The sequence below is a fragment of the Shewanella colwelliana genome (genome assembly GCF_001735525.1).
Lineage (GTDB): Bacteria > Pseudomonadota > Gammaproteobacteria > Enterobacterales > Shewanellaceae > Shewanella > Shewanella colwelliana.
In genome coordinates this window covers 57672-115342 of sequence record NZ_MCBT01000024.1, presented here as the reverse complement: position 1 = coordinate 115342, position 57671 = coordinate 57672, and the positions used below count along the sequence as shown (strand labels likewise).

Sequence of the window (57671 nt, the reverse complement as noted above, 5' to 3'; positions counted from 1 at the left end):
TTATGGTCATATCGGTACTCAGCTAGGTATTTTGGCTGAAACCTTAGGGATGCGCGTCATATTTTTTGATATTGAAGATAAGCTACCCCTAGGTAACGCACAGCAGATCCACTCGCTTGAGCAACTACTGTCTCTCGCCGATGTCGTGAGCTTGCATGTACCAGAAACACCGCAAACCAAAGATATGATCGCTGAAGCGGAGCTAGCCAGTATGCGTGAAGGTAGCGTACTGATTAATGCATCCCGTGGCACTGTCGTCGACATTGACGCCTTAGCACAGGCAATTCGTAGTGGCCGCATTGTAGGCGCCGCTATCGATGTTTTCCCTGTTGAACCTAAATCGAATGATGACGAATTTGTCACGCCACTGCGTGGTTTAGACAATGTGATCTTAACGCCTCATGTGGGTGGCAGCACCCAAGAAGCCCAAGAGAACATCGGCATTGAAGTCGCTGGAAAACTAGCTAAGTACTCGGATAATGGCTCAACCATGACTGCGGTTAACTTCCCTGAAGTTTCACTGGCACAACATAAAGATGCGTCACGCTTACTGCATATCCACCACAACCGCCCAGGTATCTTAATTAAGATTAACCAAGCGTTTGCAGAAAAAGGGATCAACATTGCAGCTCAGTATCTACAAACCACAGCAGAGATTGGTTACGTTGTAATGGAAGTCGATTCAGACAAAGCCGATGAAGCGCTCGAAGAGATGAAAGCCATCGAAGGTACAATTAGAGCGCGTCTGCTGCACTAAACCGCCGCTGACCGCTAACAAAAAACGCATCATTATGATGCGTTTTTTATGTATACCTTATTTTGGCTGCCTCACCATAGTTAACGAGTTTGACCCTAGTTCAACTATGCTCTTCACTCGTTGCTATCAACAAGGATGTTGTGAATGCCCTTGAAGCAGGAGCAATTAAGGGTCTTGCCTCATAAGCGCTAAATTAGCGCTGAGCGATCACATCTTTATACTGATTGGTATTACCGAGCGGGCACACTGTGGACCATTAACTTATAACAAAAAAGCTTACAAGGGTAACTCTTCAACTTTAAAGTGATTGACTGGCTCTGATGACAAAAGTGAAGCACCTAAATAGCGTTCAAAAATCTGCTTATACTGCTCACTTTCCATAAAGCGGGGTAATTCACGATTAAATTGATTCCTCAACTCGACATCATGAAACGCTGCGCTGGCAGGAACCGAATTGATTAACCGATGCTCAGTAAAAAGAGAGACGTCTCTTGTTTTGTCATTCAAACGATAAAAATAATAAAAGATATATTTATCCAGCACGGCATAATCATACCGCCCCTTAACTAACAGCTCTGGTATCGTCGCCATATCGGTAAGCTCCATATAGCGGCTCTCCTTAGAAAGCTTGACAAAATCTGCACCAAAATATCCTGGCGCGCCTTGAAAAGTTACCACGCTATGCCCTTGCATATCCAAAATCGTCTTAGGCATAACATTTGAGCTCTTAAGCGAAAATACCATGGGCTGATATTGAACAATGGGCAGTGAGATGTAACTACCAGGCATATCCGATTTCATAAAAATGGGCGCCATGACATCCACTCGTCCAGTGACGACTTCACGCTCCGCTCTCTTTAACCCCATAAATTGATACTCCACCTCATAACCAAGGCGGTTCAGTACAGCCTCAACAATATCGAGATCAATACCATGATGAATATCGTTAATGGTATGCGGTGGGCCTTCGCTGGAGGCGATAACCAGTGGTGCAGAATGGAGCGATACTGGAATCAACCACAATAGAGGCAATAAAAATTTCAATAGCGGCACTTGCTTCAAGACCATCGCAGGGGAGCCCAAACTTTAATGATTAATAAATAGTATAGGCGCTCAATGTATCTCAACAACCGCTAATGTTCACCATCATAATTTTCACCACATAGCCTTGCCATCGACATCTTTGTCACCCCCATATTCAGCCCTGCAGTTCAAACTGATTATTATCAAATGACAGGCATACCAATCAGTATCAAAAAATGTTCGATTTAACGTCTCTTTTTGGCAACTCATTTAAGGCGAATGTATTGGGTAACGCTTGTTTTATAGAAGGGGTATTCAGGGCATAAGTAGGCGGCCAACAATACGCCGGCAAAGCAAGTTTTAGCACACCTTATCCAGTATTAACGTGCATAACCCTAGAATAACTATGGGGATTGAGGCGCTAGGACGAAGCACGACTAAAGGGATTTAGGAGATAGGGCAACGCATGGAGCAGTTACCGAGTATGCGAGTGCCCAGAGCCTTACTTCAGAAGCGTTAAATACTTACTTAGCACTCACATATTTATACTAATTGGTATGCGCCCCCTTTAATTTCAGCATATCGCCCATATATTTATGCGTAATAAGGTAATAGCGTTACAATTGCCTCAATCGATTAGCCAATGCCTAGGAACAAGATATGACACTTACCGTTTCTCAACCTCAGTGGAGTGTTACTGAGGAGATGCCCGCACTCGTTTTCAGCCATCTATCCCACTTAGGCCTGCTAAGTGTCACCGGCGAACAGGGGCGTAGCTTTATCCACGGCCAAGTGACCACAGATATCACTTCACTTAGCGCTGAGCAATGGATGTGGGGCGCTCACTGCGATCCTAAAGGGAAAATGCTGGCCAGTTTTAGAGCCTTTAGCATGGGCGATGCCTTAATGCTGATGCAACCTAAAGATACCTTGGCCGTCGATCTGCCACAGTTAGCCAAATATGCCGTATTTAGCAAAGCAGATCTAACTGATGCGAGCGATGAGTGGACCATGCTAGGCGTAGCCGGAGCAGAAGCAAAAACTTGGGTTGAAACCCAGTTTGGCGAGATCTCAGCTCAATTGACCGAGATCCCTAATGGCGTCGTACTTAAAGATGGTGAACGCTACATTATCATCGTGGCTACACAAGCCAGTGAAATCTTGCTGAGCGAGATAACCCAACCTATCTACAGCCACACTTTATGGCAGATTCTAGAGATTAAAGCTGGCTATCCAAATATCGCCGCGAGTCATCAAGGTCAATTTGTACCGCAAATGTGTAACCTGCAAGCCGTGAATGGTATTAGTTTTAACAAGGGTTGTTACATGGGCCAGGAAACGGTCGCCAGAATGAAGTATCGCGGCGGCAACAAACGCGCGCTATATATCTTAACAGGCACCGCGAGTGACCCTATCACCCTTGAGACTAAGTTAGAACTCGCCCTTGAAGATGGCTACAAGAAAACTGGTACCATTATCGAAGTAGCTCAGACTGGTGAGCATGTGGTGTTAACCGCAGTACTGCCTAATGATACCCAAAATGATGCAGCGCTGCGCGTTGAAGGCGACGAGGCATCGAGCTTAACCATTCGGCCGCTGCCCTATTCATTAGATGAAGTGGAATAACACGACACAACAATATCTTAAAGGCGCTTCTAGCGCCTTTTTTATTGCGCCATTTTAAAGAGATACTACACTCAGTCTGGATAAAAAATCTGATCGTTTTATCCTCAAAATACGTATCACGTTACCCCGCTTATGGGTTAAGGTATAAGCTATAACGCATGGAAACGGTATGGCATTCATTCAGATACAATGCCGATGGAGTCACGATGACCAAGCTGATTGTTGAGCTCAATAGCATCAATAAAACGTTTATCGATGGTGAACAACACCATTGTGTTCTTAACGATGTCGCACTTAGCCTGCATCAAGGTGAATCCGTCGCCCTCACCGGTGCCAGCGGCAGTGGTAAAAGTACCCTACTCAACATTATCGCGGGTTTTGAACTGCCCACTTCAGGCACACTTTCATTGCTCGGCGAACCCACCTCCCATTGGGACGACAAACGCTGGAGTCAATTTCGCCACCAGCAATTGGGCGTGGTGTTTCAGCAGTTCAACTTACTCACCCCCCTTAGCGTTGAAGACAATATCGCTTTCCCGCTGCACCTAAATGGCAAACGCTGGAATAGCTGGTGCGATCATCTCGTTGAGACCTTAGGCTTGCTTTCACTGCGTAAGCGGCACGTAGAAACCCTGTCAGGGGGTCAACAACAACGGGTCGCTATTGCCAGAGCCTTGGCCCATCAACCATCACTATTATTAGCCGATGAACCGACAGGAAATTTAGATCAATCGGCCACCTTAGAAGTGATGGCCTTATTGTGTCAGCTCGCCGCAGAGCATCAAACCAGCATACTCATGGTGACCCACAGTTTAGAGTGCGCCGACTTTATGCAGCGTCGATGGCATTTAGACTTAGGCACTGTACATGAGTAATCCACTCTTTAGAGGAAGCAACATCTGCCTGCAGGTGTTTTTGGCCCATTATCGCCAATCGCCGCTGCAAGCTGGCGCCATCATTGTCGGCATCATTTTAGCCGTTACGCTGCTCACAGGTGTGCGAGCCACCAATGAAAATGCCATCAATAGTTACAGCAGTGCCACCGAACTCCTCAGTCAGCAAGCCAAGTGGTTAATCACGCCAGCGGCGCAGCAAAAGAGTCTCGATGAGCAGCGCTATATTGAGTTAAGAGGGCTGGGGATTAATCAGAGCCTTGCAGTCGTGCAAGGCTGGGTAACCGATGACAACCAACAACGCTGGCAATTGCAAGGTAGCGATATCATCGCTGCCATTAGCGCACTGCGCACCGCAGACGATGCCGCCTCCCAAGGCTCCCCTTTTGCAGCATTTTCACTCCCCCTGGCGCGCATCATAGCGGGCGATCCATTGGTATTAATGAGCCAAAGCGCCGCGCAAAGCCTAGCGAAAAAACACTTAGTATTGAGCGGCTCAACACTTGAGGTTGTGCCCGTTGACGATAGTTTTAATCTTGGGAACCGGCTATTGGTCGATATCTCACTGGCGCAGCAGTTACTAGATAAGCCTGGCCAGTTGAGCTACATCGCCATCTTCAGCGATATTAGCCACCAACAATCAGCTATAGAGCAATGGTTAACCACCGAGGGAAATCTCAGTGAAAGCGATAATGGGGACAGCATGAAAGCCCTGACCAACAGCTTTCACCTCAACCTCACCGCCATGAGCTTGTTGGCATTTATTGTCGGTCTTTTTATTGCTTACAACGGTGTGCGTTATAGCCTGCTCAAACGTAAACGCCTCATTATTCAATTGCAGCAGCAAGGCATTATGAAGCTGGCGATTATGACGGCCTTGGGCAGTGAGCTATTGTTGCTCGTGCTTGTAGGCTCACTGGTGGGATTTGTTTTAGGCTTACAGCTCAGCTACTGGTTGCAGCCTATGGTTTCAGTCACCTTAGAGCAGCTGTATGGCGCCAACATTTTACCCGGTATCTGGCGCTGGCAATGGCTAGCTCAAGCAACACTATTGACCTTAGCCGCCGCATTATTGGCGTGCAGTTCATTATTTGTAGAGTTATTACGCCAACCTTTAGCCCAGAGTTCGGGGCAATTTAGTCAACAGAAAAATGCCCACCGCGCGCAAAAATGGCAAATGATATCGGCACTGACATTAGCCCTGATAGCATTAATTTTTATGCCAATTAGCCAAGACTACCGCATTACCATGGGACTGCTCGGCTTGGTGGTGTTAGCCATTCCACTGTCGCTACCTTGGCTGCTGGTACGGCTGATCAATGCCATCGCCGCCATCAGCCCCAAAGGGCTGATGGGTTACCAAATTGCCGAAACCAAAGAGCTTATACCACCGCTCTCATTGGCCATGATGGCGATGCTGCTGGCGCTAACGGCCAATATCTCCATGAATAGCCTAGTCGGCAGCTTCGAAGTCACCTTAAAGCAGTGGCTTAATGCACGCCTACATGCGGACCTTTACCTTCGGCCACCCAAAAATCAGATGGCAGAACTTCAGCACCTATTAAGCCAAGACAAGCAGGTCACCGGCATCTACAGGCAATGGCTGACCAAAACAACCTCCCAGCACTCGCCGATATTTTTACTGACTCGCGACCGCTACTCTATTGAAAACACCACAGTGATAAAAGCTGCAAATGGAGCATCTAACGACCAGCTATGGCAACGCTATTTTGATGCGGCAAACACCTCAACCCCACAAGTGATAGTGAGTGAGCCCTTCGCCATAAAACAAAAGCTCAACGTAGGAGATAGCATTACGGTCGACGCATTAGGCAATATCCAGCTCATCATTGCGGCCATCTATTATGATTATGGTAACCCTTATGGTGAGGTGATCATTCCACCCGCCTTATGGCACCAGGCTAAACTCAATACAGAGCCCTTAAGTATCGCTATTACTTATAGTGGCGATTTCGATGCCTATGGCTTGGTTCTGCAACAAAGGTTCGCCCTGCCTGAATCGCTCATCTATAGTCAGGCGCGGATAAAAGCCCAAGCGATAGAGATGTTTAAGCGTACCTTTTCGATTACGCAGGTACTTAACACCTTAACCCTCTTGGTAGCCGCTATCGGCTTATTCAGTGCTTGCTATATGCTGACCCAAGCACGTATGGCTCCCATTGCGCGTTTATACACTTTAGGCGTTAATCGGCAGCAGTTAACAGTCATGGTAACGACGCAAATGCTACTCATGGTTTTACTCACCTGCCTAGTTGCCCTGCCAACGGGGGCAATTTTGGGTTATTTACTGATCCATAAAGTAACCTTACAAGCCTTTGGGTGGAGTATCGCCATGGTCTGGGATTGGCAAGCCTATTTTGATGTTGTGGTATTGGCACTTGTCGCCAGCGCATTGGCCGTAGCACTGCCTTTGTACCGACAAACCCGTCGTCCACTAATAAGTAGTCTCCAGAGTGATGTGTTATGAACAGATTAAGACGATGGACAATCAAGCACTGCGCCATGGCAAGGACACTGGCGTGCTCAGTATTAACCGCGACGAGTCTCACCGGCCTCACCTCAGTCTTACTTCTGGGCTGCAGCGAACCACAACACAGTACATCGAGTGGTATGGGTGGCTTAATGGGAGAAACTCAAACGGGCTTTACCGAGGTGGTACCTAAGCGCGTATTTCGCTTTCCAAACGATCATTTAGCCCACAATGATTATCGTCAAGAGTGGTGGTACTTAACGGCAAACCTCACCACTGAAACCGGTATAGAGGTTGGACTGCAATGGACCCAGTTTAGAGTGGCATTATCTGCACAACCCCCAAGCTCAACGTCAAACTGGGCGAGTAACCAGCTCTATATGGCTCATAGCGCCATCACAACCCAAACGCAGCATTTCGCCGAAGAACGCTGGTCTCGTGGCCATACACAACTTGCAGCCGTCACCCCCAGCCCATTGAAAATTCAGCTAGACAATTGGCAATGGCTGAGCCAAGGCGAAGATCTGTTTCCCGCCTCCTTGAATATTGCTAGCGACAAGGTTAATTACAGACTGCAGCTGTCAACACAAGCGCCTTATCAGTTGCAAGGCGATGGCGGCTACAGTGTGAAAAGTGCCAATGCAGAGGTTGCTTCGTACTACTACAGCCAACCCTTTATCGATGTCACAGGCCAAGTGATGCTGGACGGCGAGTTGGTTAATGTCGCAGGTCAGGCTTGGCTCGACAGAGAGTGGAGTTCACAGTTTCTGACTAAGCAACAACAGGGCTGGGACTGGTTTGCCCTGCGCCTCGATGACAGCTCAACCTTAATGCTGTTTCAGCTCAGGGGGGATGATAAAGAGGTATCCAGTAACCACTTCTACAGCGGCAGGCGCATGTATGCCGACGGCAGCGGTGAGACCATTACCTCCGATGAAATACAGATGTCGCCAACCACTTGGCACGATATAGATGGTAAGCCACACCCGGTTGAGTGGCAGGTTCGTATCGACAATCAGGCCATCGACTTGCATATTTCACCACTCAACCCCAATGCTAAAATGCCGCTTTCTATCACTTATTGGGAGGGTCCTATTTCGATAACGGGCAGCCACACTGGCGCTGGTTATATGGAGCTCACCGGATATTAACCACCAAAATGGTAATAGTTCTTATTTTCATAACAGGTGTTGCTATTCAAATACTTAGCAAACTACCCGCCTTGTTAATTGCATACTAATTAAGCAACATATTGTTAAAAACTGTTTAACAACAAAGTGTGAACAGTATCACGCCAAAAAGTTTGATCTGGATCGACAAACGCTTCAGTTACCTCTCAAGAGGTATACCCCTATTAATCGCAAGGTTTAGACTGAATTTTATCCTATAGCGAAATAGCACCACTAATCATCGCCATATTTTTAGCCGCTACTTTGCAGTAAAAAGGTAAACCCCAATGAGTCAGGAATATCACGTCACAAGTTTAGTCGTGCACGCCGCGCCTACCGCTGTGACACAAGTACAAAAAGATATCGAGGCCCTCGCCGGCACCGATATTCATGCTGTCACCGACGAAGGTAAATTTGTGGTCACCCTAGAAGGTGAAACTCAAGCATCTATACTCAATAACGTCGAAGCCATCAACGCCCTTAACGGGGTGTTATCAAGCAGTCTTGTCTATCACCAAGTTGAACCAATAGAAGAAAAGAGTGAGGAAACACCATGAGCATAAGCCGCCGCGAGTTTCTAAAAGCCAACGCCGCAGTTGCCGCTGCGACCGCTGTTGGAGTCACTCTGCCAGTGAAGATCGTTGAAGCCGCTGAGCAGAAAGACAACATCAAGTGGGACAAAGCCCCCTGCCGTTTTTGTGGCGTGGGCTGTAGCGTCTTAGTAGGCACAGATAAGGGTAAAGTCGTTGCTACTAAGGGCGATCCAGAAAGCCCAGTGAACAAAGGCCTTAACTGTATTAAGGGCTATTTCTTATCAAAAATCATGTACGGTAAAGACAGGCTAACCACGCCGCTGCTGCGCATGAAAGATGGCCAATATGATAAAGAGGGTGAATTTACCCCAGTGAGCTGGGATGTCGCCCTCGACACCATGGCTGACAAATGGAAAAACACCCTCAAGACCAAAGGACCGACTGCCGTCGGGATGTTTGGGTCTGGTCAATGGACCGTATGGGAAGGCTATGCCGCCTCAAAACTGCATAAAGCGGGTTTCCTCACCAATAACATAGATCCTAATGCCCGTCACTGTATGGCCTCTGCCGTCGGTGGCTTTATGCGTACCTTTGGTATTGATGAGCCAATGGGTTGTTATGATGACTTAGAAGCCGCCGATCACTTTGTGCTTTGGGGCGCAAACATGGCCGAAATGCACCCCATTCTATGGGCGCGCTTATCGGACCGTCGCCTAAGTAGCCCTGATAGTCGCGTGCACGTATTATCGACCTTTGAGAACCGCAGCTTCGACTTAGCGGATAACCCTATGGTGTTCCGTCCGCAATCAGACTTGGTGATCCTGAACTATATCGCCAACTACATCATCCAAAACGATGCGGTAAACAAAGACTTTGTCACTAAGCATACTAAGTTTGTGCTCGGGACAACTGACATTGGTTACGGACTGCGCCCCGATCACCCGCTAGAGCAAAAAGCTAAGAACCCAGGTAACGGTAAATCGACGCCAATCAGCTTCGATGAATACGCCAAGTTTGTCAGCACCTATACCTTAGAATACGCCGCTAAGATGAGTGGTGTAGAGCCAGAAAAGCTCGAAATTATGGCCAAAGCTTATGCCGACCCCAAAGTGAAGGTAATGAGCCTATGGACTATGGGGATCAACCAGCACGTCCGGGGTGTATGGGCCAATAACATGCTCTACAACATCCACTTACTTACAGGTAAAATTGCCACACCGGGCAACAGTCCGTTCTCGCTAACGGGTCAACCATCAGCCTGTGGTACCGCTCGTGAAGTGGGAACCTTTGCTCACCGTCTACCTGCCGACATGGTGGTGAAAAATCCTAAGCATCGCGCCGCCACAGAAAAACTATGGCAACTGCCTGAAGGCACTATCCCGCCAAAACCGGGTTACCATGCCGTATTGCAAAGCCGTATGCTCAAAGATGGCAAGCTCAACTGTTACTGGACCATGTGTACCAATAACATGCAGGCAGGCCCCAATATTAACGATGAAATTTACCCAGGTTTCCGTAACCCAGAAAACTTCATCGTGGTATCTGACCCTTACCCAACCGTCACAGCCATGGCAGCAGATTTGATTCTGCCAACCGCTATGTGGGTTGAGAAAGAGGGCGCCTATGGTAACGCTGAGCGCCGCACCCATATGTGGCATCAACAGGTTAAGCCGCCAGAAGGGGCAAAATCTGACTTGTGGCAATTAGTTGAGTTCTCTAAACGTTTCAAAGTTGCTGAAGTTTGGCCAGCCGAGCTAGTCGCGAAGAAACCTGAGTACGCCGATAAGACACTTTACGACGTGTTGTTTGCTAACGGTGTGGTGAACAAGTTCCCAACATCAGATTGCAAAGCCGACCTAAACGATGAGTCAGAGGCCTTTGGTTACTACCTGCAAAAAGGCTTATTCGAAGAGTATGCCCAGTTTGGTCGCGGTCATGCCCATGACTTAGCCGACTTTGACACTTACCACGAGACTCGTGGTCTACGTTGGCCTGTAATTGAAGGTAAAGAGACATTGCGCCGCTTTGTAGAGGGCAGCGATCCTTATGTGAAGGCGGGTGAAGGCTTTAATTTCTATGGCAAGCCAGATGGTAAAGCGGTGATTTTCGCCCTACCTTATGAGCCCGCCGCTGAAGAACCTGATGCCGAATACGATCTGTGGATGTCAACGGGCCGCGTGCTTGAGCATTGGCACACAGGTTCTATGACAGCCCGCGTTCCTGAGCTTTATCGCGCCTATCCCGATGCACAGATCTTTATGCACCCAGAAGACGCCAAAGCCCGTGGACTGCAGCGTGGCGACGAAGTGGTTGTGGCCTCACCCCGTGGTGAAGTTAAAACCCGTGTCGAAACTAAAGGCCGGAACAAACCGCCTAGAGGTGTGGTATTTATGCCATTCTTCGATGCGCGCCAACTGGTCAACAAGTTGTTACTCGATGCGACCGATCCACTCTCTAAAGAGACGGATTTTAAAAAGTGTCCAGTAAAAGTGATGAAAGCCTAAGGCGATTCATTCAACCCAAACAACTTTAAACGCTTGAACTAAAACAGAGAGTTAACGAGCACAATATGAACCAGGTCAATCGCAACACCAAAGCCAAAGGCGTCAATCGCCGCCAGTTCTTAGCCGCATCGGCTAAGGCGGGTTGTGCGATGGGGTTATTGGGATTGGGTGTGACGGGGGTTGCTAAACAATCGTCTCACCTTGACCCATTGGCGATTAGACCACCCGGTGCATTAACGGAAGATGACTTCTTATCTGCATGTGTTCGCTGCGGCTTGTGTGTCGAGGCTTGCCCCTACGATACGCTAAAACTGGCACGCTGGTTTGAGGGAGCCCCAACGGGAACGCCCTACTTTACCGCGCGCACAGTACCGTGCGAAATGTGTGACGACATTCCCTGTGTTAAAGCCTGCCCATCGGGCTCGCTGGACCACAGTTTGACCGAGATAGATGAGTCAAAGATGGGAATTGCCGTATTAATTGATGAGAAGAATTGCCTCAATTTTAAAGGGCTACGCTGTGATGTCTGTTACCGCGTCTGCCCGTTAATTGATGAGGCCATCACCTTAGAGCGGCAGCACAATCAACGCAGCGACCACCATGCTATGTTCCTCCCCACCGTCAACAGCGACAGCTGTACCGGATGCGGAAAGTGCGAACATGTTTGCGTGTTGGAAGAGTCAGCGATCCGCGTGCTGCCTGCACACATTGCATTGGGTAAAACAGCTTCACACGATACTTACATCAACACTGAAGAGACCACACTTGAGATGTTAAACAAGGGGCTCACATTATGAACAGCAACATGAGTAATACGACCACACCTCGTTTCGCTCAGGCTGCGATAGATGAACTAGGCTGGTGGCGCGCCCACAAGTTTCTGTTTTTACGTCGCACTTGCCAGCTGTGTGTGCTACTTGCCTTCGCTATTGGCCCGTGGTTTGGCTTGTGGCTACTTAAAGGCAACCTCTCAAGTAGTGAGTTACTGGCGACCATACCACTGTCTGATCCACTGGCGACCTTGCAAGTGTTGATGACAGGGCATTGGCCAGAACTCAGCCTGCTGCTCGGCGCCGCCATCATCGCCCTATTTTACCTAGTGGCTGGTGGACGGGTGTTTTGCAGCTGGGTCTGCCCTGTTAACTTAGTGACTGATGCCGCAAGCTGGCTTAGACGTAAGTTTCATTTGCCTCGCACCAGCGAGATGCCAAAGAACTTACGCTACTACCTGCTGGCAGTGGTGCTGCTTATACCACTGTTTTCTGGTATCGCCGCCTGGGAGTGGGTGAACCCTGTCCCTGTCATCTACCGCGCCATATTGTTTGGTGCAGGCAGCGGTTTGTGGATCTTAGCGGCGATCTTCTTGCTCGACCTGTTTATCAGCGAGCGAGCATGGTGTGGCCACCTTTGCCCAACCGGTGCGATGTTTGCGCTACTCGGTAAAGCTAGCCCAGTAAAAGTATCGGCTGTGAATGCCAAAGATTGCGATAACTGTATGGATTGTTTTGAGGTATGCCCCGAAAGGCAGGTGTTAAAGCCCGCCCTGAAAGGCACAAGCCCCATGATAACTGACAGTGATTGCACTCAATGTGGTCGTTGTATCGATGTCTGTGCTCAACGCGTTTTCCAGTATCAAAATCGAATTGCCCTAAAGGCGGAGAACAACCAATGAAAAAAGTACTCACTTTAGTCGCGCTCATGGCGCTAGGTGCCTGCTCTGGTCAGCAAGCCAACAACACAGCAGAGCCTGTGAATGTCAGCTCACTCGGGAAATCTGAGATCACCGACGTCCGTGCGGCCGACGCGATGCCCACTTATCCAAAGCGAGGCGCGTCTATCGAGCGTGGCTTTGTCCACCAGCCACCACTAATCCCGCATAAAGCCGACTACAGCATCACCATTAAGAAAAACGGCTGCATGACGTGTCACAGCCCAGCAAAAGCCAAGCGTATGAAGGCAACGATGATCCACTCATCGCACATTCTTGCCGACAACAAGCTTAACAACGAATACTTCAACTGTACTCAGTGTCACGTACCACAAGCTGAGAACAAACAGAAGTTAGTCGAGAATAACTTTTCGAACCAATAAGATTCGAGATTCGAGATTCGAGATTCGAGATTCGAGATTCGAGATTCGAGATTCGAGATTCGAGCAGGCTTGAAAACTAGCCTATTGTTACATGCAAAGACCACCTAGCAATAGGTGGTTTTTTTTATTGCGTTTGCAATAATGGCAAAGTGTTTGACGATTTCACCTTCATGGTGAGCAGTCACCTACGGTGAGGGTGTCTCTAGCGTTAACTCTCGCCGTAATCAATAGGCTGCGGCACGCTGATGTGCAGATACTTCTGCTCCACGGAGAGCTTGGCAACAGCCATATGCTTGCGAACAAGAGACAGGGATTGTCGAACTGGCTTTTAGATAGGGATATCGTTGTGAGCCATCTGACCAACATGGAAGTAGGGAATGCCGAAAAATGTCGGGAACATTTTTTGGCTTAGTAGCGTTTGGCTGTATTTTCATTTACTGAGAATGTTTGAAGGTCGAACCTTCACTGTTATTAATCGCCTGTCCGGCGAGGAATGTGCAAGCACTCTTTTGGCTCGCTGTGAATATATCCCTATACGCTCCGCGGTGGCATCCCTGCCACCAAGGGCCAAAACCGCGCTTACACTAGGTGATTTTATCTCTTCGATTTGACCGTGTTTGGTGTGACTTGAGAATTAAAAGCTAAGAAGGTTTTTCCCCAAAGTGAGTTGGCCTTGGAATGAAGGGATGGCATTTTTGGGATTAGCTTATGTAGCGTTTGGCTGGGTGGGAATGGGCTAAGTGAGCTTGAAGGTCGTACCTTCATAGTAATCAATCACCTGCGGTGAGCTTGTGTGCAAGCACTCTTTTGGCACGCTGTGAATATGTCCCTATACGCTCCACGGTGGCATCCCTGCCACCAAGGGCCAAAACCGTGCTTACACTGGGTTATTTTCTCTCTTCGATTTAACTTCATTTGGGACTAATAATGCATTAAAAGCTAACTTATTTTTGCCCCATTTCTACTTAGAGTGGTTACTCATAACCATGTTTAACATTCATAGTTTGCCATAAATTTCCTAATATGATTACTATGATCATTAAGTATCTACACAAACCGGTGGCCAGCCATGTTTCGCAAACTTACAGAACTAAACCAAGAGCAGTCTTTAGAGTTTATCGAATACTTCAATGCAGCCCTGAGGCGAGGTTCTGAAAGCGGCTTTGGGAGCGATGCTTCGACGAAATTCACAGTCGATGGCTACGAAGTATTACGCCGAAGTATTCTTACAAGTAATGAAGGGGAGAAAGGCTTAATCACATGGAGGCTTTTAATAGACTCCGATAATAAAGTCATCTCTGTGGATACAATAGATAATATTCAAAAATTGGAGAGCTACGCGGAGCAGTTTATGGGTGATATTCTTTTTAGTGTATTGTCTGGTAAGAAAGAATTATTTTTTCGAAGAAACCATTATGCAGTAATACATGGTTCCAACTTAATGGGTGAGAATTGGCTACCTCACTTTCGATTTGCTCCTCAATTCCCTGATGATGATTCAAAAATAGTTAACGCTGAGCGGCGGAAATATATAGACAGCCATAGTTAATGGCATCACTCGCGACCTCCAACTATGCTTTGAAAGAGCATTTAACAAGGAGGTTGTATGCCGAGACCAAGACGAACCCTAATCAGTATTGAAGACACGCCTTATTATCACTGTTGTAGCAGAGTGGTTCGGCGCGCCTTTTTGTGTGGTGATGATAAGTACACAGGTAAAAACTATGACCATCGCCGTGGTTGGGTTGAGAAGCAAATACTCAAGTTAACAGAGGTGTTTGCTATCGATGTTGCAGCATACGCGGTGATGAGTAACCATTTGCATGTCGTGCTTTATATTGACTTAGAAACGGTTAATCACTGGTCGGATAGAGAAGTGGTTGAGCAGTGGCATAAGTTATTTAACGGTACGGCGCTGACGCAAAAGTTTACCAAAGGTGAAGTCATTGAAGAGTGCATGGTTGCACAACTTAAACACCTGATTGCTATCTACCGTTCTCGCCTTAGCGACATCAGCTGGTTTATGAGATGCTTGAACGAACCTATCGCGAGACAAGCCAATCTTGAAGACAACTGTACTGGGCATTTCTGGGAAGGGCGTTTCAAGTCTCAGGCACTGCTGGATGAAGCCGCTGTAATTGCTTGTATGACTTATGTCGAGCTCAACCCAATTCGAGCCAAGATGGTTACCACACCTGAGCAGTCAGACTTTACGAGCATTAAGCTAAGAGTCAAGGCTGCGCTAAAAGGGGAGCAACCCAAGTCGCTCTTGCCCTTTATTGGTAACGAGCGTGCACACCAACCTAAAGGCATTGCCTTCTCGCTAAAAGATTATCTGCAATTGGTTGATGAGACGGGTAGAGTTATCCGAGATGATAAACGTGGGGCGATTTCTTCGAACGCAGAACAAGTTCTGAGTCGACTAAATATTTCGGCAGCAAATTGGATAAAAATCGTCACGGAATTTGGCCAACTATTTCATGGCCCAGTTGGTACGCTACAAGAGCTAACCGACTACTGCGAAAACTTAAGTAAGCGACGACGGCATTTTTCCAATAGCTGCCAGTTCATGGAAGTTAACTAATACTCAAATAGTCATGTCACCACCATTTCAACTCTGTTAGCCAATTGAGTTAGCACTCTACGTCTTAAAATTCACTACTTCGATTAAAATCAATCACTTTCCTTATTCATACATAGCAATAGCCGTTGAAAGTGCCTTTGCTGCTGTAGTGCAAGACAATGTGTATTGATATTGGCGAGGAACCTAGTTATGTTATTGATTAATAATGGCTGGCTTTGATTTTTATTGTTAGTTACAGGCAATAAGCAGGAAAGAACAGTGAAAGAGTCTGTTGGCCAACTTTTACCAATCGATAAGTAATAATCACGAATTACATTCGATTCAACATCAATACCAATGCTCTTATAAATCATTTTGCCAAATACGTGCGCATGCGCACTATACAAATGTTAGCTTTCTTTAACGTTAGGAGGATTAGGTAACATATGGATAATTATGAGAACCCTGTTGAAGGTAAGACATATATCAGTCCTAGCCTTAATCAATTTATCGGTGAGAGAAAAATCAGAATTGCTTCAAAAGTGATTGAATCCCCAGATACCTTTGCATTTGGCACAATTAAAGGTGAAACGGTAATTCGCCATAAAACCGATGCCAAGTCATACATTACTGCAAAATTTTTCGAAGATACGAAAGGCATTTTTGTTCTAAATATTCAGGGCTATAGTGTTGCGACAGATAAGCCGCACAATGCAAGTTTCTCATTTGTAGGTGATGAAATCGGCAAACTAGTGGAATTCATTAGAAATATTCAAGCTATTAATTTTACACATCGTGGCTCAGTAAATATTACAGACGAAGAATTAAGTCGAATTACATTATCTGATTCGCAGGCAAAAACCTTGTTACAGGATAACCATGAATTATTCACGGAAGTATTGCGTTCTGAAATCACAACGAAGGACATAGTATCAGTAGGGTATCGTAAAAAACAGATTGATGTGTTTAGACGCTTATTAAGCGACGAGCAGTATTTTTCTAAACTGAAAGCACAGAAGAAAACCAAAGATGAAGGGTTGTGGCAAAAATATTTTGAAAAAAATGAATGGATATTTGGGTATGGGTTAGGTTATCTATTTCTCTCAGGCTTAGATGATAAAAAGCTTGAGCAAGTGGTTCAAGGTCATAGTGTTGTCAATCATGGTAAACGAGTAGACGCTTTGATGAAAACCAAAGGTATTATTTCAAATCTCTGCTTCGTTGAAATTAAAATTCATACAACAAAACTTTTGGATACTAAGCCTTATCGAGCAGGGTGTTGGGCTCCTTCAAAAGAGCTAGCGGGAGCTGTTGCTCAAGTTCAGGGTACAGTTGCCTCAGCCGTTGATAGCCTTTCGACTAAAATAAGCTTAGATGATGCATACGGCAATCCTACTGGTGAAGAAATATATAACTATCAACCTAAATCATTTCTTGTAATAGGTAGTCTAGAGGAATTTTCTGGAGAGCATGGTGTAAATAAAGATCAGCTGAGGTCATTTGAGTTGTTTCGGAAAAATACCATAAACCCAGAGATAATCACTTTCGATGAACTTTACGAAAGAGCTCGGTTTATAGTTCATCACAATGAAAGCTAATCGGGTAGCCGGAGGTATCTAGCCTCCAGACCCCACACCACCCTGCATGCGGCTCCGCACACGACTAAATGGATTTAGGAGGTAGGGCGAAGCAGGATGCCAGAGCCGAGGGCGGTTCATTTAGAACGCCTAACCTGTTTTCTGGTTCGGATAGTGAACTGCGATCCATCCATCTCTCAGTGAATACAATCCTGCTTTCTTAAGATACTCATTACTCAGCGCTTGCTGTATTCCTGGTGTTTTCGAGCTCCGCCATGGGCCTTTACTTGTGATCCCACAAGCAACGGCAGCTTGGATCCTGACGCCTCGTTTAAGTAAATTCTGCACCTTAGTCCGTGGTTTTCGCCACTGACGCCAGTGGATATTTTGGGTCAGTGTAAACTTTATTTGAACACCATATATTTACTAATTCCATGACCTACCTTTAGACCTTTTGCACTAACTGATGTCTGTCCAGAAACGATTTAACTTGTGATTGCCCAAGTGGTAGCAGCAAGGTCAAATCGAAGAGATAGAAAACTCGGTGCGAACACAGTTGTGACCTTCTGAGGCATGGATGCCGAAGTAGAGCTCACATGGAAGTGCTCGAACAACGTCCATGTCTAAAAGCCAGTTCGGCGTCCATGCCTCTCGTTCGTAAGCACGAAGCTACGCTTCTCTCACCGTGTCACAAATGTGTTTGCACGTGGGCCTGCTGCAAGCAATTCAAAACAATGAAAGTCAACGCTACCGTCAGCGAAATAAAAACCAATACAGCCAAATGTTAAACCACAAAAATGCCAGCACCTTCATGCGAAGTCCATTAATAAACCATGAAGCTCTGGTTCACAAAACACTGACCAATACCCACTAAACCGAAGGCCAAATGCTGAAAGTAGCCCTTTCGATAGCGTTAATTCGAAAACTTGAGTTCGATGACATTCCCTTCGGGATCGTTAATGTAGAGTGAGCGGCCGAAACCTTGGGCGCCATAACGCTTGGCAAATCCCTCAGTGGCAATACCGAACTCAGCGAGGTAATCCAGCAGTGCCTGTTCATCCATTGGGTTAATCAGCAGGCATACATGGTCGACGTTACGTCCATCTTGCACGGGAGCTTTACCACCTAAACGGCCCAGCTCGCTATCGCAAGGCACAATATCAATCAGTGCATTGCCAGCTCGAAGCTGAGTAAGGCCTTCATGCTTTAACTCACGCTCAATGGCGCATCCGAGTACCTGCTGGTAAAAATGCAGCATGGCATCTAGCTTAGTGGTGCGAAACACCACATGGTCGAGCCCTTGAACCTGAATCATCATTCCTCCACTAATACCGCCATTAATACCGCCATTAATACCGCAAAATCATAGTTTAATGCTGTAATAATAGCCGATTGACAATCAGTTAACGCCTAAATCTAACATCTTGTTCAATATTGGTAATTTGTGATTTTTTATTACCTCTATTTAAGGTAGTTTAATGCAATCAGCTTTGATGGAGTCAGTTATGAAACAAGGCAAGCACGACGCACAACTGTTAAAACTCGCCATGGAAATTGGTGTGGGCTATGCAAAAAAACGTGGGTTTGATGATTTTGATAAAGGGATCTCCCCTAAAGATAAAGTCGAGTGTATCTACCGATTATTAGTACAAGATAAACTTATCCAGCCATTAGCCACTGACAAAGAAGATGGCCCTAATATGAAGCATAAGCTGATACTGTGGATCAGCCGCCAGCTCCCCGACGATCACCCGCTGCTCAATTAATATGACCTAGTTAAGAAATCAGTGCGTAGCGACATTGCAATGGGCACTGATTTCATGGCATATCAGCGCCCGCTAAAGCAAGATGTTGATCTCTATCAAGATACTCATTAATTCCCTGCAGACACCCGCCAAATAAGCTATAGATCAGGTATCACTCACCTACTTGTCATTAGGATCCAACGTGGCACTGCATGGACTAACGAGTCAGCAGGCACACACTCTGTTACAGCAACATGGCGAGAACTGCCTGCCTAAACCGCCAAAATTAAGCTTCTTCCGCCTTTTTGTCAGCCAATTCAAAAGTGCGTTTATCTATGTGCTTTTGGTGGCATTTGTCGCCTGCTTATTACTGAGCCAGTTTATCAATGCCATCTTTATCTTTGCCGTGCTTCTCCTTAATGCGCTTATCGGCACGGTGCAGGAGTATTCGGCGCAACAGGCGGCGGATTCATTGAGCAAAATGGTGCCACAGCTAAGCCGCGTGATACGAGATGGTCATCCTATTACCCTAGATAGCACCCAACTTGTGCCTGGCGATTGGGTCCTATTAAGCAATGGTGATCGCATTGGTGCCGATATTCGCTTAGAAAGTGTTAATCAATTTAAGGTCGATGAATCGGCACTAACCGGCGAATCCCTACCTATCATTAAGACCGACCAGGCCTTTGCTGGTACCTTGGTCACTCATGGCCGCGCCGAGGGCATAGTTATCGCCACCGGTGAGCACACCCAAATTGGTCAAATTGCCGAAATGGTGCATCATGGCAGCGATACTAAACCACCACTGATGCAACGTATTGAGCGATTTACGCTGATCATCGCCCTTGCCACCTTACTGATTATTGCGCTGATTTTTGGCTTAACCTTAATTCGCGGTGCAGACTTATCACAGATATTTCTCCTCGGGGTTGCGCTAGCGGTCTCAGCAATCCCCGAAGGCTTGCCCGCTGCCATTACCGTTGCATTAGCGATTGGCATGAAGCGGATGTCAAAGGCCAACGTGATTGTGCGAAAACTGGTGGCCGTTGAGTCCTTAGGCTCGTGTACTTATATCGCCTCAGACAAAACTGGCACACTGACGGTCAATGAGATGACCATAGGCCATATCTGGTTACTGAACGGCGATAAGTATCATGTCGCAGGTACTGGCCTATCACCCGATGGCTTAGTCCATAAGCATGGTCATGGCGTGCCAGTCTCATCGGCTCAAGCCCCCGAGTTATATCAACTTGGTTTAACGGGTATTCTCGCTAATGAAGCCCACCTTGCCTTTGATCAAGATGCTGTTCATGCCGACGGCGATGGCGTTGATTTGGCATTTTTAACCTTAGGTTACAAGCTCAATCTACCAATGGATGCGACAGCCCTGCCCCCCCAAGAGCAACTGTTTGCCTATGAATCAGAAAATCAATTCAGTGCCAGTATCAATCAGATAGACAAGCAACAGGTGGTCTCCGTTAAAGGGGCTGTCGAGAAACTCTTACCTATGTGCGTACTTAACGAGGAGCAAAAGGCACAGATCCATCAAGAAACCCATTGGATGGCGCAGCACGGCTATCGGGTACTGGCATTGGCTAGCGGCTCACTCAATCACCCAGATTGCCCGTTCCAACATCTCACCTTCCTTGGACTTGTGGCGATGAGCGACCCGCTTAGGGAAGATGCTATAGCGGCCGTTAGGCTATGTCAGAAAGCCAAAATTAAGGTAGCGATGATCACTGGTGATCACCCCATCACCGCCTTGGCGTTATCTCAACAACTTAAACTGGTTGGCGAGCATGATAACGTGGTAACAGGTGATCAACTGAGCCAAGCGCAGCAACAAGGTGTAGCTGAGTTTGACAAACTCGTGGCGGCCCACCGCGTTTTTGCTCGGGTACAACCTAAGCAGAAGATGGAGATCACTCAATCGCTTATTCGCCAAGGGGAGTTTGTTGCCATGACTGGTGACGGCGTTAACGATGCCCCGGCACTCAAACACGCCCACGTGGGGATTGCCATGGGCTTAAAGGGAACAGATGTTGCCAGAGAGAGCGCTGAGTTAGTACTCACCGACGATAACTTTAGCTCAATCGTCAAAGGGATCATCGAAGGACGTATTGTGTATAACAATATCCGCAAAGTGATCTATCTATTGATCAGTACCGGCGCTGCCGAGTTGCTGCTGTTTATTCTCAGTGTCCTGTTTGCCCTGCCAATTCCGCTGTTTCCACTGCAAATTTTATGGCTAAACTTGGTCACAAATGGTGTACAAGATGTGGCGTTAGCATTTGAACCGGGCGAAGGCCACGAAATAGAGCAGCCACCACGTAAACCCAGCGAGCCAATTTTCGATCGCTTAATGTTAGAGCGTGTACTCATGAGTGCATTATGGATGGGTATGGTTGCTTTTGGACTGTTCGCACTTGCCCTAAATATGGGTGCAACTGAAGAGGCGGCACGTAACTTAACCTTGATGCTAATGGTACTGTTTGAAAACGTGCACGCCCTCAATAGTCGCTCAGAGCGTAACTCTTTACTCGCTATGCCGTGGCTGAGCAATCCGCTACTGCTTTTAGGTATTGTGATTGCCCAAAGCATTCATATTGGGGCCAGTTACATACCTGGGCTCAACAGTACGTTAGGAATTAGCCCCATTAGCCTAACCCATTGGCTCATGCTGCTCGCCACCGCCTTAACCCTGTTTGTGGTCGACGAGCTGCATAAGCGCCATTGGCGTCAACAGCACGTTACTGAGTCAACAGCTGATCGTCAGCAGGAATAACCAGCACATTGCTGCGAATTCGACTCAGCATGGCTTCGGCGGTATTGCCGATCACATAGCCAAGCATGCCACGACGCTGCATTGCGCCAATCACCACATAGTTGGCTTTGAGGCGACAGGAGAGCTCATAGAGGCAGAGGTCAGGCTCACCGGCAAGGATATGCAGTTGATCTTGAGGCAAACCGATTTCAGCCAGCTCCTGCTGATAACGCTGGTACGCATCTTTAATGAGCGTACGAGTGTCGACCAAATCCATGTCCCTGAGTATTTTGGGTACACGGATAATATAAGCCAGGTGCAAGGTACAGTTTGTGGCTTGAGCTAACTGCTTGGCCTGAGAAATAACACATTGATTAAGTTGTTTTTTAAGCGGTCTATCACTGCCTAAATCAACCGCCATCAAAATCGTATTCGCACGTGCAATAGGGTTGTTACTCAGTAAAAGTAACGGAATTTTCACATGACGAATTAGGTACCAATCCATAGGAAGATAATGATCAGGGTGATGTAATGCCTTTACCATCAAATCAAAGCCGTGACGAATTGAGTGGTGGCAGGCATGTTCAAAAAGATCTTTGCTCCACACATCGTGAACTGGCACATCGTCAAGGTTAAGTTGTTCAAGGTGTTGGTTAATCGCAGTTCGGCGTTGCTGCATCAGCGCCAACTTCGCCACCGCTGCAAGACGAGGATTATAATGCTCTTTACCACTAAAGGATTCGTAGCTGTAGGCAAATACTTCAGGGTGCTTTTCAAGCGCTTTGGCCAGAGTGACGCCAGCCTTTATGGCATCGGCTTGCTGCTCATCTTTTTGCGAAATAATAAAGACCTTATCCATGGTGCTCTCCTGTCGCTAAATGATACTTTGAGCTTAGTCACACTGTGGTTTTTATGCCTTGATCTCGGTCATCAAAATGATCAAGATCACATTTATACGACTCACTACGGTCGGGGGCTATTATGGCCATAGACCATTTTGTGCTTTCTTTATGTCTAATTTTACTCTTTGGGCGACTACTCGGGGAGATATTTAACCGACTTAACCTTCCCTCGGTCGTTGGAGAGATCCTAGCGGGTATCATTATTGGCCCAACCCTGTTTAACTGGGTCTCGCCACATGAAACATTAGCCGTCATGGCTGAGTTTGGCGTGATTTTACTGTTATTTTCGATTGGCTGTGAAACCTCAGTTAAGCGACTTTATCAGGCAGGAAAAAGTGCTTTTGGTGTCGCCATTTTAGGCATCGTTTTACCCGCCTTGACGCTTGGTATCTTAGCGGCGGTATTGCTCAAACAACCGCTGTTTACCGCTATCTATTTTGGCAGTGCGTTAACGGCGACCAGTATCGGTATCTCAGTGCGCGTTTTAGCGCAAGCTAATCAATCACAAACCCACGAAGGTAATATTATTCTCGGTGCTGCCGTTATCGACGATATCGCAGGCGTTATCCTTTTAAGCATACTGTTTAACTTTTCGGCGTCGGGCGAATTGGGACTGGTCGCCACGACTTTGCTGATCATTAAAGTGGTTGGTTTCCTGCTGCTGTCTCCTCCCATCGCACGGGGTCTGTTGTATCTGTTTAGGGCACTGAGACCCAATGATAACCAAACCGGTTACGAAGCCATTATCACCATTATTCTCATCAGTCTATTTGCTTGGCTTGCTCACGCCCTTGATGCACCAGCGCTGCTGGGTGGATTTGCCGTGGGTCTGGCCCTCAGCCGACAATTTGTTTCACCATTAAGTCGTTACCTGAAAAACCCCTTCCCCTTTACCCACCAAATGGAAAAAGCTTCAAAACCTTTAGTCGATGTATTTGCGCCCATCTTCTTTGTTTATGTCGGGATCAGTTTAGATCTCAGTTTGATCGACTTCTCAGGTAACGGTATCTTGATATTATTACTGCTGGCTGTGATTGCGATTGCCACCAAACTGGCAGCGGGATTGGCGGTAACAGGGGCTTGGGGAGCTAAAGCCGTGGTTGGCAGTGCCATGGTACCTAGGGGCGAGGTAGGCCTTGTCTTTGCGGAGATGGGGTTACAAATGGAGGTGATTTCTCCAAAGCTATTTAGTGAACTAGTGTTAATCATTGCCCTTACCACACTGGCAGGGCCTATGCTATTGAAGTGGGCACTATCAATACAAAATCGCGGCACAAAGCCACACTCCTAATGCTGATTACAATAGCTTAATGGGTTGCACTGCGAAGCCATTTTTCCCTTGCTTTTTAGCTTGATACATCGCCTTATCCGCTTCATTTATCACCTCCATGAGATCCTGACCATGATGAGGAAATACCCCAACGCCCACGCTGGCGCCAATGCATGCAATATTACCATCCAGTAGTTCAATCGGCCGATGCAAGGCCTCTACCACTTGGGTCGCGAGCTTCTCTATCGCTATAAACACTTTTTCATCGTAGTAGTCATTGTCGAAATAACACCCCACAACAAACTCATCGCCGCCCCAACGCACACAGATGTCGCCATGACGAAACGTGGCTATAATCCGTCGCCCCACTTCAACCAACACCAGATCGCCCGCATCATGCCCAAACTTATCATTCACGGGTTTGAAGTCATCCAAGTCGATAACCATCACCACCACTATTTTTCGCCATACTCTTGCTTTATCAAGTTGCTGATTCAATAAGCGCTGTCCCGCCCGGCGATTTTTAAGGTGTGTTAATACGTCATGATCCGCCTCAAATCGGGTGTCACGCTCGCGTTGGGTGCGCTCTGTTACGTCATACATCAAGACTTCAATAATCAAACTCTTGTTGTCGTCATTTTCGATAACTTTAGAAAACAAGCAGTGCAACCATACATCTACAGGCTTTACCTCGCGGCTTAATTTGAGATCCAACGCGATCGTCGTCAATGCGGTATCCGCGCGCATATCCTCAAGGAATGAGGCTAGCCCTTGATCATCTTGAAACCAGAGGGTCAATGCCTTGCCAATACAGGCATCGGCCTCCATCACTTGGCTCAACATTCTTTGACAGGCAGGATTAGCCGTAAGCAGCTCATTCTTTTCATTAATTAGGCAGATGCCAGCACTCGCCTTTTCAAAGATCATTCGAAAGCGTTTCTCTAGTTGCTCTGTTTTCTTTCTCATGGATCGCTCAGCTTCAATCGAGCTATGTAATGAGGAGATAAGCGAGTTGATCCCCTTCACTAAACTGCCTATTTCATCGGTTTCGTGGTTGGTCAGCATGGCTAGTTTTGAGTCTTGACCAAGCTTTATCTCTTCAAATCTTTGGGTCAATATTTTTAACGGCGAGGTTAATCCTTTATGTACAATCAACGACACCAGTAACGCTATGGTAATGGTAAGAAATAACATTATCTTGGCTTGTCGGTAGGCGACGCTCTCGGCGTGCAGATTAATAAAGTCAATGTCGGGTAAGATAAGTAACTCGCCAATTAACTCCTGCTTATTGAACGGGTGGTTAAGTGCCAATCGAAAAACCTGTTCTTTTGCATCTATCGCCTCAGATCCAGTAAAAACGGAGAAACCCGGTTCACTGTTCAACTGGGCCTGTGCAACGACGCCATTTTTTACAACCCCCTCAATAATCTCCAGCGCCAATTGCGCATCTTGCACATACACGGCCACTGTTGCCGTACTCTCAATGGTGGCAGAAAGTTGCTTAATGTCCTGCAATGAAAACTCATGTTGCCTGTCCCGCTCCATAAAATAGAAAAATAGCGAGCTCAGCAGAGCCACCAATGCCGTCCCCGTTACAATGGCCAAGGTTATTTTGAGATAGAGCTTATCGTTAAAGCGCCTCAAAGCGATACACCACCTTTAATTTGTCTGTCATGTAGTGACTGGGGATGTAAGCGATCCCTTGCGGTGATTGCGCTAAGGCTTCTACCAGTCGCTCAGGGGAGTCTACCGTGACAGGCGGTGATGAGCGGCCAGAAAAGAGCAACCTCGCCCAGTAGGCATTTATCTGTGCTTCGCTACGATTAACAAGCAGCTTATAAAACTGTGCTTTGTCATTAGATTTTGGGGCAAGATCATAAGCCTTGGCCTTTTGACCGTTAGGAAAGGTGATATAGCGCCCCATAAAGATATCCACCACTTGGGCTTTAGTCAGTTGCTCTATGCCATTGTCTTTATGTACAACCACCAGCAGCTCCTCCCCATGCACCCATTGCCCGATAATGCATAGGCCAAAGAGCAAGATGAGGCAGCGCTGCAGCGATTTCATAAGCTAAATATAAAACTATAGTTAATGGAAAATAGGTTCACCTGTGTATCTATCTCTTGGGTAAAGCTGTGGCTCCATAACGCGGTCCCTCCCTCTTCAACATTAATATTGTCCCATTGAAACTTAAGGGTATTATTTGGGTAAAAATCCCACCTTACACCAAGTGAAAAGCTGCTCTGATGCACCCGATTGAGATTTATAGCCAATTGCGATTCGGCATACAATTCGCCAATGGCACTGCTTAGCTCAGGCGGCACTTCTGGGGATAAATTAGGAGCTTGGTAATAGAGGGGCGGGTTTTGATTCTCAATATGTGCCACCACGCCATAAAGTGTCGCGTCGCCAAATCGATAGCCAATACTCGCATAGCCACTGTAAAAAGATTGCAAAAATGACCAGTCAGAATGCATGTAGCCAATTTCGGATTGGAAAACCCAACTATCAGAATCGTAGGTGGCTCCTAGTGCAAAATAGTTAAGAATTTGCCCTTCAGGTGTTAGGTCACTCGCCATAGTACTGGCTTGAGGCCACAAATTGCTCGGCACTTGATTGAGTCCGTCCACTAATCCAATGGCTTTAAAAGTAAAGCTGTCGACTTCAGCCTGTGCTGCAGCTAAACGCAGACTCCACGCCTCAAAGGTTAACTGCGAGGTAAATACCCAAACATCCTCTAAGTCGATTTCAAACTGAGTGTTGAGTCCTTCAAAAACGGCGTTACTTTTACCGTAACCCAGCTTGACGTCTAACAAGCCACCAGCGACCCTGCGAGAAAAACCGACATCGACCCCATCAACTTGTGAAATCGACGAAGAAAACGCATAAAACTCTGGAATAGGTCGTGCCCAAAGATAGCCATAACCTACATTTCGGTATTCTGACAACATATACAGCTCGGCATGGGTTCGCCCCAGCCTCACATACCAATCTCGTGTTGGGCGATAACGCATAAACAACAATTCAATATTGTCATTAAAGCGATCGCTAACGCGATCTTTTAAAACCAGCTGCCCAACCGCATCGAACTTTTCGTCTAAACTGGCATTTAACTGTACGCCAATAAGTGAATCGCTCTTCCAAGACCAAGCCGTATCAGTCGCTTTTAGGGTAAAGGCTCGATGAAAATTTAAGGTGTCATTATCATTATATATTCCGCCTAAGGTGCCAAAACCGCTCACCTTAAGATCGGCCTCAGCCATCGCAGCGGAGGTAAATGTTGATAACATGCATAGCAGATAGAGATGGCGGTTCAAGCAGATTAGCCTTACCGGTCAACAATCAAGCGTTTAACTGAGTCGATTAACGCTAAACAGTGTTGTGCCAGATTTATTATTTATCCATTAAAAGTAGGCTAATAAGAACAAATTGGGCAAACTTCCCCCCATAAATAAGCCAAAAAAATACCCGCCATTTTAGGCGGGTATTTATTAGCAGTGAACGATTGGCTAGTACATCAAGCCAACAAGCAATGTCATTACACTGGCGAGACTACAAACAGTAGCTCGCCCTGAGAAACCTGCTGGCCATTCGTATTAAGAATACGCTCAATACGATACTGCTTATCTTCTGGGTACAGCACTGCATCTTGACGATTAAAGCCAGCCAATGTCACCTGTGAGAACATCTTCATCGCTTCGGTAAGCGCCAAGGTTTGATCCACAGTGACAATATCACCCTCTTTAACAAAGTCAGCTTCACCCGGTGCTGGGGAGGTATAGAAGATACCAGCGCCTTGCGCCAATACTTTCAGCTCATTACTTTCACCAACACGCAATGACTCAGTATCAACACCCACAGTTTCAGCCGCGGCTTCCATTTCAGCAATCAAGACTGGAATATCAAGCTCAGCCATGAAACGTGGTAGATAGTTAGTGTCATACACCCCTTCATTAAAGGTGCCATCTTTAAGGATACGCGTTAACAATGGAATGTTAGTCGCAATACCTTTAATAACAACTTGATTTGCAAGGTAGTCATGCAGCTTGTTAATCACATCTTCACGACTCTCACCACGGCAGATAATCTGTGCAATCAAGCTGTCGTAGTAAGGAGAAACCTCTTTACCTTCGCCTGCAATAGAGATGATTTCAACATCATCACGCTCTGGCATCACATACTCTGTGATTAAGCCAGGATGCGGTAGCAGCTGTAAAATACCATTGCTATCAAGTGCGGCTTTCTCTGCCGTCACACGGACTTCAATTGCATAACCAATATCTTGTGGCTCAAGGTGTTCAATTGAACGACCGGCGGCAATATCAAAACCTGCACTGACGATGTCGATACCTGAGGTTGCTTCTGTAACAGGATGCTCTACCTGCAGACGCGTGTTCATCTCCATAAAGTAGACTTCGTTTGCATCTAAGTTATAGATAAACTCGACGGTACCTGCGCCCATGTAGTCGGTCGCATTACCCAAGGCTCGGGTGTACTCAAGTACTTTCTCTTTAAGTTCAACTGGTAACATTGTCGAACCAGATTCTTCAACCACTTTTTGGTTGTTACGCTGTACTGAACAGTCACGAATGCCCAGCACTTTGGTATTACCAAACTGATCACGTAGTAACTGGACTTCAATATGACGCAGTGAAGTAACATACTTCTCTAGATACAAATCACCATTACCAAAGGCCGCAGCGGCTTCAGTAGAGGTCTTCTGGAACAAGCCAATCATGTCGCTTGGACGCTCAACAACCTGAATACCCTTACCGCCACCACCTTGTACGGCTTTAAGTAGCACTGGGTAACCAATTTCATTGGCCACATTCACAGCTTGCTCAGCATTGCTCAAAATACCATGGCTACCTGGTACAACTGGTACACCGTTGGCTTGCGACGTCTTGATAGCGTTCGACTTATTACCCATAGTGGTCATGCTGTGAACACTTGGTCCAACAAAGTTAACCCCATTGTTGACACAAAGTGCCGCAAACTGTGGGCTTTCAGATAGGAATCCGATACCTGGATGCAGGGCATCAACGTTTTCATACTCAGCAACTTTGAGCACTGAATAAGCGTTTAGATAACTTTCATCAGAGGTGTTACCACCGATACACACCAACTTGTCGTTTTCATTGAGCATATCAGCAGGTACAGATGTCATATCCGGATCCGATGCCACTAAGACGACTTTGATGTTGTTGTCATGTGCTTTGCGGATCAATTTAACCGCAGTACAACCACGAGCATGCACCAATACTTTGTCGATAGGCTTCATCAACTGTCGAGGATCGTCTTGGACTAACTCCTCTTCGGTGATCATCATCTCTGGTACTAGGGTCGATAGCGCGTTGCCAATCACATCGACAATCTTAGCCGTTGGCTTTGGCATCAATGGATCAATGCTGCCTAGCTGATCATCAATGGTGTCGCTGAATGGATTGGCCACTAAGGCGTCCATCGCACCAGGCACTTTCGATAAATAGTTCGACAGTGTTGAGGTTGATGGCAAATATGCAGGTACTACCATTTGGCCCGCAAACGGCATGTTAGTCCCTGATAGGTAGTAGGTTTGCACTAACGGGTGGGTCACGAAACTCGCCTGTGCACCACCGGTACAGTCACCATAACCAAACATCAATACTGGCAGTTCATTGTCACGAATAAAGCGGGTAATACGGTCATTGACAACAGCCATTGAGAACAGCGCCGCAGCACCTTCTTTAGTCTGCATACCACCTGAGCTGATAAAGCAGATAACAGGCAGTTTACGCTTAGCACACTCAATCAGTAGCGCACTGAATTTCTCAGCACTGGCCATATCGAATGCACCCGCTTGGAAAGCGGTATTAGACACGGCAACACCGACACGCATGGTTTGGCCATTGTGCTCAAAGTCAGCCGTACCCGTTATCAAACCACAAGGACGGATACCCTTATCTAACGCATCTTCAATAGAGAGACGGAACCCAGGGAAGTTAAGCAAATTGGCCGACATTTTGTCGCCATTTAGCTCGTCAAATTCACTGAAGAACTTAGCGATCACATTTTCCCACGTCATCTTACCGGTGCGCTTCTCATCGCGAAGCACTTTCTGGATAAGTAGATCTTGGTAACCCATGGTTAAACGGTTCCAGAAGTCTTTACGACGACCGATACGCACAGGGTTAATCGCACCTGTGTATTCACCTTTATCCTCTTCGCTATCGAAGTACTCAGGTAACAAGCGCTCGAAGAAATAGGTCAAGATCACGAACAGACTGTCATTCAACTGTGGGAAGCCCACACTCTTCCACTGCTCAGTTTTGGTCAGCAGATCAGCACGGTTTGACTGAGACATAAAGTACTTCAGCCATTTATAGAACTTGCTCTTATCATTGGCGGTGTCTTGTGTAGAAATCGCGCGGTCAATAGAGTCGTGCAGTAGATTATCTACCGATGCACGTGACAGGCTCTTAGACATCATGGCTTCTTTAGCGATTGACGCTAAGTTACCCACGACATTGTCATAAAGTGCGTTAAAGATCAGAATGTTGTAACACTGCCAAATAAAGTCTTCACGCAACTCATCGTGCACAATGACATCAAGTACAGTTAGCTGGTTTAGCTCAGGCCAATCGGCTTGTGTCACTTCATCAGGCAAGCTTTCTAGATAATGAATCAGGCCTTTAAAGTTATTCTCGGCGTTACCTTTCCAGCGGTGGTACAGTGACCAACCAATGTTGAATAACAAGGCTTTACGTGCTTTTTTGTAGTTCTCTTTTGGCTCACCTAAGATAAGGCGAGTTAACATGTTACGCTCAGTCGCGACGTCATCACGCTTAGATGAGAAGTTGCTCCAAAGCTTGTTTAACTCTTCATCGTAAACCAGCTTATCAGGGCTAGATAGCCAAGATTGGAACACCTTATCTTGCTCTTGCTGAATACGTGCTAACAGATCACCTTCAGGCACACTCACCTTAGATAGACGGCCATACTGATCTTGAGAGATAGAATGAATGCGGCTACGTAGGGTCAAATAACGCAGATAACGGTACGAGCTACCGAACAGGTTAAGGTGCATAGTTGGGTTGTTAGCAACCGCTAACTCCGCATGATGTTCAAGTGCGGCAAGGTTTTTAGATGGCTCAAGGAAACGCGTCAAACTGCGGTCATAATGCTCACGCAGATCTTTCGATTCACGCACAAACTGTACCGCAGCATTTTCAACCGCTTCAATACTGCTGATGATTGCGCGGCGAAGATTGTGCTGACGCTCATCTTTATCTGATGGTGAGAAATCGATAATGCCATCGATACAACCTGACGTGTAAAGCTCTTCTGGCGATACCCCAACAGACTTAGCACACTCTTGCCAAGAAAGGTTGTACTTACGCGCAATGCTCTGCAAACCTTGAGGTTGAATGGTGTTGAAAATACCATCACGCAGTGACAACAAGATGTTTGCCGCAGCCAGTGGAATCGCGCCACCAGAATAACCCGCGCCAATAACGATACCGACAGTCGGTACGTCGACATTAGCACTTTCAGCGATGGCTTTAGAGATGGTATGGGCTTGGTTTTGGCTGTTAGCCACTTCACCCGCATCGGCACCTGGGGTATCAATCAAGTAAACAATTGGCATAGACAATTCTGCGAAATGACGAATTGCACTACAAGCGGCTAGGTGATGCTCTGGCATCCATGCACCATTATTAGTGGTACGTTCTTGAGCGATGAAACCGATACGGCGAGTACGAGATCCAAAATTCAGTTCAATCTCTGCACTATAAAATGCGCCTAAATGCTTCTCGGTGATCACACGACCCTTTAGGTCGGCGATGACACGCTTTGCGCCTGGACGGTTCTTATCTAAAGTAGGCTGAATCACTTTAGTGACATAACCATCAACGTCTAATGAATCTAACTCTTTCAAATTAGACTGAATGGCATCTTCACTTAACAGACCGTTAATCTGCTCTGATAAGCTCTGTTTACTGTGCTTTGGAAACAGAGAAAAATCTTGTGCCAAATGCTCCGCTTGAAGGAAAAGCGGATCGGCAGTTTGAACCTGAGTCATGTTTGTGGGCTGATTGGTGCTGGTCATCAATAGATCCTCTGCTTTAGCCTCTAAAATTTTTAGCCCATAAATATAGCTTTGTTATAGGGTCAAATGCTATTAAACTGGCCTAGACGCTTTGTTCCATATTTGAGACAGTGATAAAACGATGCCAGATTTGAACGGTATGATGCTGTTTGCAGCGGTAGTTAGAGCCAAAGGTTTCTCGCAAGCTGCCCGCAATACCGGCATGCCAAAATCAACCATTAGTCGTAAGGTTGCTCAACTCGAAGAGCAGCTCGGCGTACGCCTTTTGCAGCGCGATACCCGCAACTTAAGCCTCACTCAAGTGGGTGCACTGTTTTATCAGCATTGCAGTAGTATTAGCGATGAAATAGAAGCTGCCAAGGCAACCATAGAAAATACCCATAATGATGTATCTGGCTCACTGCGCATTGCCATTCCTGTTTCGTTCAGCCAAGAGTTAATTGCTAACCTTTGTAGCAGCTTTATGCGCCTCTATCCCAATGTAGATCTTGATGTTCAATTTACCGATAACGATGTGGGTTTAGTTGGTGAAGGTTACGATATAGCCATCAAGTACGGTCCACTGCAATCTTCAGATTTAGTCGCGAGGCTATTACTGGAGCGTCAACCCATTTTAGTCGCCAGCCCCAATTACCTAAAAACTAAAGGGACGCCAGCAACCCCGCAGGAGCTGAGCGAGCACAGCGGCATATTACTCGGTACCTCACGATCGGCCCCTATTTGGCCTTTAGGTAAGGGTGAGCGTAAAACTATGGTTAACTTTAAACGTAAAGTCAGGGTTAACAGCGCCGTGATGGTAAAGCAGTTGGTATTGGATGACTTTGGCATTGCCATGCTGTCTAATTCTGTCTGTAAAAATGAGTTGGCTGGCGGCAGCTTAGTACCAATATTGCAGGAGTGGCCGATAGAACCCTTTAAAGTTTACGGGGTCTATTCAAGCCGGCGTCAGTTGGCCACCAACATCAGTGTATTCTTAGACTTTTTTACCAAGCGCTTTAGTAGCCACGAATCACTGCAGTCCTTAATGATGTAATAGTTTAAGGCTTGGGGGCTTGAGGGCTTGAGGGCTTGAGGGCTTGGCAAATAGTAGCACCTAGCAGCTCCACAACTTCAGTACTCATTGTATTCCCCCAACTTACTACCCTATCGTCTCAGTCGCCTCCAGCCTTGGTAACGTCCAACCTTCAAGCCCATGGACCAACAGAAATAGGCTAGATCACACCGAGATGAGTGAGTGCTTGCTTCACAATCGCTTTTCGATAGGGCAGTTGTTTGACGTTGTCTATGTCCATATTCATGGCAAAGAAATAGGTAGTGTCTTCTTTTTCAATCCAACCCACCCACCAGCCGATTTTTTTATTCTGCCTAACCCCATAGCCTGTTTTGGCTCTGAGTACCCAATCACTATTGGCTTCATTTAACATCATCGTTTTCACGATACGTTGACTACGCTCCGATACTGGAAGCTGGTTATGGTAGAGTCGCTGAAGAAATTGCACCTGCTCATTAGCAGAAATAGCTAACTCACCGTCAAGCCAGAAACGGTCTAAACCGCCATCGATATTGTTGTTGCCATAGTTAAGCAAGCTAACCCCTTGGCTCATTCTACGCTCTCCAAGCGCTACGGCTAACTTTTGATAAATGGGGACAACAGAGTACTTCATCGCAGAGGCAAAGCTATGGTCTCGATTCCAACTGTTGTAGTCTCGCTTAATGCCATCCCAAACAAATTGAGTTTGCTCATCCTTCACTAATCCCGCCTCGATCAATAGTAAACTGTTCGGGATCTTAAAGGTTGAAGCCGGAATATATCCTTGTTGACTGCGGGCCAAATTGTTTGTGACCCGCTCTCCGCTATTGTCATCAAGTAACACTAGGACACCTTCGACATCAAAATCACTAAAGGCTTGCTGTACCGAGTCAGCATCAGTTTTTGCTTGCGCAGCAAGGGGAATAACACTCGCTAGCAAAATAGTAGATAACATCAATAAACGCATAAATAGCACTCCAAATCGCCGATGCACTAAGCATAACTGAACAAGGCTTTATGTCATCGGGCAAAGTCATGATGATTTATGTCAAAAAAAGGGCATTTTATCAATAAACCTCAATGCTTTATTTGCCGCCTGATGTCGTGCATACTCAGTTGTTGACTATACTAGCAATTGATAAAGACCTTAGCTCACTATAGCAAAACTCAATCAATTTAACGGGTGCATGACGTGAGCAGACCAAGGAACTACAGCCATGAGTAAAACCGCCTTAACACTGGCACTAACTGCCATACTATGTAGCCACAGCGCTTTCGCCGCATTAGATGTTGAGGAGCAGCGTCTAGACGCCGCCAGGCAAGCGATACCAACCGTGGTGTCACGTTATCAAGCCATGGTCGATAATTTGGACAGCAAATATCGCCAACAGTCTGATGAACTGATCATGACCCAGATGGTGGCTCGTCAAGGTGAACGCTTATGGCAACAAGCGGTACGCGATGTCCAATCTGGCGGGCAAGATGATCGTCCGCTTTACTGGAGTCGCTTGGCCATGAAAACGCAATTGAAGCAGCATAAACCTGCATTTAACATTGCCGATTGGCAGCGCACGATTTTACTCAATGCTGTCGAAAAAGCGTCCCGTGGGTTCAGTAATATTCAGTTTGCCGACGACGTTCAAATCCGTATCCTGCTCACAGGTTTTGATCCCTTCTTTTTGGATCGCAATATCGACCAAAGTAATCCGTCTGGTTTAACGGCATTAGCGCTCGACGGCTACAAGTTCATGGTTAATGGTAAGCAAGCCCAAGTTGAAACCGTGATGATCCCGGTGCGCTTTGCTGACTTTGACCAAGGTATTATTGAATCACTACTCACCCCTATCTATCGTGACAAGAGTGTTAATGCCATTTTCACTGTCAGCATGGGCCGCGATGATTTTGATCTCGAGCGCTTCCCTGGACGTCAGCGCAGCGCAGCCGCACCCGACAACCTAAATGTGCTAACGGGTGCCAGCAAATCGTCGCCTAAACCACCAATGTTTGATGGGAAAACGCTAAACGGTCCTGAGTTTGTTGAGTTTTCTCTGCCTGTTAAGGCAATGCAAAGCGTTAAGGGACAGTGGCAAGTCAATGACAACCATAAGGTGACCACGCTGGCCAAAGGTGAATTTGAAGCCTCATCGCTACTTGAATTACAAAGCGCAACGTCGGTCGAAGGCTCTGGCGGGGGTTATCTCTCTAACGAGATCTCCTATCGCGCCGTACTGCTTCAACAGCAGTTTACTAGCCCTATCCCTGTCGGCCACATCCACACTCCTCGCGTGGGCAGCTATGATGCCATAACAGAACAATCTATCGTCGACCAAGTAAAAGCCATGGTCGAGGCGGCTGCAACTCAGTTATAATCGCTCTCTCTTGCTTCGCGCCCTAGCCGTTAGGGCGCGCTAATTTTTGGTTGCCATGTATCATCGTTTAAAAACATTGTTTAGCCCCTCCGCAGCTACGGCGCCTAATCAGGCTTGTGTAACACCTCAAACAGCGAATCAGCAGCGGCTACTTGAACAAGTAGAGCGCTGTTATCAAATTGCCGAACAGTCACTCAATCAACGCTTTCCTCGACCAGAGATCAATTTCAAGCTTAGAGGGAAAAGTGCAGGAACCGCGCACTTACAACTTAACAAACTCAGGTTTAACCCGGTGCTGCTTGAAGAGAACAGCGATGAGTTTTTACGCCAAGTCGCTCCCCATGAGATCTGCCATTTACTCGCTCACCAGCTCTACGGCAGAGTGAAGCCCCATGGCAGAGAGTGGCAAGCATTAATGGTGAAACTGTTTTCTCTCACGCCCCATACCACTCACAGCTTGAATGTTGAGTCTGTAGCAGGGAAAACCTTTACCTATCGATGTAACTGCGGACCGATTCCGTTAACGATTAGAAGGCACAATAAGGTACAACGTGAGCAAACCCAATATCGCTGCCGAAAATGCAGACAAACACTCAGTTTTATCGGTGACACAGATTAACCGATCGCCGTGGGTAACTGATGGTTAATCTTGCTTCAAATACTCCCCTTCCCGTAGAATCAGCCTCTAAATAGTCGCAGTACTATTCAAGACCTTGGTCTATGCCTGCTAACCGTTATTTTAGCCAGTCAGCCTACGCATCGCGTTAATGCGCAGGAGGATGCATCGGCATGAGGGATAAACCAAGCAATACGTTTTAGGGAACCATTTTGCCAAACACCATATTAGCTCCTTATTGGAGCCGCTTTTGTGCTGCCTTAGCACTGCTACTTGTTGTCGTATCCGGCCATGTGTCGGCGTCTCACCCAACCAGCTTTAATCAAGCCAAGAAAATCGCTCGTACTATGTACGCTCAAGAACTCCCAACAACCAGCTTTTATTGCGGCTGTGATATCACCATTAATCAAAAACAGTGGCAGCCTGATTTCGCCCGTTGCGGTTACCAAGTAAGAAAGCAACAAAAACGCGCCAGCCGCATCGAATGGGAGCATGTGGTACCGGCGTGGGAGTTCGGACATCAGCGTCAATGCTGGCAGCAGGGAGGACGTAAGAATTGCGGCCGCTCCGATAAGCAGTTCAAAAAAATGGAAAGCGATCTGCACAACCTTGTCCCAGCTATTGGTGAAGTCAATGGTGATCGCAGTAACTATCGTTTCAGTCAGTGGAACGCCAATCCACAGCAGTATGGGCAATGCGCCATGGTCATCGACTTTAAATCTCGAAAAGTAGAGCCACCCAGCTATACTCGTGGCCGCATCGCTCGTACCTATCTTTATATGCAGCAGGCTTACGGCTTAAACATTGCAAAAAGTCAGTTAAAACTCTTTAAGGCATGGGATAAAACTTATCCAGTTGATACTATTGAATGTCAGCGAGATGTGGCGATAGCGAATCGCCAAGGCAATCACAACCCATTTGTACAGGCTCAATGTCAAAAATTGGCCGAATTTAAACAAACTGCGGAGTAGCAGATGAGAGTTCCAAGAATCTATCAGGTGGGTGAATTAACCCCTTCTCAGGTTATGATGTTAGACAGTGAAGCCGCAGGTCATGTTGGCCGTGTTTTGCGTATGGGCCCTGGCGAACAACTCGAACTCTTTAATGGCGATGGCCACAATTATTTGGCAGAAATACTTAGTGCCAGTAAGAAAAATGTCGAAGTTAAGGTCTTAACTCAAACAACCAATGACAGCGAGTCGCCGTTGAACTTGCACCTTGGGCAGGTGATCTCTCGAGGTGACAGAATGGACTTTACCATTCAGAAGTCAGTAGAACTTGGGGTGAACAGCATTACGCCGTTATTTTCTGAGCGCTGTGGCGTTAAGCTCAGCGGTGAACGCCTGGACAAAAAGATTCAACAATGGCAAAAAATCGTGATCAGTGCGTGTGAACAATCTGGCCGCAGCCAAGTACCAGAGATCCGCCAAGCTATGACACTCGAAGCCTGGTGCGCCGAGCAAAGTGATGCACTCAAGCTTAACCTGCATCCACGCGCCTCGCATGGTATCAGCGGCCTGGAGTTAGACACCACTCGGGTGCGCTTACTTATCGGCCCTGAGGGTGGATTGTCTGACACTGAAATCAACATGACAGAGCAGTATCATTTTACCGATGTACTGCTTGGCCCTCGAGTGCTGCGCACCGAAACGGCCGCGCTGACAGCGATCAGCGCATTACAACTTAGATTTGGCGATTTAGGCTAGTCGGCCTAAACCACCCAACAGTCACAATAAGGACACAGCAGATGATTAAGCTTGGCATCGTGATGGACCCCATCAGCGACATCAATATCAAGAAAGATTCTAGTTTCGCAATGCTACTTGCCGCTCAGTCTCGTGGTTACCAACTTTACTATATGGAAATGAAAGATCTTGCCATGGTTAACGGTGTCGCAATGGCAACCATGAGCCCATTAAGCGTGCAGCAAGATGAGCAAAGCTGGTACCAACTAGGTGATGCCACCGATACGCCACTGGCAGAGTTAGATGTGATCCTAATGCGCAAGGACCCACCATTTGATACAGAGTTTATCTACGCCACCTACATGCTTGAGCGCGCAGAAGAACAAGGCGTACTGATCGTTAACAAACCTCAAAGCCTACGTGACGCCAATGAAAAACTATTTACCGCTTGGTTTAGTGAGTTCACGCCTGAAACCATAGTGACCCGTGACGCTGCCCGCATCCGTGCGTTTTATCAGCTAAAAGGCGACATTATTCTAAAGCCACTGGATGGCATGGGCGGAAGCTCTATTTTCCGCGTGAAAGCCAATGATCCTAACCTTGGGGTGATCATTGAAACCTTAACCAATCATGGTCAGCAATATGCCATGGCTCAAGCCTTTATCCCTGACATTACCTCAGGCGATAAGCGTATTTTAGTGGTTGATGGCCAACCTGTACCCTATAGTTTGGCGCGCATTCCACAAAATGGCGAAACCCGTGGCAACCTTGCCGCTGGCGGACGCGGTGTTGCCCAGCCATTGTCTGAAAGTGATTGGGCAATTGCCAATGCCATTGGCCCTGAGCTCAAAAAACGTGGATTAATCTTTGTCGGACTTGACGTGATTGGTGACAAACTCACCGAAATCAACGTAACCAGTCCAACCTGTATTAAAGAGATTGAAGCGGCCTTTGATGTCGATGTCACGGGTATGTTGATGGATGCCATCGAAGCACGCATTAGCGCGTAAAACGGAGCCTAGATGAAGTTAAGTAATTTTGTTTCAGCAACGCTTGTGTCACTTTCGCTACTCAGTAGTGCGAGCTACGCCAATATAGGCTCTCCCACTGATGCGCCAAGCAGACCTAAGAATATCGTCATCATGGTCGGTGATGGAATGGGCCCATCGTACACTGCGGCTTATCGTTACTACCAAGATAACCCGAGTACCCAAGAGGTTGAACAGACAGTATTTGATAGGCTTCTTGTCGGCAGCGCGAGTACTTACCCTGCGGCAGTCAGTGGTTATGTCACGGACTCAGCAGCGGCAGCAACGGCGTTAGCGACTGGGGTAAAAAGCTATAATGGCGCCATCTCTGTCGATGTGGACAAACGCACAATTCCAACCCTGATGGAGCTGGCTAAAAAACGCGGCATGAGCACAGGCGTTGCCGTGACAGCACAAATTAACCATGCCACTCCCGCCGCTTTTCTCAGCCATAATGAAAGCCGCCGTCATTATGATGCGTTAGCACAGAGCTACCTTGATACCGATGCTGACGTTTTACTCGGTGGAGGGCAGAAATATTTCCCAGAGACCTTGTTAGCAAAGTTCACAGATAAAGGTTATCAGTACCTATCTGACTTTTCCCAGTTGGCAGCAGTCGAGCAGCCTAAGGTGATTGGACTGTTTGCCCAGGTGCAATTGCCTTGGGCCATCGATGAACCAGATGCCCAACGACTCAGCACCATGACGCAGAAGGCATTGACCCTGTTATCGCAAAATGAGCAAGGGTTTGTGTTATTGGTTGAGGGCAGCCTTATCGATTGGGCTGGGCACAACAATGATATCGCCACTGCCATGGCAGAGATGCATGAGTTTGCCAATGCCATTGAAGTGGTTGAGCAATACATACGCCAAAACAATGATACCTTGTTGGTCGTCACTGCCGACCATGATACTGGCGGATTGTCGATTGGCGCCAATGGCGACTACCGCTGGGATGGCCAGCTATTGAAAGCGGTGCAAGCGAGTCCAGACGCCATTGCAACCTCAGCCATCGCAGTGGATGATTGGCAAAGCCACGTGGCACAACAACTTGGCTTTACCCCCACAGAGGATGAAGCTCAACAACTCTCTAATGCGCGAATGCAGGGACAAAAAGTCCTAGATGGTGCCATAAAAACCTTGATCGATGCGCGCACCAATACTGGCTGGACTTCAAGTGGCCATACAGGCGTCGATGTGCAAGTGTTTGCTAGCGGGCCGGCTGCAAGCTTGTTTCATGGTCATCAGGACAACACAGATATCGCCAATAAGCTGATCAGCTTGCTACCCAAAAAAGCGCCAACAGCAAGCAACCACAGTGCCCCATCAAAATCAGTAGCTCCTGCCAAGGTCGAAACCGAAGCGCTACTGCCATAGTACACTCACTTTGTCCGGCCTCACGTAATCTCGATTTCGTGAGGCCGAATTTGAATCACGACAACAGACAAACAAAAGATTTCAGTCAATCAAGTTCCATGCGCTATAATCCGAGCAAATTCCCATGCCAGTGATTGTTTGTGCTTTCTAATCCATCTCAAGTTGTTTTAAGAAATAGTGGTTTTCTCGAGTCGAAAGATATCTTGCTCCTCAATCATGAAGCAGATCTGCTCGCCAAGGATCTACTCGACACGGCCAATCATGTCACGGCGCTCGCATTAGACTACAATCACTTTTTGCACCTGCAGCCTTATGCTTCAGAAAAACTCGTCACACATTTTGGACACCAGTTACCCAACGACAATCAATTTGACTGTGTGGTGCTGTTTTATCCCAAATCGAAAAGTCTGGCGCCTTACTTAATCAACCTCGCGGGTTTGTATCTTAAATTAGGTGGCCAGCTGATCATTGTCGGCGAAAATAAAGGCGGCGTGCGCTCCATAACCAAGCAAACGCCCGCTTATTTTGATGCAGCCAGTAAGCGAGACAACGCGCGTCACTGCTTACTTTACACCACAGAGCTCATTGCTGACGCCCCAGAGATAAAGTTAGAGGATTGGGTCAATCGCTACCGTTTAGCGACTCCGCAGGGCGAAATCACCATCTGTAATCTGGTAGGCGTATTTAGTGAAAAACGCCTCGATGAAGGGACAAAACTGTTATTAGAGCATCTGCCTAGCTTATCTGGCCGCGTGCTCGATTTTGGTTGCGGCGCAGGAATCATTACTGTCGCACTGCTCAAGGCACACCCCCATCTTAACGTCGACTGTGTCGATATCAACGCCATGGCGCTCGCCTCTTGCGAGATGACTCTGGTCGCCAATAATATGGGGGCTAACGTCTACCCATCAGACGGCCTACGTCAAACATCAGGCCAGTTCGATGGCATCATCTCTAACCCGCCTTTCCACGACGGACTGCACAGCGCAACCCATATTGCCACCGACTTTGTTAAAGACAGCGCCGAAAAGCTCAATCATCATGGTCAATGGCATATCGTCGCCAATCGCCACCTTCCCTATAGTGATGCAATCGCCAAATACTTCAAAAAAGTGAATATCACTGCAGAAAACAACAAATACAAAGTTTACTCAAACACTTAGCTCTTGCCGACAAAGTAATCTATCATTTATGATGCCAGAGGCGAATGATTCTCTCTGGCGACAGTGACTAATTTGACTAGGTAATCGATATAGCTTAATTACCTCATTAATAAAGACTTCATAGGTCAAACTTTATGCTGTTATACTCGGAGAACTATATCTAATAATAACAATATTACTTCGGAAACAACTATGCTGGATCCTGGACTCATAGAGCTAAGTAGTGATGGTAACTTGGCTGAATTTAAGGTAATTCCTAATACTCATGGGCCACTCACTGTGGACGCAATTACCGAACTACTGTCACTTCCCGAATTATGCCAACTTTTCCCACGGCAAAATGTTATCGATAAAGCGGTAATACAGGTTAATCAATTGATTGGCCAAGATGATGGTCAATATGAGCAGTTTTTCGAAATTGCCGAGCGCAGAGACGGTGAAATTACCCTGACCATTGCTGAAGATAACATGAGCGCAGAGATGAGTTTGTCAGCGCCATGGGGCGGAAAAACTGTCACCTTACCCGATATATTAAAAGCCCTAAAAGCCAATGGTATTGCCTTAGGGCTAAGCAAACTCAAGATTCAGTCACTACTCAAACAACTCGAAACTCTCGAGCCCGGCCAAACATCGAGTGACACTATCGCCCACGGAAAGCCCGCGATTAATGGTACAAATGCCTTTATTGATCGAAAAGTGCCCCTTGCTAGGGAGCGTCTATTGCAGCCTCAGGAGCGAGCTGATGGCACAGTTGACATGCGTAATCTGGGTGAAATCATTATGGTTAAACCCAATGATACTTTGATGGTAAAAATCCCAGCCACAGAAGGTGTGCAAGGCTATGACGTCAAAGGTAGCGTCCTACTTCCTGTGCCAGGCAAAGATATCAAGATGACCGCAGGCACTGGCACCGCGTTACTAGACAGTGACGCTAATACGCTTATCGCAACCGTATCAGGCCAACCCGTTGAAACTAAAACCGGTATGCAGGTTGATGACGTATTACAGATTAAAGATGTCGATGTGGGCTATGGCAATGTCGACTTTAAAGGCAGTATCTTAATTACTGGCGATGTCCACGAAGGCATGGTCGTTAAAACCACGGGTGATATTACTGTGATGGGCTTCGTCGACTCTGCCCACTTAATTGCCGATGGTGATATCACAGTCAGCAAAGGGGTTATTGGACGACAACTCAAAGACGACCAGCTTTCTACGACGCTGGAAGCAAAAGGTCAAATTTCAGCACAGTTTGTGCAATATTCAAACTTAAAGGCTGAAGGCGATATTTTGGTGACCAAGCAGTTACTACATAGCCATTCAGACACCAACACCACACTTACCGTCAGTGATGCTAATGGCCGCAGAGGGGACTTAGTGGGGGGTATCGCAAAAGCCGCTAAAGGCATTAAAGCGGTCATTATTGGTGCTACCGCTGGCACTAAAACCGATATTTACTGTGCCATGCACCACGGTGAGCTTAAAGAAACCATGAAACAGCTCGATCAAAGCGTCAAACTAATGGTCGTCGCTAAACTCAATATCGAAGCCAGTCTTAATAAATTGCCACCGAAATCTGAATGGCAAGATGATGAACTCATGGTTGAACAAGTCAAAGGCATGCTAGAAGAAAAACGCCGAATTAATACTGAGCGCAGCAGAGAAGAGCTTGAGTTTAATACCATTAAACAAGAGGTCGACGACTACTATCAACATTATCGTATTGAAGCCTGCAAACATATTTTTGCCAATGTTGAAATTCATATCGGCCCCGCTTTTAATCGTACTCAAAGAGAACATGGCCCCTGTATGGTATTTAATGAAGGGCAAGAAATAAGCTTTGATTACAGCAATCGTAAATAGCCGACACTCCTGTGTTTTCATAAAAAACGAGGCGTAACATTCAGTTACGCCTCTTTTATTTTCAGGTCATTTACAGGCATAATTCAGCCTAATATGACCCCACATACTCAAGAGATATTACGTGGAACTACTCCGGATAGACTGTTTAGGTAAAGAGCTGCGCCTAGAAGGCTCAATGGCAGGCTGGCAACAGCTCTATTGGGACAACCAACTTGTCTCGGTAAAGCAAGCATCAGCAAATAATGAAGGCTTAAAAAACCATGAATTTGAGCTAAAAGCACAAGCATCAAATACTGAAAACCCGCAGCAAGTTGATGCAGTCTCGACAATAAAAATCACCCTAGAGGTCGATCTACGCTGGCAACCTTTTCACATCGATTATCGGTTACTTAACGGCGATGAACTGCTCGAAGAAGGTCGTCGGGAGACAAAAGATATTGAGCGCCAAATACCAGTCCAGCCCGTCGAGGCACCACGTAAGTTCAGTCTTATAGGGCTCGCTTCATTAGGCTTTAAACTGTTAAAAAGCGCGAAAATAATCAAGGTGGTTTTAGCTGGTGCAAGCGTTGCCGCATACTCCTGGTTGTTTTCGTTTCAGTTTGCTCTAGCTCTGATTGCCTGTTTGGTGTTCCACGAATATGGGCACATCAGAGCAATGAAGTACTTTGGTATGAAAACCAAAGGGATCTATCTCATCCCATTTATGGGAGGACTCGCCCTCAGTGATGAAAAAATTAACACTCGCTGGCAGGATGTGGTGATCTCAATTATGGGCCCCACATTTGGACTGTTCATGTCTATCGCCGCGCTCGTTGCTTACTGGATCACTGGGAACGTGTTCTTTGCCGGGTTGGCGGCGTTCAACGCCCTACTCAACCTATTTAATTTACTGCCTATCCTTCCTTTAGATGGTGGCCACATTCTAAAAAGCATCAGCTTTTCCATGAACAGCGTACTGGGGTTGATCGCCTGTGTTGCTGGCGCGGCTATCGGCGTGTTTATTAGCTACACCTTAGGGCTAGCACTGCTGGGATTTTTACTGCTCATTGGTAGTTTGGAGATCGTATTTGAGTGGAAAACACGTCACCAAAGTCACCTGCTGCCGTTAGATAGGTATGGGCAGCTGTTTTCTGCGGTGTGGTATCTGCTGACGGTCGGCGCGCTAGTCGCTATCATTTGGTACTTTGCTGGCAGTGGTGACGATATGTTGGGCTTGCCGCTGAAGATTTTACAGAGCTAATACTGTCTTAACGAGGGGGGAATTACCTCCCTCTACTATTACGGTCAATAAGTAGTTTAAAATTTCAGGCATAAAAAAACCTGCTATATAAGCAGGTTTTATCTCTCAAAAAAGAGTATTTGATAATGGTACCGAAGGACGGACTTGAACCGTCACTCCCGAAGGAAACGGATTTTGAATACATCATGCTTATAATTATCCAACACTAATTCAACGTGTTATGATGCATTCTATTAATCATCATTCCACACTTCATTCCATATCAAGGAAATTTTAGAATTATGAAGATAGATAACATCATGGATAATTTACTCGAAAAAATGCTTGATGGTGACTTTAAAATCACTAAACACAATAAGATCCCCGATACCAAATTAGTTGTTATAGAACAAAATTCTAGCAAATGGTGGGTTCAAGTACCAACCCCACCAGAATTGGGCTTACCTCACAATAGAAAAAGACTATCAACAGGTATCAAAATAGAAGGTAAAAAGTCATTTTTAGAGGCTTGTAGATTTGGCTTGAGACTAATCTATAAAAACGAAATTCTAGAAACTGAGGGAATGCCACTTTTTGAGCTAAAACCTACTGTAAAAAGTATTGCTCTAAAAGTTATAGAAGAAATAAAAAACTTAAAAATAAAGAAAAAAACACATACAGATTATATTCGAGTTATCGAAAAAGAGATAATTCCACAACTAGGAAATTTGTATTTTAAGGATCTAGGCATAAGAGAACTTAAAGAGTTTTTTAATAATAAAAAAGCAAAATCATCAACTAGGATCACGATAACAAAAACAGCATTTGAAAAAATGTTTGATTACGCTATTGAAAATAAAATAATTCAACAAAGAGATAAGCCAGAATTAAATAAGATAAAAATAGAAAAAGAAGAATCAGAAGAAAAGGTAATTTTCAGAGAAAGCGATTTTGAACTAATTAATAGTAATATAAATAGTTTTATTGATGAATCACCAAAGGCTATTGTTAAGGAAACTAGAATATTATTTAAATTCTATATGAACTTCCTCAAAACAACAGGGATAAGGGCTGGAAAAGAAGCCACTGGTATAAAATGGAAGGACTTGTTTATATCGAAGTCAAACAAGGAAAGAATGGTAATATCAGTAAAAAAAGGGAAAATGGAAGAAAAAAAGAAATCGAGAGAGATAGCGATTGATAAAGAAACAATTGAAAATTTAATAAACTTATTAAGATTCAAAGTACCTTATAAAAATGAAATGTATGCAAAAGTATTAAGAAAAGATCATACCAAAAGTCCAATCATGGCAAGTGATTTGATGGTTGAGCACAAAGGGTTAATTGAATTTATAAAGGACTGCAAAATAGAAAATGAATATATATTTTCAAGGAAAGATAAAAAAATCCCAACTTATGAAAGCACCTTTGCACAATTCAAAAACTTTATTGATGATAGGTTTTCGGATGATAACTTAACCCTGTATTCATACAGACATTATTTTATTACTGATAGATTATTGAATAATGTTGAGATTTATAAACTCGCAAAATATTGCGGAAATTCAGTCGAAATGATTGAAAAACATTACTCGAAGGTCACTAGTAGACTAGCATCAGAGCATGTAATTAAAGATCTTAATTTAGATATATTTAAGATATAACGAATTATATAGATAGCAAAAAGGGGCTATAAAGCCCCTTCTAGATACTATTTTTAAGTTATTATAACTTAACCAGCTTTTACTAATTCAGCCGCAGAATCTTTGTATTTTTTCGGTAATTCGTCATACTTATAAATGGTGTCACCTGATTCACGATGCGAAGAGACAGATCGCCCTTTTACCCAAATTACTTGATCGTCAGAGATAACAAAACTTTGATTTTCAAGTTTGTTATTACGTGGTTTACGTGGTGCTGCTGTAGCTTGAGAAGGTGCAAAATCCTCGATACTAAGCCCTTGTTCACTCATCATTTTTAAAAGATCATCCGATGGTAATTTTAATGCGCTCATGCACTCAGTTAAATTTTCATGCGCTTTAATCGCGTCACCAACTTTTAAGCTTGAAAGAGCTTCTTTTAAAGCAGCTTTATTTAATAATACAGTTTTGAAATCAGCCATCTTTAAGCATCCTTTTTATAATTAATTTAAATTATTATAATGTAGTTTTAAAACCAAAACAATTTTTAATCTAAAAATGGAATTTCTTCTAAAGAATCAGGACTTAAATCTATATCATCACCTTTTTCCCAATCTTCTCTAGTATCTAAAGCTTCATCACTTTCTAAAAATTGAGCAAGTTGATCAGAATTATCTTCTTCAATATCATCAACAACAATACTAATATTATTATTGGCAATTGATTCTTCTAACGCTTTCATCGCAGCAATTTCAATTTTATTTAATTCTCTTTGTTTTTCTTCTTTTTTAAGCTCCTTCTTGTGTCTAGTTTGTTTTATTATATAGTTGTCTGCTTTTTCGTTATAAGACCAAGTTAATAAAAAACCACATTCAACCAAAGCATTAAGATAATCTTTAATATCTTTTTTAGATACATCATCATGTTTTTCGTAATTATGTGATTCTGATTCATCCTCAAAATTAAGATATGTTATTGAATGCCCTAATACCTGCTCTAAAGTAGACCTTTTAAATTCTGTTATAGTAAAACCATCTTTGTTTTTATAATCAATAGAATTCAGATAAAAATAAATCTTTTTAGCTCCGAATGTATGAATAGTTTTATATTCATCAAGAGTGAAAAAGGTTTCACGCTTTGAACGCTCAAGAAACTTAATTAAATTTTCTGGAAAAGAAATTTTATAAGTTGTTTTTGCAGAATTCCCTTTCGTGTAAACAATTTCATTTATTAGACCTGTGATTATTACTTCTTTTTCGTCTTTAATATCAAGTTGAAGAGTTACCCCTCTCAGTCTTAATAATGCGGTTTTAAAGGCGTGTCCAAGCTTGTCGTTTTTAAACTGTTTAATACTAAAAAATTGTTGAATCTCTTTTAATGAAACTTCAATTTGTAAATTAGAGTAAGATATTTTTTCATTTATAATTTTATTATTTAACTTTTGGAGCAAAAAACAATAAATCAAAAATTCTTTATCCATGTTTAAAAATTCTGAGTTTATAAGTATTCTACAAGTTCGATCTGACAACATTCTGTTTTTATCATTTAAAACATTGAGACACTTACTTTTATTATCAGAGCCTATTATATTATCATCATCACGCTTTTCATTATTATAATTAATAGCAACTGGTGCATACGCAGCAAATAGTAAATACCAGTTGATAAACAGAACATCGTCATTTAGATGAGTATTGCTAATTTTAGTTGGCTTATCCATTTGCTAACTCCCTTCTTTTGTCTTTGTCATAAAAAGAGTATTCAAATACACCAAGCTCTAAAATCTTTTGGTAAACAGAATTTACATTTTTAAAATTTCTTGATTCTGCGAAACCAAATTTTAAAATTGAATATTTTTGGTTTAATGAATCTATCACGTAGAACCAAAAAACATCATTCTCTTTGTACACTGTTGCTTTTTTAAAAAATGAGTCCCTGCTCATTTTCTTTAAATCTTTTTCTAATATTAAATTTATATTCGCCATTTTAATCTCTCCATAATATTAACTTAACAAAAATGTAAATCTTGTCAAGAATTTATTATAAAATTTAAAATTTATTAGATTAATTTAAATTTTATAAAGTTTTTTAAATCTCTATCATTTTACAAAGATAGTATTTTTAGTTGGAAATACAGTGAAATTATAAATTTTTATTATTAAAACAGTTATTTATTGGAGTTAATGCAATACAAAACATAAAAATGGTTCGGTCAGGTTGGGATTCGGATGCAGTCAGGTTGGATTTTGGGTGCGGTCAGGTTGAAGAATCTAGGTTTAGCCCAGACACAGCAAGCATATAGAGAAAAATAATACCCTTTAATACTCTTAATACCTAAAAGCTTTTTTCTGTGTTTGTTTTTACTGGAAAATCTTGATTTTGTTTGATTTGTTTTAAATTTCGATATATTTGATATGTAGAACTTAAAATAAGACCGAATTAGCCCGTTTTTAATATCTTCCCCCTATAAAATAAGAAAACGCCCCAGAAGGACGTTTAATACTACAAAGTAAGTTAACACTAAAAAGGCTAAATATTTAAAATTGGAGTTCACAATAGAAAAAGTTTAACTTAATTTAAAAATATCATAACTTTTTTTAAGATCAACACCTTTTATTAACTTCAATAATAATATATGGAATATCTTCACGTTTAAATTTTGAATTCAGATTAAGCCAAGTCGGTTTTTTGGGTAAAATATGGACTTTATTGCCCGAACCAGTAATAAATTTAGCTCCTGTTTTGTATGATTTGTCACTTGGAAATTCCCACCTCCCTATGCAATTGTAAGTGATTTCTAGAGGTCTGCCATTAATACCTATTGTTTCAGTTTTAGACCCAATTAAAAGACTTGCTTTTGAGTCAGGGTGAAGTGTTTCATCATAGAAAAAAGCCCCTCCATCAGTAGCTTGACAATTGAGTGTAAAAATCAAGCTTAAAACTATTATTATATTTTTATACATTTTTAAAATTCCTTTTTTATAGTGATGCTATCTCTTTTGCAGTGTTTAGTAGCATTTGGAGGGTGTTAGGCATATCAATTATTAAAGATGAGCTTATTAACATTATTATTATTTTTCCGTATGTAGTATTTGAAGTTCCTTCAGCAGCAGCTTTAAAGAGAAATATTGCCTTCACAAAATACACTAGGCCCACAAATTGCATAATTAAAAAAAAGTTATGCGCCTTTTTATTAAAAGTTTCTAAAGCTTTAGTTGTGCTTCTTTCTTCAATTAAATCTCGCATATCTTTAGTAATTTCAGAATTTGAAGCATCAAAACATTCAGCATCATGCTTGTTAATACTATTACCCGTTTCATTATTCATAAAACAATGCCCCGTACTTGAGCTATTAACAGTTACAACAGCCATGTTTATTGAGCTTTGAAGCCCAAACAATAGACTTGCACCAATCATTACAGCAAGAACAGAACCTAAGCTATTTCGCGGATCATTTGGATTTTTTGCATACAGAGTTAATTTTTTAATTCCATGCAAAAACAATACAATCCCTAGTGCTAAACCTACATAATACGTTAGCTCATAGCCGTATGTTGCAATTGCTTCAAAGCCAGTTAATTGTGTAGAAAAATCTTCTGTAACTTCCATTAGCACATACTATTTATTGTTTTAATAACAGTAGCTTTATCTTCATCTCTAACACTTGACCATTTAGCAATAACATGAGGTTTAGAGCTATACGAAGTGTCAAACTTTGTATCAATCCACTTACCATTACAAACTACTTTGAATGTGTAGCCCCACGTCCATGTACTTACACTGAATGTTTGAGCTTTTTTTAAGATTTCAGCTCTTGATTGAGGCGTTAAATAATCATAAAAGTAAGCTTCGTCAGCGACTATTTGTTTTGTGCAAAATATCATTAAGAAAGCACCCACAAATGCTAGTAAATGCCATTTATCCCATTTTAAGAAGTCATAAAACCAATTAATCATTCCTTTTGTTTTTTCCATTTTTAAATTCCTTTTTATTTTTGTTGTTATCCATAATTAAAACAATATGTCATTTTTGACATATTTCAAGTTCAAAAACTATTAGATAGAAATAGAGTATTATTTATTACCTTTTTTCTATTTCTTTTTTTCTTTCCATTTTTTGCCTTTAGGTTTTAAAAACTTAATTTCATATTTTTTAGTATCAAGATTGCACTTTACAAAACTAAACTTTTTACTCATATCACGAAGCAAAAACTGATGTTTCTCCTCGATTTCAGACACATTTTCAAATTCTAGAAATTTAAGAAACTCTAATTTTTTATAGATTTCTTGCCCTAGACTTTTTAAATTTCCTTTTAGCTCAAGTTGCTTTTTTATTGGCAGCAAATTATAAAAATCATCAATGTAATTTTTTATCTTGAAAAATAGTGCTTTAAGTTCCTCACAAGAGCGTTTTTCATTAATATAAAAAATTAAAGATTGTTGTTGCTTGGTAAAAGAATCACTAAATTTATTAGCTTCTTCAATCGTTGTTACAGCATAATTATCAGGCGTATGCAGCATTTCGTAGAAAAGTATTTGATGTTTTTTCATGACATATAAAAAATCGTTGTAAACGTCTTTATCAGTTGAATAATCGAATTGCTCACATAAGTTATCAAAAGCTTCATTAATTTCATCATGAGTCAATTCATGGACATTATTTTTCATTTTTCGCCATTCCTTTTGATAATCGGTATAGCTTTCTAATCTCGTTAGAAAATTCTTTATCGTCTTTTATTAACTCTAATAAATCTTCATCATGACAATTGGCAGTAAAATCATGTTCAGTTAACCTATGAAATAAATCATCAGCTTTATCTTCATCAGTACAATAATCTTCAATCAATTCTTGAATTTCGTTAAATACTTTTTCAAATTTCAATTCCATTTTTAAATCTCCTTTTTATGTTTCCTTACTTTTAATTTACGACACATTAAAAAGAAAACAATAGCTACTAAATAAAACCATTTAGCTTTTGATTTTTTTATTATTTTTAATACAGTTGAAAATATAGGAACTAAAACCTTTAAATTCTCCTCGCAGGCTTGGTTAATTTGTTTTAGCTCTACCGAGGGTTTAAATCGTTTCCTATATTTTTATATTTTAATTAACAAGGATTGTTAAAAATGGAAGACAACAGATCACAACTACAAAAAGATAATGATGCTAAAAGGCATGAGGACAAATTAAAGCAACTTGCGAAACAATCACAAAGAAGATTAGACGCACAAAAGCGAGCAGCACAGCAAGAAGAAAATCAATTAAAAGCACTTAATGAAAATTTTGAAAATGAGCTAAAAAAAGCTGCTAAAGATGTTGATGCGTCAAAATACAAGACTAAATCAGCAAGACAATTGATAAACAATTTTAAGCACCGTCAGCCGATAGATAAAGCTTTTAATAATGCTGTTAAAGGTATGTTTGCTAAAAAAGGTATTACCCCAAAAAAGTCTATTACAGCCCGTTTCATGGATATTAAATACAATGCAAAATCAAGCGGTAAAAACTCCTTTGGTACAGCATTCAAGAGCAGTTTAAACCATAGTATTAGACGAGAAAAAGCCAATTCTCAGGAGTGGTGGGACGATTGCCAAGATCTTAATATGTTTTATTATGATGGTAAATATTATAACAATTCAGAGTTTGAACAAATCAGGGAAGAAGTGTATCAAACCCTTACCACCTCTAAAGATGAAGATATTAATAATACTTCTGACGCTGAAAACAAAGAAGCTGTAAAAAAATATAGTAAATTAAGAAATTCTTATAAATCTAAGCTTTTGAAGCTGATACCAGAGCACGAAGAATTTAATGAAATAATCAAGCAGTTGGAAATTAAGGATAATAAATTATTCTATAGTTTCACCCCATCTATACAAGAGCTAACAGAAAAGGCGAAATTAATACTTTTCAAAGAGCTAGATAGTATTGATATGCCTGATAAGCGTAGGGAGTCTAAAAAAGCACTTTTAGACAGTTTTATAAGTCATCGTGATTCACATATAGAAGCACTAACACAAGCTGATGATAGAGTTTTACAATCGACTAGAACAACGCTTTATGTTGAAAACAATCTAAAAATCCCACATTCCAATCAGTTTGTCGATTTAGACCAGAAGCAATATATAGATTGTATTAGGTCATTTTACAAAAAGAACTTTCCAGACAATAACCTAAAGCTTTGTTGTCTACATTTTGATGAGTCTAAGATCAACCCAATGGTAAACGGCACTTACCAGAAAGAACTTAACACAGGCCACAATTTACACACAATAATTGATGCTCAGTGTAACAAAACAGGTAAATACAATTACCGCGAAAAGCTGATCGAGTTTGCCAGGAAAAACCAATCGGCACTTAATGAAAAGTACGGCTTAAACTTTAACATTCCAGAAGATACTAATGAATTGACAGATAAAGAATTTATTGAAGTAGGACAAATTTTTCAAATGAAATATGCCCTTCATTTGCAAGTAAACCTTTTCAAAACTAAGTATATGTTTAACTTTGTCGATGAAAAAAACAGACAAAAGCACAACTATATAAGATCCATGCTAGAACAGCATTTACCGCTAGAACTTAGGGATTTTAACAGGCAATCAATGCTACTTAATACAGAAAATGAATTAAAAGAGAACATCAACACTCTTGATCATGATATCCAAAATAGAAAAGACAATATCACTCAGTTAGATTCTAGTGTTGAGGAAAAACAAAAGGAAGATAAAAAACTTGATAAATCTATTGAATCTAAAGGCGAACAGAAAAAAGAACTTTCTTCTGAAATTTTCGGAATGTTAGGAAAAAAAGATCAACTTAGTACAGACATTGAAAATCTAGAAAATAAGGCTTTAGAACAAGCTTTAACAAAAGTTGACGCTTGGATGAAGAAAATCAAAAACGGTAAAAATTCAGACGGTTTTACAGCACTTTCAGCAAGCGCAGCAGTTAAAGCAATTGATAAACTTGCAGAGACACAACCAGAAATTGCTGAACAAGTAACTAAAACAGCGGTTACTTTTGAAGAGAAGCAAGAAAAGGCGATTGAAGAACACCTTAAAATCTCAAACAAAGTTAAATCTAACATTGATTATAATTCTGATGATTTAAAACAAATCGAAGAAAATCAAAAGCTTTGTATTCACAATAAAGATCCGCAAAAGTGTAGAACATGTTCAGCTAAAGGCGGCACAGGCTCAAAATTCAAAATATAACAACTATCAGTTGTTACTCACCATTTTTAATTCTAATGCTTAATCTATTTTTATTATTATATAAAACACTTAAAGATTAAGCATCATTATATTTTTTAAACTTTAAAATCAATTTAAATTAATTATTTAACTTTAAATTAATAACAACTGGAAGTTGACATTAAAATTTTAACAGTTATTGTTTAAATAGAACAAACAAGGATAGAAAGGTGAATATAAAAAACATACATACTATTTTAAATATAATAATAGATTTTAAATTAACTACTACAGAGATAAGTATATTTCAAGATGCTTTATTATTAAGTCAATCAAGAAATGATTTTTCTTTGAATCGCCACCATTTAAGATTCAAATCAGGCGAAGTAACACAACAAGCTATTTCTAAATCAATATCTAATCTTGAGAAAAAAGGGTTATTGATACAAATCGGCAAGCATGGAAACCAGATCCAACACAAGCTTTGTGAGGGGGTTTTCAATGTCCAATAATCTGATAGAACAATTCAACTTTGAACATTTATGTAGAGTAGTTCAACACAAGAACGGTAAACAGTATTGTCATACTAAAGGTATTATTTACAGTGATTTACATAACAAGTTCAAAGAATTATCACAAACTGTAATTGATAATACTAATTATCATATTGTTTTTAACAACGAATATTATTTAAGTGATATTACTAGTTTTCTAACAGTTTACATTAATGATTCAAATAGAAATATTGATCTTGCTATCTCTATCAGCACACTTCAAAACATTAAGTATTTAGACGCAATTCTTGAGCAATTTAACGCTAAAGATTCTATTGAAGTATATGAGCTATTCAGTGATTTTTTTGATTCTAATAATAATGAAAACGGGCGTGATTTAATCATCCACGCACTCACAGAACAGTATTTATTATTAGATTCAGAAGAAGTGCAAGATACACTTGAGAGCTTTATTTCTAGCTTCTTAAACTCAAATTACTTACAGAAAATAAAATCATTCTTTATTGAAAATTATAATATTCAGGATTTTACAGACGAATCACTAACAGACTGTTTGTTATCATGTTTTGAAGATAATTATTCTTTTGAAAAGGAAATGATTAACTTTTCAGATTCACATGATTTTAGTGAAGTAGAACAAGAAATATCAGAACTTAGTTCAGAGCTTAAACAAGGTAGTCTAACCAACAGAAACAAACTAAAAAAAGGATTTTAAAAATGAGAATTTACAAACAACCAATTTCAAAAAATATTGACGCCATTTGTCATATAACGAAAAAAAATACCAATATAAATATAATTTATCACGTTTCAATTAATGAAGTTACAACAGTGATTTGTGACGAGCTAGAAATTGAAATCAATATGACTGATAAAGATAGTCACGAAGTAGATCACTATATGATCATTGGTAAAAACAAAGGTGAATTTGTACTTTATTCAAAAACTGACAACGCTTTTTTAGACGAAGAAGCATTTAAAAAATTAAGAATCAATATCAAAACAAAAAAATAACATAGGATAAAAAGCAAAATGAAAAATTTAATATCAGATCTAAATGATCATTTGGAATCAATAACAAGTAGCAACAGCAGTTACAGAAACAGAATATTTTCAACATTACAATGCTTAAAAATGGAGCAACCAACATTGCATGAAAATTTTGAAGAGTTACAAGAATTCTGGGAAATTCTTACAGACATGTCGCATTTAATACAACCGCACAATCTCAAATTATTTTCCGCTATAAATCAGGTGCTTCATAACGAAAAAATTAATATGGAAATAGAAAAAATAGCAAAAGGATAAAATAAAAATGACTAAGCTAACGCACTACGCTTGTTTACTCAAAATTTCAAACAAAACAAGTTTATTCAAAATTTTCGAGTTCCATTTTAAAAATAAAAAATATTAGTCCAGCTTTTGCTGGATTATTAGATCAGAAACGCTATAGAAAGCTCTACAACAGACTATCAACCTTTTTTAATGCAATCATATCAAACCCTTTTATCTGGTTGTATTAGCTCTTGTTGCCCTTCGGCAGAGCTTTAAAAGATTATCAATAAATAATTATTTAATTTTAAATACATATTGATTTATATGTAACTTTTGATATATTTATAGATACGAATTAAAAAGGAGTTAAAATTGTTAAATCAAGAAGAAAAAACACAAAAATTAATCAATGGTGCAAGCTTGATGTTAAAAGCTTTATGTCACTCAAGAGATAAAGAAACAAAAATATCAAGATCAGATTTATTAGTATTGGAATTATTAGTTTATTATCCAATGTATTCAAATTTAAGCTTTACCGAATTCACTATAAACCAATCAGAGTTTATAGAATGTTATAAAAATGAATATAAAACAGAAATTAACCAAGGAAATCTATCAAGATCATTAGGTAGGTTATTAAAACATAGCGTTTTAACTAAAACAGACGATAATAAATATTATATAAGTTTGTTTAAACAGTTTTCAAAAAAGTAAGATCTAAATAAACGATCAATTTCAATATAAAATAAGATCTAAAACAGATCTTTATTTTTTATGATCACCTCAAATTCTCCAAAATTAATTGGATTATAAACACCTCTAAAAAGCCCTACAACAAGCCATTTTTGACTAGGGCTTTAACTGATTCAACTATAGATTAATATAGCTTTAAATCAGCCTTGAAGCCGTCATACATTACAAGAAACTTTTCTTGCTCCGTATCCCATTGCAGTGCTACATGGTCAAGCTTCGAATCTCCAAAGTAAACAGTACGTGAACCGCTATCTTCCGCACCCTCAACTTTTGTGGGTGTGCAATTCTGATTCATAAACACTTGTGCGTATTTCCCCATGTCCTGCTTGTGCATATTCTCACGATTACGAATAGGATCAGCATAGGCGTATTGCTCTGCTTCTTTCCAATTCATACTAGTAACAGCCTTACAATAATTTTTAGCAATATCTTCTACAGAATCAGAACCACACGCAGTTAATAAAGCGGTTAGTGGTAAAGCTAATAATAATTTTTTCATCTTTTAAATTTCCTTTTAAAGTTAATTATCTTCTACACTTTAAATATATCAAATTTGATATAAAAAGCAATACAAATTTAAACAATAAAATAAAATAAATCAATATATTTTTTAATAATATAAACGATCAAAAACAATCACTTTAAACGATCAAAACAACATAAAAAGATCAATAATTTTATTATTATATAATTATTAAAATAATTCACATTTGTTTTTAATTTACTATTGACTCATATAACAAAAAGGTTATATTGATAGATACGACAAGATTGTTATACACAATTAAAAGGAAATAAAAATTATGAACAAAGAAAAAACAACAAAAGACAATGCCTTTCTAGCATTAAATACACTGGTTAATTCAAACATAACTAAATTTGAAATGAAGTTATTACATAAATTGCTAGATATTGAAACGAATCAAGAAAGAAATGGTGTAACTCAAAAAGATTTTTTAGAACACTATAATGATTTTTATTACAACGAAATAGAACATTTAAATGAAGCCATTAAACAATCTCAACTTTCAAGATCGCTTAAAAGTTTGGAAAATCAAAATTTTATTATTATTAAAAAATCAGAAAGCAATCAATTAATAATAACTTCTAATACTGAAATGTTTAGATTTATATCTTAATTAAGCACATAAACAAGCTGTACGAGCCTGTAATAAGTGCAAAGGGTGAAGTTAACCCATTGTATTAGATACTGCCTTTAAAGCTCTTAAAAAGAACCAGAGTAAGAATAAGGGATTTCTTCTATTAAATAATAGACTTAACGTACCATCAATAGCTTACATGTCACTTTTCCACTCCCTCAGAGCAATTTTCCTTTCATTACATTCATTACCTATGTAACATAGCGAACATCTGAAACATATGTATATTTAAGGAAACCTAGTGGCTAAGGGCGATTCAGGAAGAATTGTATTGGAAGTTGATCCAAGATTAAAAAAGCAGCTTTACTCTATTCTTGCACTTGAGCAAAAAACGCTCAAAGATTGGTTTATCCAGCAGGCAGAACAGCATGTCAAAAGCAAAAAAAATGACCTAATAAAAAGCATAGAGCAAGAATAAGATGAAGTTTAAGGCAGATCAAACAACCCAGAAATTGAGAGGTGGTTATTATACCCCCCAAAATTTGGCAGATTATGTTACACAGTGGGTACTCAGCAATAAACCTACTTCAATCCTAGAGCCTAGCTGTGGTGATGGGACATTCATTCAAGCTCTGTACAACAACAACTGTGATTCCAATATTGCTATTAATGCATTTGAATTATTTGATTCAGAAGCTGATAAAAGCCGTAAAAAATGTCAAAACTTCAACTTTTCTAACTCAGAAGTCATTGAAGGTGACTTTCTAGTCTGGGCAAATAATGCAATTAAGAAAGATAGTGAACTATTTGATGCAGTCATAGGAAACCCTCCTTTTATTCGGTATCA

At 42.7% G+C, this 57671-nt stretch carries 53 protein-coding genes and 1 pseudogene (2 of these 54 cut by a window edge); 36 read left to right on the top strand and 18 right to left on the bottom strand.

Annotated features, from left to right (window positions below; translation table 11 throughout):
* Positions 1-757 carry the 3' portion of a phosphoglycerate dehydrogenase gene (gene serA / locus BEL05_RS09180; RefSeq protein ID WP_028763714.1) on the top strand. 473 nt of this gene lie to the left of the window's left edge, so the window shows 757 of its 1230 coding nt (coding positions 474-1230); the start codon falls outside the window, past its left edge; the stop codon is at positions 755-757.
* A gap of 276 nt (positions 758-1033) precedes the next feature.
* Here the strand turns inward: serA and BEL05_RS09175 are convergent, their stop codons facing one another.
* Positions 1034-1810: a substrate-binding periplasmic protein gene (locus BEL05_RS09175; protein ID WP_245686972.1), complete on the bottom strand. Its 777-nt coding sequence runs from the start codon at positions 1808-1810 to the stop codon at positions 1034-1036.
* A 630-nt stretch (positions 1811-2440) separates the two neighbouring features.
* Between BEL05_RS09175 and ygfZ the strand changes: the two genes are divergently transcribed.
* The 12 genes from ygfZ to BEL05_RS09110 all read left to right on the top strand — a co-directional run bounded on the left by ygfZ (position 2441) and on the right by BEL05_RS09110 (position 17248).
* A complete protein-coding gene (gene ygfZ / locus BEL05_RS09170) occupies positions 2441-3406 on the top strand; it encodes a tRNA-modifying protein YgfZ (RefSeq protein ID WP_069670983.1) in 966 nt (321 codons plus the stop codon).
* Between the two features lie 206 nt (positions 3407-3612).
* Positions 3613-4281, top strand: a complete 669-nt coding sequence (locus BEL05_RS09165; RefSeq protein ID WP_028763712.1) for an ABC transporter ATP-binding protein — start codon at positions 3613-3615, stop codon at positions 4279-4281.
* Positions 4274-6787, top strand: a complete 2514-nt coding sequence (locus BEL05_RS09160; RefSeq protein ID WP_069670982.1) for an ABC transporter permease — start codon at positions 4274-4276, stop codon at positions 6785-6787. Before BEL05_RS09165 ends, BEL05_RS09160 begins: the two co-directional genes overlap by 8 nt.
* 35 nt (positions 6788-6822) lie before the next feature.
* Entirely contained in the window at positions 6823-7941 is a 1119-nt protein-coding gene (locus BEL05_RS09155) for a lipocalin-like domain-containing protein (protein WP_069670981.1), read from the top strand.
* 305 nt (positions 7942-8246) lie between these two features.
* Positions 8247-8516 carry a chaperone NapD gene (locus BEL05_RS09150; protein WP_028763709.1) on the top strand — a complete coding sequence of 90 codons (270 nt, stop codon included), beginning with the start codon at positions 8247-8249 and terminating at the stop codon, positions 8514-8516.
* Positions 8513-10996 (top strand): nitrate reductase catalytic subunit NapA, encoded by a 2484-nt coding sequence (napA, locus tag BEL05_RS09145; RefSeq protein WP_028763708.1) that lies wholly within the window; start codon positions 8513-8515, stop codon positions 10994-10996. The genes BEL05_RS09150 and napA overlap by 4 nt, the downstream gene beginning before the upstream one ends.
* A 65-nt stretch (positions 10997-11061) precedes the next feature.
* Positions 11062-11793: a ferredoxin-type protein NapG gene (napG, locus tag BEL05_RS09140; protein WP_028763707.1), complete on the top strand. Its 732-nt coding sequence runs from the start codon at positions 11062-11064 to the stop codon at positions 11791-11793.
* The gene (napH, locus tag BEL05_RS09135; protein ID WP_139151856.1) at positions 11790-12668 is read left to right on the top strand and encodes a quinol dehydrogenase ferredoxin subunit NapH; all 879 of its coding nucleotides are present in this window, start codon (positions 11790-11792) and stop codon (positions 12666-12668) included. Before napG ends, napH begins: the two co-directional genes overlap by 4 nt.
* A complete protein-coding gene (locus BEL05_RS09130) occupies positions 12665-13087 on the top strand; it encodes a nitrate reductase cytochrome c-type subunit (RefSeq protein WP_028763705.1) in 423 nt (140 codons plus the stop codon). Before napH ends, BEL05_RS09130 begins: the two co-directional genes overlap by 4 nt.
* Before the next feature lie 1069 nt (positions 13088-14156).
* Positions 14157-14636 carry a hypothetical protein gene (locus BEL05_RS09120; RefSeq protein WP_069670979.1) on the top strand — a complete coding sequence of 160 codons (480 nt, stop codon included), beginning with the start codon at positions 14157-14159 and terminating at the stop codon, positions 14634-14636.
* 57 nt (positions 14637-14693) lie between these two features.
* Positions 14694-15671 (top strand): transposase, encoded by a 978-nt coding sequence (locus BEL05_RS09115; RefSeq protein ID WP_028763704.1) that lies wholly within the window; start codon positions 14694-14696, stop codon positions 15669-15671.
* Positions 15672-16096: 425 nt separating this feature from the next.
* The gene (locus tag BEL05_RS09110) at positions 16097-17248 is read left to right on the top strand and encodes a Shedu immune nuclease family protein (RefSeq protein ID WP_069670978.1); all 1152 of its coding nucleotides are present in this window, start codon (positions 16097-16099) and stop codon (positions 17246-17248) included.
* A 129-nt stretch (positions 17249-17377) separates the two neighbouring features.
* On the opposite strand, the pseudogene BEL05_RS21200 reads toward BEL05_RS09110, so the two are convergent.
* Positions 17378-17608 (bottom strand): annotated as a pseudogene (locus tag BEL05_RS21200) (group II intron reverse transcriptase/maturase); the annotation flags it as partial.
* Positions 17609-18140: 532 nt separating this feature from the next.
* Complete coding sequence (locus BEL05_RS09105) at positions 18141-18542, bottom strand: VOC family protein (RefSeq protein ID WP_069670977.1); 402 nt, start codon at positions 18540-18542, stop codon at positions 18141-18143.
* Between the two features lie 190 nt (positions 18543-18732).
* On the opposite strand from BEL05_RS09105, the gene BEL05_RS09100 reads away from it, so the two are divergent.
* Together BEL05_RS09100 and BEL05_RS09095 are read left to right on the top strand one after the other, a co-directional pair.
* Entirely contained in the window at positions 18733-18993 is a 261-nt protein-coding gene (locus tag BEL05_RS09100) for a DUF5062 family protein (RefSeq protein ID WP_028763792.1), read from the top strand.
* A 181-nt stretch (positions 18994-19174) separates the two neighbouring features.
* A complete protein-coding gene (locus BEL05_RS09095) occupies positions 19175-21757 on the top strand; it encodes a cation-translocating P-type ATPase (RefSeq protein WP_028763793.1) in 2583 nt (860 codons plus the stop codon).
* Here BEL05_RS09095 and BEL05_RS09090 read toward each other — a convergent pair.
* A complete protein-coding gene (locus BEL05_RS09090) occupies positions 21723-22595 on the bottom strand; it encodes a universal stress protein (protein WP_028763794.1) in 873 nt (290 codons plus the stop codon). The genes BEL05_RS09095 and BEL05_RS09090 overlap by 35 nt on opposite strands.
* 122 nt (positions 22596-22717) lie before the next feature.
* On the opposite strand from BEL05_RS09090, the gene BEL05_RS09085 reads away from it, so the two are divergent.
* A complete protein-coding gene (locus tag BEL05_RS09085; RefSeq protein ID WP_069670976.1) occupies positions 22718-23929 on the top strand; it encodes a cation:proton antiporter in 1212 nt (403 codons plus the stop codon).
* 6 nt (positions 23930-23935) lie between these two features.
* Here the strand turns inward: BEL05_RS09085 and BEL05_RS09080 are convergent, their stop codons facing one another.
* The 4 genes from BEL05_RS09080 to BEL05_RS09065 form a co-directional block, all read right to left on the bottom strand.
* Positions 23936-25552 (bottom strand): sensor domain-containing diguanylate cyclase, encoded by a 1617-nt coding sequence (locus BEL05_RS09080; RefSeq protein ID WP_069670975.1) that lies wholly within the window; start codon positions 25550-25552, stop codon positions 23936-23938.
* Complete coding sequence (locus BEL05_RS09075) at positions 25539-25895, bottom strand: type 2 periplasmic-binding domain-containing protein (protein ID WP_245686967.1); 357 nt, start codon at positions 25893-25895, stop codon at positions 25539-25541. The genes BEL05_RS09080 and BEL05_RS09075 overlap by 14 nt, the downstream gene beginning before the upstream one ends.
* A gap of 77 nt (positions 25896-25972) precedes the next feature.
* On the bottom strand, positions 25973-27199 hold the full coding sequence (locus BEL05_RS09070) for a porin (protein ID WP_069670973.1): 1227 nt from the start codon (positions 27197-27199) through the stop codon (positions 25973-25975).
* Between the two features lie 248 nt (positions 27200-27447).
* Positions 27448-31998 carry an ATP-binding protein gene (locus tag BEL05_RS09065; protein ID WP_069670972.1) on the bottom strand — a complete coding sequence of 1517 codons (4551 nt, stop codon included), beginning with the start codon at positions 31996-31998 and terminating at the stop codon, positions 27448-27450.
* 121 nt (positions 31999-32119) lie between these two features.
* On the opposite strand from BEL05_RS09065, the gene BEL05_RS09060 reads away from it, so the two are divergent.
* On the top strand, positions 32120-33031 hold the full coding sequence (locus BEL05_RS09060) for a LysR family transcriptional regulator (RefSeq protein ID WP_028763799.1): 912 nt from the start codon (positions 32120-32122) through the stop codon (positions 33029-33031).
* A 178-nt stretch (positions 33032-33209) separates the two neighbouring features.
* On the opposite strand, the gene blaOXA is transcribed toward BEL05_RS09060, so the two are convergent.
* Entirely contained in the window at positions 33210-33995 is a 786-nt protein-coding gene (blaOXA, locus tag BEL05_RS09055; RefSeq protein ID WP_069670971.1) for a class D beta-lactamase, read from the bottom strand.
* A 250-nt stretch (positions 33996-34245) separates the two neighbouring features.
* On the opposite strand from blaOXA, the gene BEL05_RS09050 reads away from it, so the two are divergent.
* From BEL05_RS09050 to BEL05_RS09005, 10 genes are all read left to right on the top strand, one after another.
* Positions 34246-35397: a PA0049 C-terminal domain-containing protein gene (locus BEL05_RS09050; protein ID WP_069670970.1), complete on the top strand. Its 1152-nt coding sequence runs from the start codon at positions 34246-34248 to the stop codon at positions 35395-35397.
* Positions 35398-35452: 55 nt separating this feature from the next.
* On the top strand, positions 35453-36016 hold the full coding sequence (locus BEL05_RS09045) for a SprT family zinc-dependent metalloprotease (RefSeq protein WP_028763802.1): 564 nt from the start codon (positions 35453-35455) through the stop codon (positions 36014-36016).
* 263 nt (positions 36017-36279) lie between these two features.
* Positions 36280-36984, top strand: coding sequence for an endonuclease (locus tag BEL05_RS09040; protein ID WP_069671035.1), 705 nt, complete (start codon positions 36280-36282; stop codon positions 36982-36984).
* A gap of 3 nt (positions 36985-36987) precedes the next feature.
* Positions 36988-37719, top strand: a complete 732-nt coding sequence (gene rsmE / locus BEL05_RS09035) for a 16S rRNA (uracil(1498)-N(3))-methyltransferase (RefSeq protein WP_069670969.1) — start codon at positions 36988-36990, stop codon at positions 37717-37719.
* 41 nt (positions 37720-37760) lie between these two features.
* A complete protein-coding gene (gene gshB, locus BEL05_RS09030; protein WP_028763804.1) occupies positions 37761-38708 on the top strand; it encodes a glutathione synthase in 948 nt (315 codons plus the stop codon).
* A 12-nt stretch (positions 38709-38720) separates the two neighbouring features.
* A complete protein-coding gene (locus BEL05_RS09025) occupies positions 38721-40103 on the top strand; it encodes an alkaline phosphatase (RefSeq protein ID WP_069670968.1) in 1383 nt (460 codons plus the stop codon).
* A gap of 140 nt (positions 40104-40243) precedes the next feature.
* Positions 40244-41266 carry a methyltransferase gene (locus BEL05_RS09020; RefSeq protein WP_069670967.1) on the top strand — a complete coding sequence of 341 codons (1023 nt, stop codon included), beginning with the start codon at positions 40244-40246 and terminating at the stop codon, positions 41264-41266.
* Positions 41267-41458: 192 nt separating this feature from the next.
* The gene (locus tag BEL05_RS09015; RefSeq protein WP_069670966.1) at positions 41459-43129 is read left to right on the top strand and encodes a flagellar assembly protein A; all 1671 of its coding nucleotides are present in this window, start codon (positions 41459-41461) and stop codon (positions 43127-43129) included.
* Between the two features lie 121 nt (positions 43130-43250).
* Positions 43251-44369, top strand: coding sequence for a site-2 protease family protein (locus BEL05_RS09010; RefSeq protein WP_069670965.1), 1119 nt, complete (start codon positions 43251-43253; stop codon positions 44367-44369).
* 281 nt (positions 44370-44650) lie between these two features.
* A complete protein-coding gene (locus tag BEL05_RS09005; protein ID WP_069670964.1) occupies positions 44651-46012 on the top strand; it encodes a site-specific integrase in 1362 nt (453 codons plus the stop codon).
* 68 nt (positions 46013-46080) lie between these two features.
* Here the strand turns inward: BEL05_RS09005 and BEL05_RS09000 are convergent, their stop codons facing one another.
* From BEL05_RS09000 to BEL05_RS08965, 8 genes are all read right to left on the bottom strand, one after another.
* Positions 46081-46470 (bottom strand): hypothetical protein, encoded by a 390-nt coding sequence (locus tag BEL05_RS09000; RefSeq protein ID WP_069670963.1) that lies wholly within the window; start codon positions 46468-46470, stop codon positions 46081-46083.
* Between the two features lie 65 nt (positions 46471-46535).
* Positions 46536-47708 (bottom strand): hypothetical protein, encoded by a 1173-nt coding sequence (locus BEL05_RS08995; RefSeq protein WP_069670962.1) that lies wholly within the window; start codon positions 47706-47708, stop codon positions 46536-46538.
* The gene (locus BEL05_RS08990; RefSeq protein WP_069670961.1) at positions 47701-47973 is read right to left on the bottom strand and encodes a hypothetical protein; all 273 of its coding nucleotides are present in this window, start codon (positions 47971-47973) and stop codon (positions 47701-47703) included. The genes BEL05_RS08995 and BEL05_RS08990 overlap by 8 nt, the downstream gene beginning before the upstream one ends.
* A 618-nt stretch (positions 47974-48591) precedes the next feature.
* Positions 48592-48951, bottom strand: a complete 360-nt coding sequence (locus BEL05_RS08985; protein WP_069670960.1) for a hypothetical protein — start codon at positions 48949-48951, stop codon at positions 48592-48594.
* 16 nt (positions 48952-48967) lie between these two features.
* Complete coding sequence (locus tag BEL05_RS08980; RefSeq protein ID WP_069670959.1) at positions 48968-49597, bottom strand: hypothetical protein; 630 nt, start codon at positions 49595-49597, stop codon at positions 48968-48970.
* Positions 49597-49962 (bottom strand): hypothetical protein, encoded by a 366-nt coding sequence (locus BEL05_RS08975; RefSeq protein ID WP_069670958.1) that lies wholly within the window; start codon positions 49960-49962, stop codon positions 49597-49599. Before BEL05_RS08975 ends, BEL05_RS08980 begins: the two co-directional genes overlap by 1 nt.
* Before the next feature lie 117 nt (positions 49963-50079).
* A complete protein-coding gene (locus BEL05_RS08970) occupies positions 50080-50655 on the bottom strand; it encodes a hypothetical protein (RefSeq protein WP_069670957.1) in 576 nt (191 codons plus the stop codon).
* A complete protein-coding gene (locus BEL05_RS08965) occupies positions 50645-50875 on the bottom strand; it encodes a hypothetical protein (RefSeq protein WP_069670956.1) in 231 nt (76 codons plus the stop codon). The genes BEL05_RS08970 and BEL05_RS08965 overlap by 11 nt, the downstream gene beginning before the upstream one ends.
* Before the next feature lie 239 nt (positions 50876-51114).
* Between BEL05_RS08965 and BEL05_RS08960 the strand changes: the two genes are divergently transcribed.
* The 6 genes from BEL05_RS08960 to BEL05_RS08935 all read left to right on the top strand — a co-directional run bounded on the left by BEL05_RS08960 (position 51115) and on the right by BEL05_RS08935 (position 55685).
* On the top strand, positions 51115-53202 hold the full coding sequence (locus tag BEL05_RS08960) for a coiled-coil domain-containing protein (RefSeq protein ID WP_069670955.1): 2088 nt from the start codon (positions 51115-51117) through the stop codon (positions 53200-53202).
* Positions 53203-53411: 209 nt separating this feature from the next.
* A complete protein-coding gene (locus tag BEL05_RS08955) occupies positions 53412-53693 on the top strand; it encodes a hypothetical protein (RefSeq protein WP_069670954.1) in 282 nt (93 codons plus the stop codon).
* Complete coding sequence (locus BEL05_RS08950) at positions 53683-54411, top strand: hypothetical protein (RefSeq protein ID WP_069670953.1); 729 nt, start codon at positions 53683-53685, stop codon at positions 54409-54411. The genes BEL05_RS08955 and BEL05_RS08950 overlap by 11 nt, the downstream gene beginning before the upstream one ends.
* Before the next feature lie 2 nt (positions 54412-54413).
* The gene (locus tag BEL05_RS08945; RefSeq protein ID WP_069670952.1) at positions 54414-54710 is read left to right on the top strand and encodes a hypothetical protein; all 297 of its coding nucleotides are present in this window, start codon (positions 54414-54416) and stop codon (positions 54708-54710) included.
* Positions 54711-54728: 18 nt separating this feature from the next.
* Positions 54729-55004, top strand: a complete 276-nt coding sequence (locus tag BEL05_RS08940; protein WP_069670951.1) for a hypothetical protein — start codon at positions 54729-54731, stop codon at positions 55002-55004.
* Positions 55005-55343: 339 nt separating this feature from the next.
* Positions 55344-55685 carry a hypothetical protein gene (locus BEL05_RS08935; RefSeq protein WP_069670950.1) on the top strand — a complete coding sequence of 114 codons (342 nt, stop codon included), beginning with the start codon at positions 55344-55346 and terminating at the stop codon, positions 55683-55685.
* Positions 55686-55848: 163 nt separating this feature from the next.
* Here BEL05_RS08935 and BEL05_RS08930 read toward each other — a convergent pair whose 3' ends face one another.
* Positions 55849-56223, bottom strand: coding sequence for a hypothetical protein (locus BEL05_RS08930; protein ID WP_069670949.1), 375 nt, complete (start codon positions 56221-56223; stop codon positions 55849-55851).
* A gap of 304 nt (positions 56224-56527) precedes the next feature.
* Here BEL05_RS08930 and BEL05_RS08925 point away from each other — a divergent pair, with 304 nt between their 5' ends.
* From BEL05_RS08925 to BEL05_RS08920, 3 genes are all read left to right on the top strand, one after another.
* Entirely contained in the window at positions 56528-56863 is a 336-nt protein-coding gene (locus BEL05_RS08925; RefSeq protein ID WP_069670948.1) for a hypothetical protein, read from the top strand.
* A 262-nt stretch (positions 56864-57125) separates the two neighbouring features.
* Positions 57126-57302 carry a hypothetical protein gene (locus BEL05_RS21025; protein ID WP_175427332.1) on the top strand — a complete coding sequence of 59 codons (177 nt, stop codon included), beginning with the start codon at positions 57126-57128 and terminating at the stop codon, positions 57300-57302.
* A gap of 1 nt (position 57303) precedes the next feature.
* A protein-coding gene (locus tag BEL05_RS08920; RefSeq protein ID WP_069670947.1) for an N-6 DNA methylase crosses the window boundary here: on the top strand, positions 57304-57671 show its start. 1264 nt of this gene lie beyond the right edge of the window; only the first 368 of its 1632 coding nucleotides appear in the window; the start codon lies at positions 57304-57306; the stop codon falls past the right edge of the window.

Bases quoted from the DNA above. Each gene is read 5' to 3' on its own strand.
- ygfZ (WP_069670983.1), top strand. From the start codon at position 2,441: ATGACACTTACCGTTTCTCAACCTCAGTGGAGTGTTACTGAGGAGATG.
- BEL05_RS09165 (WP_028763712.1), top strand. From the start codon at position 3,613: ATGACCAAGCTGATTGTTGAGCTCAATAGCATCAATAAAACGTTTATC.
- BEL05_RS09160 (WP_069670982.1), top strand. From the start codon at position 4,274: ATGAGTAATCCACTCTTTAGAGGAAGCAACATCTGCCTGCAGGTGTTT.
- BEL05_RS09155 (WP_069670981.1), top strand. From the start codon at position 6,823: ATGGCAAGGACACTGGCGTGCTCAGTATTAACCGCGACGAGTCTCACC.
- BEL05_RS09150 (WP_028763709.1), top strand. From the start codon at position 8,247: ATGAGTCAGGAATATCACGTCACAAGTTTAGTCGTGCACGCCGCGCCT.
- napA (WP_028763708.1), top strand. From the start codon at position 8,513: ATGAGCATAAGCCGCCGCGAGTTTCTAAAAGCCAACGCCGCAGTTGCC.
- napG (WP_028763707.1), top strand. From the start codon at position 11,062: ATGAACCAGGTCAATCGCAACACCAAAGCCAAAGGCGTCAATCGCCGC.
- napH (WP_139151856.1), top strand. From the start codon at position 11,790: ATGAACAGCAACATGAGTAATACGACCACACCTCGTTTCGCTCAGGCT.
- BEL05_RS09130 (WP_028763705.1), top strand. From the start codon at position 12,665: ATGAAAAAAGTACTCACTTTAGTCGCGCTCATGGCGCTAGGTGCCTGC.
- BEL05_RS09120 (WP_069670979.1), top strand. From the start codon at position 14,157: ATGTTTCGCAAACTTACAGAACTAAACCAAGAGCAGTCTTTAGAGTTT.
- BEL05_RS09115 (WP_028763704.1), top strand. From the start codon at position 14,694: ATGCCGAGACCAAGACGAACCCTAATCAGTATTGAAGACACGCCTTAT.
- BEL05_RS09110 (WP_069670978.1), top strand. From the start codon at position 16,097: ATGGATAATTATGAGAACCCTGTTGAAGGTAAGACATATATCAGTCCT.
- BEL05_RS09105 (WP_069670977.1), bottom strand. From the start codon at position 18,542: ATGATTCAGGTTCAAGGGCTCGACCATGTGGTGTTTCGCACCACTAAG.
- BEL05_RS09100 (WP_028763792.1), top strand. From the start codon at position 18,733: ATGAAACAAGGCAAGCACGACGCACAACTGTTAAAACTCGCCATGGAA.
- BEL05_RS09090 (WP_028763794.1), bottom strand. From the start codon at position 22,595: ATGGATAAGGTCTTTATTATTTCGCAAAAAGATGAGCAGCAAGCCGAT.
- BEL05_RS09085 (WP_069670976.1), top strand. From the start codon at position 22,718: ATGGCCATAGACCATTTTGTGCTTTCTTTATGTCTAATTTTACTCTTT.
- BEL05_RS09070 (WP_069670973.1), bottom strand. From the start codon at position 27,199: ATGTTATCAACATTTACCTCCGCTGCGATGGCTGAGGCCGATCTTAAG.
- BEL05_RS09065 (WP_069670972.1), bottom strand. From the start codon at position 31,998: ATGACCAGCACCAATCAGCCCACAAACATGACTCAGGTTCAAACTGCC.
- BEL05_RS09060 (WP_028763799.1), top strand. From the start codon at position 32,120: ATGCCAGATTTGAACGGTATGATGCTGTTTGCAGCGGTAGTTAGAGCC.
- blaOXA (WP_069670971.1), bottom strand. From the start codon at position 33,995: ATGCGTTTATTGATGTTATCTACTATTTTGCTAGCGAGTGTTATTCCC.
- BEL05_RS09050 (WP_069670970.1), top strand. From the start codon at position 34,246: ATGAGTAAAACCGCCTTAACACTGGCACTAACTGCCATACTATGTAGC.
- BEL05_RS09045 (WP_028763802.1), top strand. From the start codon at position 35,453: ATGTATCATCGTTTAAAAACATTGTTTAGCCCCTCCGCAGCTACGGCG.
- rsmE (WP_069670969.1), top strand. From the start codon at position 36,988: ATGAGAGTTCCAAGAATCTATCAGGTGGGTGAATTAACCCCTTCTCAG.
- gshB (WP_028763804.1), top strand. From the start codon at position 37,761: ATGATTAAGCTTGGCATCGTGATGGACCCCATCAGCGACATCAATATC.
- BEL05_RS09025 (WP_069670968.1), top strand. From the start codon at position 38,721: ATGAAGTTAAGTAATTTTGTTTCAGCAACGCTTGTGTCACTTTCGCTA.
- BEL05_RS09015 (WP_069670966.1), top strand. From the start codon at position 41,459: ATGCTGGATCCTGGACTCATAGAGCTAAGTAGTGATGGTAACTTGGCT.
- BEL05_RS09005 (WP_069670964.1), top strand. From the start codon at position 44,651: ATGAAGATAGATAACATCATGGATAATTTACTCGAAAAAATGCTTGAT.
- BEL05_RS09000 (WP_069670963.1), bottom strand. From the start codon at position 46,470: ATGGCTGATTTCAAAACTGTATTATTAAATAAAGCTGCTTTAAAAGAA.
- BEL05_RS08995 (WP_069670962.1), bottom strand. From the start codon at position 47,708: ATGGATAAGCCAACTAAAATTAGCAATACTCATCTAAATGACGATGTT.
- BEL05_RS08990 (WP_069670961.1), bottom strand. From the start codon at position 47,973: ATGGCGAATATAAATTTAATATTAGAAAAAGATTTAAAGAAAATGAGC.
- BEL05_RS08985 (WP_069670960.1), bottom strand. From the start codon at position 48,951: ATGTATAAAAATATAATAATAGTTTTAAGCTTGATTTTTACACTCAAT.
- BEL05_RS08980 (WP_069670959.1), bottom strand. From the start codon at position 49,597: ATGGAAGTTACAGAAGATTTTTCTACACAATTAACTGGCTTTGAAGCA.
- BEL05_RS08975 (WP_069670958.1), bottom strand. From the start codon at position 49,962: ATGGAAAAAACAAAAGGAATGATTAATTGGTTTTATGACTTCTTAAAA.
- BEL05_RS08970 (WP_069670957.1), bottom strand. From the start codon at position 50,655: ATGAAAAATAATGTCCATGAATTGACTCATGATGAAATTAATGAAGCT.
- BEL05_RS08965 (WP_069670956.1), bottom strand. From the start codon at position 50,875: ATGGAATTGAAATTTGAAAAAGTATTTAACGAAATTCAAGAATTGATT.
- BEL05_RS08960 (WP_069670955.1), top strand. From the start codon at position 51,115: ATGGAAGACAACAGATCACAACTACAAAAAGATAATGATGCTAAAAGG.
- BEL05_RS08950 (WP_069670953.1), top strand. From the start codon at position 53,683: ATGTCCAATAATCTGATAGAACAATTCAACTTTGAACATTTATGTAGA.
- BEL05_RS08945 (WP_069670952.1), top strand. From the start codon at position 54,414: ATGAGAATTTACAAACAACCAATTTCAAAAAATATTGACGCCATTTGT.
- BEL05_RS08940 (WP_069670951.1), top strand. From the start codon at position 54,729: ATGAAAAATTTAATATCAGATCTAAATGATCATTTGGAATCAATAACA.
- BEL05_RS08930 (WP_069670949.1), bottom strand. From the start codon at position 56,223: ATGAAAAAATTATTATTAGCTTTACCACTAACCGCTTTATTAACTGCG.
- BEL05_RS08925 (WP_069670948.1), top strand. From the start codon at position 56,528: ATGAACAAAGAAAAAACAACAAAAGACAATGCCTTTCTAGCATTAAAT.